Source organism: Flagellimonas onchidii (assembly GCF_004804315.1).
Classification (GTDB): Bacteria; Bacteroidota; Bacteroidia; order Flavobacteriales; family Flavobacteriaceae; genus Flagellimonas; species Flagellimonas onchidii.
The window spans coordinates 230,686-288,356 of record NZ_SRXX01000004.1 but is presented as its reverse complement, the minus strand read 5'-3'; the positions used below and the strand labels follow the sequence as shown (position 1 = coordinate 288,356).

Annotated in this window: 48 protein-coding genes (2 of these 48 only partly in view); 25 read left to right on the top strand and 23 right to left on the bottom strand. The window is 38.7% G+C overall.

Features of this window, described 5'->3' with window-relative positions:
• Positions 1 to 1,023, bottom strand: the 5' portion of a protein-coding gene (locus tag E4661_RS06535) for an NAD-dependent epimerase/dehydratase family protein (protein ID WP_240751423.1). It extends 45 nt beyond the left edge of the window; only the first 1,023 of its 1,068 coding nucleotides appear in the window; its start codon is at positions 1,021 to 1,023; the stop codon falls past the left edge of the window.
• A 34-nt stretch (positions 1,024 to 1,057) separates the two neighbouring features.
• Here E4661_RS06535 and tyrS point away from each other — a divergent pair, with 34 nt between their 5' ends.
• Entirely contained in the window at positions 1,058 to 2,350 is a 1,293-nt protein-coding gene (gene tyrS / locus E4661_RS06530; RefSeq protein WP_262709913.1) for a tyrosine--tRNA ligase, read from the top strand.
• Positions 2,351 to 2,405: 55 nt separating this feature from the next.
• Positions 2,406 to 2,795, top strand: a complete 390-nt coding sequence (locus E4661_RS06525) for a hypothetical protein (RefSeq protein WP_136466019.1) — start codon at positions 2,406 to 2,408, stop codon at positions 2,793 to 2,795.
• Here the strand turns inward: E4661_RS06525 and E4661_RS06520 are convergent.
• From E4661_RS06520 to E4661_RS06490, 7 genes are all read right to left on the bottom strand, one after another.
• Positions 2,792 to 3,718: a long-chain-fatty-acid--protein ligase gene (locus E4661_RS06520; RefSeq protein WP_240751422.1), complete on the bottom strand. Its 927-nt coding sequence runs from the start codon at positions 3,716 to 3,718 to the stop codon at positions 2,792 to 2,794. The genes E4661_RS06525 and E4661_RS06520 overlap by 4 nt on opposite strands.
• A gap of 123 nt (positions 3,719 to 3,841) precedes the next feature.
• On the bottom strand, positions 3,842 to 4,165 hold the full coding sequence (locus E4661_RS06515; protein ID WP_136466017.1) for a T9SS type A sorting domain-containing protein: 324 nt from the start codon (positions 4,163 to 4,165) through the stop codon (positions 3,842 to 3,844).
• A gap of 131 nt (positions 4,166 to 4,296) precedes the next feature.
• A complete protein-coding gene (locus tag E4661_RS06510) occupies positions 4,297 to 4,605 on the bottom strand; it encodes a T9SS type A sorting domain-containing protein (RefSeq protein ID WP_136466016.1) in 309 nt (102 codons plus the stop codon).
• Between the two features lie 148 nt (positions 4,606 to 4,753).
• Complete coding sequence (locus tag E4661_RS06505) at positions 4,754 to 5,275, bottom strand: hypothetical protein (RefSeq protein ID WP_136466015.1); 522 nt, start codon at positions 5,273 to 5,275, stop codon at positions 4,754 to 4,756.
• A 46-nt stretch (positions 5,276 to 5,321) separates the two neighbouring features.
• A complete protein-coding gene (locus E4661_RS06500; protein WP_136466014.1) occupies positions 5,322 to 6,167 on the bottom strand; it encodes a CARDB domain-containing protein in 846 nt (281 codons plus the stop codon).
• Positions 6,168 to 6,323: 156 nt separating this feature from the next.
• Positions 6,324 to 8,624: a hypothetical protein gene (locus E4661_RS06495; protein WP_136466013.1), complete on the bottom strand. Its 2,301-nt coding sequence runs from the start codon at positions 8,622 to 8,624 to the stop codon at positions 6,324 to 6,326.
• A gap of 129 nt (positions 8,625 to 8,753) precedes the next feature.
• Positions 8,754 to 11,516 carry a TonB-dependent receptor gene (locus E4661_RS06490; RefSeq protein WP_136466012.1) on the bottom strand — a complete coding sequence of 921 codons (2,763 nt, stop codon included), beginning with the start codon at positions 11,514 to 11,516 and terminating at the stop codon, positions 8,754 to 8,756.
• A 184-nt stretch (positions 11,517 to 11,700) separates the two neighbouring features.
• Between E4661_RS06490 and E4661_RS06485 the strand changes: the two genes are divergently transcribed.
• Positions 11,701 to 12,387, top strand: a complete 687-nt coding sequence (locus E4661_RS06485) for a response regulator transcription factor (RefSeq protein WP_136466011.1) — start codon at positions 11,701 to 11,703, stop codon at positions 12,385 to 12,387.
• Positions 12,388 to 12,409: 22 nt separating this feature from the next.
• On the opposite strand, the gene E4661_RS19380 is transcribed toward E4661_RS06485, so the two are convergent.
• Positions 12,410 to 12,550: a hypothetical protein gene (locus E4661_RS19380; RefSeq protein ID WP_240751421.1), complete on the bottom strand. Its 141-nt coding sequence runs from the start codon at positions 12,548 to 12,550 to the stop codon at positions 12,410 to 12,412.
• Here E4661_RS19380 and E4661_RS06480 point away from each other — a divergent pair.
• A complete protein-coding gene (locus E4661_RS06480; RefSeq protein WP_417936348.1) occupies positions 12,495 to 13,439 on the top strand; it encodes a sensor histidine kinase in 945 nt (314 codons plus the stop codon). The two genes, E4661_RS19380 and E4661_RS06480, sit on opposite strands and share 56 nt — an antisense overlap.
• Here the strand turns inward: E4661_RS06480 and E4661_RS06475 are convergent.
• A complete protein-coding gene (locus E4661_RS06475) occupies positions 13,364 to 14,476 on the bottom strand; it encodes a UDP-N-acetylglucosamine--N-acetylmuramyl-(pentapeptide) pyrophosphoryl-undecaprenol N-acetylglucosamine transferase (protein WP_136466009.1) in 1,113 nt (370 codons plus the stop codon). The two genes, E4661_RS06480 and E4661_RS06475, sit on opposite strands and share 76 nt — an antisense overlap.
• 86 nt (positions 14,477 to 14,562) lie before the next feature.
• On the opposite strand from E4661_RS06475, the gene trmB reads away from it, so the two are divergent.
• The 9 genes from trmB (at position 14,563) to E4661_RS06430 (ending at position 20,793) form a co-directional block, all read left to right on the top strand.
• On the top strand, positions 14,563 to 15,231 hold the full coding sequence (gene trmB / locus E4661_RS06470; protein WP_136466008.1) for a tRNA (guanosine(46)-N7)-methyltransferase TrmB: 669 nt from the start codon (positions 14,563 to 14,565) through the stop codon (positions 15,229 to 15,231).
• Positions 15,232 to 15,234: 3 nt separating this feature from the next.
• On the top strand, positions 15,235 to 15,864 hold the full coding sequence (locus E4661_RS06465) for a LysE family transporter (protein ID WP_136466007.1): 630 nt from the start codon (positions 15,235 to 15,237) through the stop codon (positions 15,862 to 15,864).
• Position 15,865: 1 nt separating this feature from the next.
• The gene (locus E4661_RS06460; protein WP_136466006.1) at positions 15,866 to 16,192 is read left to right on the top strand and encodes an MGMT family protein; all 327 of its coding nucleotides are present in this window, start codon (positions 15,866 to 15,868) and stop codon (positions 16,190 to 16,192) included.
• A gap of 216 nt (positions 16,193 to 16,408) precedes the next feature.
• Positions 16,409 to 17,548, top strand: coding sequence for an Mrp/NBP35 family ATP-binding protein (locus E4661_RS06455; RefSeq protein WP_136466005.1), 1,140 nt, complete (start codon positions 16,409 to 16,411; stop codon positions 17,546 to 17,548).
• 2 nt (positions 17,549 to 17,550) lie between these two features.
• Complete coding sequence (locus tag E4661_RS06450; protein WP_136466004.1) at positions 17,551 to 17,790, top strand: NifU family protein; 240 nt, start codon at positions 17,551 to 17,553, stop codon at positions 17,788 to 17,790.
• 69 nt (positions 17,791 to 17,859) lie between these two features.
• Positions 17,860 to 18,918 carry an NAD(P)/FAD-dependent oxidoreductase gene (locus E4661_RS06445; RefSeq protein ID WP_136466003.1) on the top strand — a complete coding sequence of 353 codons (1,059 nt, stop codon included), beginning with the start codon at positions 17,860 to 17,862 and terminating at the stop codon, positions 18,916 to 18,918.
• A gap of 41 nt (positions 18,919 to 18,959) precedes the next feature.
• Positions 18,960 to 19,307, top strand: coding sequence for a four helix bundle protein (locus tag E4661_RS06440; RefSeq protein WP_136466002.1), 348 nt, complete (start codon positions 18,960 to 18,962; stop codon positions 19,305 to 19,307).
• A 74-nt stretch (positions 19,308 to 19,381) separates the two neighbouring features.
• Entirely contained in the window at positions 19,382 to 19,714 is a 333-nt protein-coding gene (locus E4661_RS06435; protein WP_136466001.1) for a 2Fe-2S iron-sulfur cluster-binding protein, read from the top strand.
• Positions 19,715 to 19,995: 281 nt separating this feature from the next.
• The gene (locus tag E4661_RS06430; protein WP_136466000.1) at positions 19,996 to 20,793 is read left to right on the top strand and encodes a DUF4440 domain-containing protein; all 798 of its coding nucleotides are present in this window, start codon (positions 19,996 to 19,998) and stop codon (positions 20,791 to 20,793) included.
• A gap of 43 nt (positions 20,794 to 20,836) precedes the next feature.
• On the opposite strand, the gene E4661_RS06425 is transcribed toward E4661_RS06430, so the two are convergent.
• Positions 20,837 to 22,573, bottom strand: a complete 1,737-nt coding sequence (locus E4661_RS06425) for an ABC transporter ATP-binding protein (protein ID WP_136465999.1) — start codon at positions 22,571 to 22,573, stop codon at positions 20,837 to 20,839.
• Positions 22,574 to 22,705: 132 nt separating this feature from the next.
• Here E4661_RS06425 and E4661_RS06420 point away from each other — a divergent pair, with 132 nt between their 5' ends.
• The 3 genes from E4661_RS06420 (at position 22,706) to E4661_RS06410 (ending at position 26,212) form a co-directional block, all read left to right on the top strand.
• Complete coding sequence (locus tag E4661_RS06420; RefSeq protein ID WP_136465998.1) at positions 22,706 to 23,752, top strand: TPM domain-containing protein; 1,047 nt, start codon at positions 22,706 to 22,708, stop codon at positions 23,750 to 23,752.
• Positions 23,753 to 23,813: 61 nt separating this feature from the next.
• The gene (locus tag E4661_RS06415) at positions 23,814 to 24,023 is read left to right on the top strand and encodes an alkylphosphonate utilization protein (RefSeq protein WP_136465997.1); all 210 of its coding nucleotides are present in this window, start codon (positions 23,814 to 23,816) and stop codon (positions 24,021 to 24,023) included.
• A gap of 5 nt (positions 24,024 to 24,028) precedes the next feature.
• Positions 24,029 to 26,212 (top strand): acylase, encoded by a 2,184-nt coding sequence (locus E4661_RS06410; RefSeq protein WP_136465996.1) that lies wholly within the window; start codon positions 24,029 to 24,031, stop codon positions 26,210 to 26,212.
• On the opposite strand, the gene E4661_RS06405 is transcribed toward E4661_RS06410, so the two are convergent.
• Positions 26,213 to 26,851 (bottom strand): hypothetical protein, encoded by a 639-nt coding sequence (locus E4661_RS06405; RefSeq protein WP_136465995.1) that lies wholly within the window; start codon positions 26,849 to 26,851, stop codon positions 26,213 to 26,215.
• 197 nt (positions 26,852 to 27,048) lie between these two features.
• Here E4661_RS06405 and E4661_RS06400 point away from each other — a divergent pair, with 197 nt between their 5' ends.
• Positions 27,049 to 28,314, top strand: coding sequence for an aminotransferase class V-fold PLP-dependent enzyme (locus tag E4661_RS06400; protein WP_136465994.1), 1,266 nt, complete (start codon positions 27,049 to 27,051; stop codon positions 28,312 to 28,314).
• Between the two features lie 7 nt (positions 28,315 to 28,321).
• Here E4661_RS06400 and E4661_RS06395 read toward each other — a convergent pair whose 3' ends face one another.
• Positions 28,322 to 29,215 carry a metallophosphoesterase gene (locus E4661_RS06395; protein WP_136465993.1) on the bottom strand — a complete coding sequence of 298 codons (894 nt, stop codon included), beginning with the start codon at positions 29,213 to 29,215 and terminating at the stop codon, positions 28,322 to 28,324.
• A 114-nt stretch (positions 29,216 to 29,329) separates the two neighbouring features.
• On the opposite strand from E4661_RS06395, the gene E4661_RS06390 reads away from it, so the two are divergent.
• Positions 29,330 to 31,051, top strand: coding sequence for a GAF domain-containing protein (locus E4661_RS06390; protein ID WP_313779364.1), 1,722 nt, complete (start codon positions 29,330 to 29,332; stop codon positions 31,049 to 31,051).
• Positions 31,051 to 31,704 (top strand): hypothetical protein, encoded by a 654-nt coding sequence (locus E4661_RS19610; RefSeq protein ID WP_313779362.1) that lies wholly within the window; start codon positions 31,051 to 31,053, stop codon positions 31,702 to 31,704. The genes E4661_RS06390 and E4661_RS19610 overlap by 1 nt, the downstream gene beginning before the upstream one ends.
• A gap of 3 nt (positions 31,705 to 31,707) precedes the next feature.
• Here the strand turns inward: E4661_RS19610 and E4661_RS06385 are convergent, their stop codons facing one another.
• Positions 31,708 to 32,898 carry a Pycsar system effector family protein gene (locus E4661_RS06385; RefSeq protein WP_136465992.1) on the bottom strand — a complete coding sequence of 397 codons (1,191 nt, stop codon included), beginning with the start codon at positions 32,896 to 32,898 and terminating at the stop codon, positions 31,708 to 31,710.
• 53 nt (positions 32,899 to 32,951) lie between these two features.
• Here E4661_RS06385 and E4661_RS06380 point away from each other — a divergent pair, with 53 nt between their 5' ends.
• Positions 32,952 to 36,665, top strand: coding sequence for a metallophosphoesterase (locus tag E4661_RS06380; protein ID WP_136465991.1), 3,714 nt, complete (start codon positions 32,952 to 32,954; stop codon positions 36,663 to 36,665).
• Positions 36,666 to 37,054: 389 nt separating this feature from the next.
• Here the strand turns inward: E4661_RS06380 and E4661_RS06370 are convergent, their stop codons facing one another.
• Both E4661_RS06370 and E4661_RS06365 read right to left on the bottom strand, forming a co-directional pair.
• Entirely contained in the window at positions 37,055 to 37,645 is a 591-nt protein-coding gene (locus E4661_RS06370) for a cysteine hydrolase family protein (protein WP_136465989.1), read from the bottom strand.
• Positions 37,642 to 38,115: a nuclear transport factor 2 family protein gene (locus tag E4661_RS06365; protein WP_136465988.1), complete on the bottom strand. Its 474-nt coding sequence runs from the start codon at positions 38,113 to 38,115 to the stop codon at positions 37,642 to 37,644. Before E4661_RS06365 ends, E4661_RS06370 begins: the two co-directional genes overlap by 4 nt.
• Positions 38,116 to 38,193: 78 nt before the next feature.
• Here E4661_RS06365 and E4661_RS06360 point away from each other — a divergent pair, with 78 nt between their 5' ends.
• From E4661_RS06360 to E4661_RS06345, 4 genes are all read left to right on the top strand, one after another.
• Positions 38,194 to 38,532 (top strand): MerR family transcriptional regulator, encoded by a 339-nt coding sequence (locus tag E4661_RS06360; protein ID WP_136465987.1) that lies wholly within the window; start codon positions 38,194 to 38,196, stop codon positions 38,530 to 38,532.
• Between the two features lie 153 nt (positions 38,533 to 38,685).
• Positions 38,686 to 39,564: a HEPN domain-containing protein gene (locus E4661_RS06355; protein ID WP_136465986.1), complete on the top strand. Its 879-nt coding sequence runs from the start codon at positions 38,686 to 38,688 to the stop codon at positions 39,562 to 39,564.
• Positions 39,565 to 39,864: 300 nt separating this feature from the next.
• A complete protein-coding gene (locus tag E4661_RS06350; RefSeq protein ID WP_168796339.1) occupies positions 39,865 to 40,686 on the top strand; it encodes a LytTR family DNA-binding domain-containing protein in 822 nt (273 codons plus the stop codon).
• Positions 40,687 to 40,808: 122 nt separating this feature from the next.
• Positions 40,809 to 42,101: a M20 metallopeptidase family protein gene (locus E4661_RS06345; protein ID WP_136465984.1), complete on the top strand. Its 1,293-nt coding sequence runs from the start codon at positions 40,809 to 40,811 to the stop codon at positions 42,099 to 42,101.
• A gap of 227 nt (positions 42,102 to 42,328) precedes the next feature.
• Here E4661_RS06345 and E4661_RS06335 read toward each other — a convergent pair whose 3' ends face one another.
• The 6 genes from E4661_RS06335 to E4661_RS06310 are packed head-to-tail and all read right to left on the bottom strand — an operon-like array spanning position 42,329 to position 55,351.
• A complete protein-coding gene (locus tag E4661_RS06335; protein ID WP_136465983.1) occupies positions 42,329 to 43,189 on the bottom strand; it encodes an NHL repeat-containing protein in 861 nt (286 codons plus the stop codon).
• Positions 43,182 to 44,087, bottom strand: coding sequence for a GyrI-like domain-containing protein (locus E4661_RS06330; protein ID WP_136465982.1), 906 nt, complete (start codon positions 44,085 to 44,087; stop codon positions 43,182 to 43,184). Before E4661_RS06330 ends, E4661_RS06335 begins: the two co-directional genes overlap by 8 nt.
• A 36-nt stretch (positions 44,088 to 44,123) precedes the next feature.
• The gene (locus E4661_RS06325; protein ID WP_136465981.1) at positions 44,124 to 45,449 is read right to left on the bottom strand and encodes a vanadium-dependent haloperoxidase; all 1,326 of its coding nucleotides are present in this window, start codon (positions 45,447 to 45,449) and stop codon (positions 44,124 to 44,126) included.
• Between the two features lie 13 nt (positions 45,450 to 45,462).
• Positions 45,463 to 48,720, bottom strand: coding sequence for a VCBS repeat-containing protein (locus E4661_RS06320; protein ID WP_136465980.1), 3,258 nt, complete (start codon positions 48,718 to 48,720; stop codon positions 45,463 to 45,465).
• The gene (locus E4661_RS06315) at positions 48,713 to 52,057 is read right to left on the bottom strand and encodes a CRTAC1 family protein (RefSeq protein ID WP_136465979.1); all 3,345 of its coding nucleotides are present in this window, start codon (positions 52,055 to 52,057) and stop codon (positions 48,713 to 48,715) included. The genes E4661_RS06320 and E4661_RS06315 overlap by 8 nt, the downstream gene beginning before the upstream one ends.
• 3 nt (positions 52,058 to 52,060) lie before the next feature.
• Positions 52,061 to 55,351 (bottom strand): VCBS repeat-containing protein, encoded by a 3,291-nt coding sequence (locus E4661_RS06310; protein ID WP_136465978.1) that lies wholly within the window; start codon positions 55,349 to 55,351, stop codon positions 52,061 to 52,063.
• Positions 55,352 to 55,538: 187 nt separating this feature from the next.
• On the opposite strand from E4661_RS06310, the gene E4661_RS06305 reads away from it, so the two are divergent.
• On the top strand, positions 55,539 to 57,128 hold the full coding sequence (locus E4661_RS06305; RefSeq protein ID WP_136465977.1) for a solute:sodium symporter family transporter: 1,590 nt from the start codon (positions 55,539 to 55,541) through the stop codon (positions 57,126 to 57,128).
• Between the two features lie 295 nt (positions 57,129 to 57,423).
• On the opposite strand, the gene E4661_RS06300 is transcribed toward E4661_RS06305, so the two are convergent.
• Positions 57,424 to 57,671, bottom strand: the 3' end of a protein-coding gene (locus tag E4661_RS06300) for a RagB/SusD family nutrient uptake outer membrane protein (RefSeq protein WP_136465976.1). Its footprint extends 1,381 nt past the window's final position; only the last 248 of its 1,629 coding nucleotides appear in the window; its start codon lies off the right edge, out of view; the stop codon is at positions 57,424 to 57,426.

Sequence of the window (57,671 nt, the reverse complement as noted above, 5' to 3'; positions counted from 1 at the left end):
TATTGCCTTGTCCAAGTCTTCAAATTCGAAATCAATAGCATCTTTGATTTTCTTGTTACTGTAGGTTTCCTGATAATATAAACCTTTCACCATATTTTTGGTTAATTTCCTTCTTTTACCCAATAAATTACTCTTTAGCCAGTCAGTTCTCCAGGCTATTTCAAGAAGCCAAAATGGAATAGGTTTAGAAGGAGCACTTACCTGGAGCTCTGAGGCCATTTTTTGAAAGAGTTCTTTATAGGTAAGGTTTTCATTGACCAAAATAAATTGCTCACGGCTAATGTTGGATTTCATTAATTTCACCATGGCCCCGACCACATCATGGATTGAAACAAACCCTGTGCCGCCAGGAAAATAGCTTTTTTTCTCTTTAGAGGCATACTTGAAAAATGTACCGCTTCCAGTATGCCAAAAACCAGGACCTAAAATAACCCCTGGGTTTACAACAACTACTTGTAGACCTTCTTGAGACCCTCGCCAAACCTCTAATTCCGCTTCATGCTTGGTTAGCCCGTAAACGGAAACATTGGTATCTTTCCATTCGTTTTCCTCAGTAGTAACCTTGCCTTTTGAACTTGGGCCTATAGCCGCAATGGAACTCACATAACAGAGTTTCTTTACTTGATGTTCCAAACTAAGATTGACAATGTTCGCCGTACCTTCTACATTGGCTTGGACCAATGCCGTGTAATCTTTTGGACTAAAGGAAATCAAAGCGGCGCAGTGGTATACCAATTCTATCCCCTCAAAAAGGGGGATAAGGGAACTAATGTCAGAAATATCAGCCTTGACCCATGTAATTCTTTGAAGCAGGGTTGAAGGTGTATCAGTATAGTATCCAAAAACCTCTTCGACTTTGTTTATCGAATCTTTCTTTCGATAGCTCGCTCTAATATTTTCCCCGCTTTTTGCCAACTGATACAATAAATGGGAGCCAACAAGTCCAGTACCTCCTGTAACCAAAATCATTAGGTAAAAGTACCCAATTGGATTGGATTTATTCAGGTATATGGGAACTTTCATTTTATATTTGCAGCTATTCTAAAAGATTTTGACGGTGAAGAATTTTGTTCAAGAATTGCAATGGAGGGGGATGGTGCATGATGTTATGCCCGGTGCCGAGGAGCATCTTATGGAAGGTATGCAAGCAGCTTATGTGGGAATTGACCCAACAGCAGATTCACTCCATATAGGTCATTTGGTTAGTGTGATGATGCTAAGGCATTTTCAATTGGCTGGCCATAAACCTTTTGCTTTGGTAGGAGGAGCTACAGGAATGATTGGTGACCCTTCAGGGAAATCCGCCGAGAGAAATCTTTTGGACGAAAAAACGCTTCGACACAATCAAGAAGCCATAAAGGCACAGTTGAGTCGTTTTTTGGATTTTGAAAGTGACGAGCCCAATGCAGCTGTTCTTGTTAACAACTATGATTGGATGAAGAATTTTTCCTTCCTTGATTTTATCAGGGATGTCGGAAAGCATATTACGGTCAATTATATGATGGCCAAGGATTCGGTTAAAAAACGTCTTTCATCCGATGCCAAAGAAGGTATGTCGTTCACTGAATTTACATACCAGTTGGTGCAGGGGTATGACTTTTTGCACCTCTACCAAAACCACAATTGTACCCTTCAAATGGGAGGTAGTGATCAGTGGGGCAACATTACCACGGGAACTGAACTTATCAGAAGAATTGGCGGAGGGAAAGGTTTTGCCTTGACCTGTCCGTTGATTACCAAGGCCGATGGTACAAAATTTGGGAAAACCGAAGGTGGAAACGTTTGGCTGGATGCGGAACGTACCTCCCCATATAAATTTTACCAGTATTGGTTGAATACTTCTGATGAGGATGCTGAGAAGTATATCAAGATTTTCACTTTTCTGACGCAAGAAGAAATTGAAGGATTAGTTTCGGAGCACAAGGAAGCACCTCATTTAAGGGTGTTGCAGAAAAAGCTTGCAGAGGAAATTACAATTATGGTGCATTCCAAAGCGGATTTGGATAATGCCATTGCGGCAAGTAATATTTTGTTTGGAAAGTCTACTTCTGACGATTTGAAACAGTTGGATGAGAAGACTTTTCTTGATGTTTTTGAAGGCGTACCCCAAGCCCAAGTGTCCAAGGCCGATATCACCGATGGATTGGATATGATTGGGGCTTTGGCTGCAAAAACAGGATTTTTAGGTTCGAACGGAGAAGCCAGAAGAGAATTGAAACAGAATTCCATCTCGGTAAACAAGCAAAAGGTAAAAGAGGACTACCAGATCACCGAGGCTGATTTGATCAATGACAAGTTTGTGTTGCTTCAAAGAGGTAAGAAAAACTATTTTGTTCTGGTTGTCGACTAGTCAGCGCAACGTTTATTGCGATTCTTTATCTACAAAATGAATCAATACTTTAAAAATGAAAAAAGCAAGTATTCTTTTTGTACTGCTGTGTATACTCAATAGCTGTTTTTCTGGCGATGATTATGTGGTTGATGCAGCCTTAAATGGCACATGGGTTTTAGAAAGGGCAATTTGCTTCTGTGGTTTTGATGAGGACTTTGACTTTAGCGCCCATAAATTGACTTTTGACAGTTCTGAGCAACGGGTGATTGTAGAAAATTCGGACGACACTTCTTGGTTTGTAACCGAATCAGGTACATATACTTTTATAAACGATGGAGGTAAGATCAACATAAATGGAAAGCTCTATACCTACCAAAGAAGAGGAGATGATTTGGAACTTACCTATGTAGATAACCCTAACATTGCCGATGATGAGCTGACCTTGCTCTATAATAAAAACTAAAGTGCCATCAAATTACACCCCCTAACATCAGAATGGTCAAATCTGCCCAATACTTCAAAAGTTCCGTTGGTATAGGTTTTTCCTAAATCTTGGGTAGCGATAAACGAACATGAATACACATTGGCCAGATCAATTACATTAATACCTCCTGTTTTTCCATGGGGTTGTGTGGCAAGTGGATCTTCAGTATCTCGGGTTACTATTTTCATCCATGGAGGACATTCAAATAATCCATTGCCTTTTGAATAGGCTTGGGACAACAATTCGGTCATACCATATTCTGAATGAATGTCGGGAACTTGAAAAGCGTTCTTAAGAATATGGTGCAGCTCGGTACGAATCAGTTCTTTTCGGCGGCCTTTCATGCCACCGGTTTCCATGATAATAATGTCATTCAGGTTCATGGGAAATCGTTCCGCAAGATCCAGAAGGGCAAATGAAACACCTATCAACAAAACCTTTGCTCGCTCTGCTTTAAGTTGAAGGAGTTTATCATGCAGATTTTCCAAATTATTGAGATAGAAGCCACTACTTAGATGTTTTGTCTTGGATACTAAATCATGCACCATATGGACTAGCGAAGAACCTTCACGCTCCAAGTAGGAGGGTAGCAATGCCAAGATGCAGTAATCTTCAACTAGGCCATAAAAGGTGTTGAATCCGTTCAGAAAACTCTTTTGGTATAGGGCAATATCTGCTACATAGTGTTTACTGGTATTGTTTGAGGTGGTTCCACTACTTTCGAATATGGCCTCTGGTTTCTTTTTTGAAGAAACGATTTTATATTTCTTAAAAAATTCGATGGGCAGAAAGGGTATCTCTCCTACACTATTAACGTTTAAAGGAGATTTGCCAAGATGGGAGCAATAGGTTTTATAGACTGTGTTGTTTTGAAATTGAAACTCAAAAACCTTAAGAGCCATTGACTCAAATTCGGTTGAAGTGTGTATCGAGAAGATTTTTTGAATACTCTTACTGTCCATGAGGGGATAAAAGTACCCAAAAATAAAAAGGCCTTTCCGGAGAAAGGCCTTTTTGAAGCAGTTTTATTTGACGACCAGCTTTCTGGTCATGGTTTTTTCTTTTTCAGTGACCTGGAGTACATAAACACCAGGAACCAATCTGGATATGTTTAATGTATTGGTGGTAATTCTATCTGTAAGTACCACTTCTCCAAAAACATCATAGATTTTGATTTCTTTGGTTCCATTGGAAGCGGTGGTTACATATACTTCATCCCCATAAGCGGGATTGGGATACATTTTGAATCCCTTTAGCTCTTGTACCTGCTCAGTATTAACACTGACCAATTCTTGACCGAATGAGAAAATAGGTAAAGCCATAATGATTAGAAAGTAGATTTTCTTCATAAATGCTGATTTGGGTATAGCAATATAAAAGTAGAAAAACCGTTCAGGGTAGGCTACAAAATGTTGTGAAACAAGGAATTATGTAGGTAAAGGTGTAAAAGTGAAGGTTTTTAGCCTGAAAAATTGGTCAATTACTTGACAATAAGCTTTCTAGTGGCTACTTTATTGTTTTCGAATACCCGAAGGATATAGACACCTTTGTCCAAGCTGGAAAGATTGAGTTCTTTGCCCAAAATAGTAGTTTGCAGCACTGGGGTTCCCAACACATCGAATATCAAAATCTTCTTTGGGGCATTTAAGTTAGTCTGAATATAGACCTTTCCATAAGTAACCGGATTGGGATACAACTTAAACCCGTCTATATCTGCATTCTTTTGGGCATTTTGGGAAAACGCCAAAGAACAGATAAATAAGAAAAAGACGAAGTAAAGTTGCTTCATAAAGATTTGGTCGCAAAGGTTATGCCACAAATATAATTAAATAGATGGTTAATAGGCGTTTAGGGAGGGAAAAAACCCACACTTTTCGATGAACGGTAAAAGAAAGGCCCTGCATAGCAGGGCCTTGGATAACATTTCTAAACCAACGTTATTCTTTAAGATTATAGTGATTTATGAGTTCCATGTAATTTCTTATATCTAAATCATTTCTAGTTAAACCTTTTAATGAACTAGTTTTAACAGCTATTACGGTTAAATTTTTAAGCTCAATTGGATTTTCATATGGAAGATTTGAATTAGATTTTTCAGCAAATAGCGTAAGATTCGAATGATCTTGTCTTGAATATATAATTTTATAACCGCTTTCTATTTGAAGTGTTGGTATAGAAGACCATACTTTTGAATCAACAGTATTGGACTGATAAAAGGGAAAAAGTATAAGGAGTTCATTTTTGGAGAATCCATTTATGTTTTCTGGAATCAATATTTCTAACTCTAGGTTGTTTTCTAAGTTTTGATGACCGAATTTTACTTGAAAAGCATCAGTGCCTATTATAGTTTCAGGATAGAAGTTCGTTTCGTTTTGTGTTGTGTCATTTTCATCTGAACAAGAAATGAACAGTATGGTCAAGCTAAATGACAGGAAGAGGATTAATGATTTTGTTTTCATTGTATATGGTTTTATGATCTTGTTTTATTTTAAATGAATACAGTTATTAGTTAATTGCAAAACGGAGTGCGAATACATTATTGTTTTCGTTGGATTCTTGGTTTGCATTGCTGTCATCCACTTTAATCAACAACCAGAAATTTCCTCCTACGCTGTTAAAATCTGGGACAAATAAACTTGTTGATGCATATTTTCCACTATTTGGAGATAGAGAGCTAACATTAACTGTCTTTATGCGCGAATCGGAATTGCCCTGAAGAACATTGTCATTGGAAACATAAAAACCAACAGTGGAAGCTGAAGATGATACTGAACCTGTATTCTTTACAAAAACATCAATATTCGCGATTCCAGTGGGGTCAACTAAATAATGTCTATCAGAACCAATTGAATTGAAAATATTGTCACAGTTAGAACAGTCACTGGATATGGTAGATCCATTAAGGTCTATTGATAGTTCTGGGTTGCCTGGACATCCATTGTTAGAGGCTGGACCTGCTTGATTTGGACAATTGTCTTGGCTGTCAGAGATCCCATCGCCATCTGAGTCACAGTCATACTGTACTATTGAGGCAGACTGACTGTCAACCCTATAATCTTCGTCTGGATGCTCGTTAGTTCCCGAGTAAGTCAAATAGTAATAGTTTAAACCTCGTCCAAAGTCTAGCTGATAAAATTTGTTGGGCTGAAGTGGGGTTGCGATGGAAATGTTCACATAGAATCTACCTCTTAACTGTTGAAAGGTAAAGGTACGATCACAGTTTTGAGAAGCTAAATTCTCTGTAATTGTCCCTTGATTATGAATTATGGAATAAAAGACATGGCTTTTATGTGATTGGGCCATGGAAATAAAACCAGATAAGAAGATAATTGAAATTATAATTTTTTTCATGTGTAATGGATTTATGATTCATCAATAAAGCTATAGGTAAATGCTTACACAAAAATTATCTGACTCTTACCAAAATGTTAAGTTCGATAAAAAGAAAAGCCCTCTTTCAAGACATGCTCAAAAGAGAGCTATTTTTTTTAAGGTACTGTATGCGTCTTATTGTTTTGTTACCACAAAACTTGGACTTGCCCAATCAAAAGCAGAAAGGTCTGCGCCAATACCATCTTTTGTTTCCACGTTATTATCAGAAGGAACGGTTATCCCATCTGCAATTTCTGTTACAGAACCAGTTATGGCTCCACCTATTTTGTCCTCGCCTACACTACCTTGTGCATAGGCATCTTCAATGGTCAATGTACCGTCACCCTTATCATCATCAGTGTCTATTCTATTTCCAAAAGATGCTGTACCGTATGCCACAAAAAGAATATTATTGATGGTAGCTTGCGTTCCTCTTCTTATTTCTGCACCAGCTTTTAACTCTACATCTGGGTTTAAGTTAAGAATGGTAACGTTCTCCAAAGTTGGAGTTGATATTGGCTCTGCTGCTGCGTCACTTGAGTTACTGTCTCCTTCAATACCTCTTGGGTCTTCAGTGGCCATATTAAAACCGTCATTACGTACACCGAAGGCATTGGTTACTTTACCTTTGTAACCACCGGTCCAATCAAACATATCATCAGCAATGTTAGCGCAGAATACATTGGTAACATTGACTGTGCCGCCAAAGAATTCAATACCATCATCTGCACCATTGTTCACAACAATGTTCTCCACTTTGGTTCCACTACCAACACCAAAGAAAGAGATTCCGTTGAATTCTTGTTCGTTGTTGATTTTCGCACCAGTGTATTCGGCTATGATATATGAAAGCTCTCCTGAGCTATCGTCTGTTTCGGTACCACCGTAAAGTACACCTGCAACCTCGGATTCTACATCTGTGCCTTTATTGGAAGGTGCTTTGCCAGCTAATACAATACCGCCCCAATCACCAGCCTCAGGAGAGGCAGCATCAGAAGTGAATTTAATAGGCTTGTCAGCAGTTCCATTCGCTATCAATTTTGCTCCTCTTTCAACAGCCAAGAATACATCGGTTCTGCCACTAACAGCTTTTATGACAGTTCCAGCTTCAATAATCAGTTTAGAACCAGATTTTACGGTTAATGGTCCGGTAAGTGAGTACTCTACTGAGGCGATAAGTTTACTGTCTTCTGTAATAACACCACTTAATTCTGCTTCATTGATGACGTTACCGTCTGTTTGGGTAACTACAAAACTTGGGCTTGCCCAATCAAAAACAGAAAGGTCAGCGCCAACCCCATCTTTGGTTTCAACAACATTATTGTCCGATATAACCAAACCATCTCCAATTTCTTCCACGGTTCCAGTAATATCGCCACCTATTTTGTCTTCACCAACATTACCTTGGGCGTAAGCGTTTTCAATGGTCAATGTACCATCACCTTTATCGTCATTGGTATCTATTCTGTTCCCAAAAGAGGCATCTCTATAAGCTGCAAAAAGAATGTTCTTGATGGTGGCCTGGGTTCCCCTTCTTATTTCTGCTCCGGCTTTTAACGGAACAGTTTGGTTTAAGTTAAGAATGGTGACATTCTCTAAAGTTGGAGTTGATATTGGCTCTGCGGTTGCATCACTCGAGTTGCTGTCTCCTTCAATACCTCTTGGGTCTTCAGTGGCCATATCAAAACCATTGTTCCGTACACCAAATGCATTGGTTACTTTTCCTTTGTATCCTCCAGTCCAATCGAACATATCATCGGCAATGTTGGAACAGAATACGTTGGTTACATCTACTGTTCCGCCAAAGAATTCAATACCATCATCTGCACCATTGTTCACAACAATGTTGTCTACTTTGGTTCCGCTACCAACACCAAAGAAAGAGATGCCGTTGAACTCTTGTTCGTTGTTGATTTTGGCGCCGGTGTACTCGGCTATGATGTAGGAAAGCTCACCAGAGTTATCGGCAGCATCAGTACCGCCGTATAACAGTCCTGCAACTTCAGACTCCACATCTGTACCTTTGTTTGAAGGTGCTTTACCTGCCAAAACAATACCACCCCAATCACCAGCCTCGGGAGAAGCAGCATCAGAAGTGAATTTAATAGGCTTGTCAGAAGTTCCTTTGGCAATCAATTTTCCACCTCTTTCAACAGCTAAGAACACATCGGTTCTACCGCTAACGGCCTCTATTATGGTTCCTGGTTCAATTGTTAGGGTAACACCATCTTTTACGGTCACGGGACCTGCCAAAGAGTATTCTTTAGAAGCTTCAAGTTTTGTATCCTCCTTAATTTCACCTTTGAGTTCAATTTTATCATCAGATCCAGATCCAGATCCATCGGGATCTATATTCCTGTTGTCATCATCAGATGAGCATGATGCAATGAACATTGCAGATGCCACTAGTAATATGGATTTAATTGTTGTTTTCATTTTAGATAATTGATTTAATTGAATTTGGTGTAAATTAAATACTGTACTGTAAGGTTTTTTGACTTGTTACTTTAGTATTATATTAAGGATTCAGGGCATTATTAAATTATTGTAAACCAATCTTCTTTGTTATAAGTTGATGGATAATCCTGCGGACAATGTCATTCCTTTTTTATAAGAAGACATGGTAAGTTTTTCGGGAATATCCCTGTATCTGTCAAAACTTGGATCAAATAGGTTTTTTGCGTTAAACTTTACCGCAAGCGTTTTGCTGAACTTATGACTGAACACAAAATCTAGGATTGGAACTCCTTTTTCCATTATGTTTTCTTTAAAATTGGTTCCAATACTATACACTTTGTCACTTTGGTAGTTAAAAACCAAAGAAGCAATGGTTTCTTTATCTTCTTTTCCAAATTTGTACGAAATGTCTGCGTTAAGCGTGAACGGAGCTGCGCCTTCTAACTGGGTATTTTCACCAGTATAATTGAATAGGGTGTTAGCTGTGTTGAATTCCAGCTTTGTTTTCATTAAGGTGGCATTGGCACCAATACTTAAATTTTTGTTGATGGAATTGTCATCATCCGAACTCTCCAATACATTAAATTTGGCCTCAACCTCCATACCGAATATAGTGGCATCACCAGAGTTATCATAAGTGAAATCCCTTTCTACAGCAGAATTTCTTTCCAATCGGTTGATGGAATTTTCTATCAACTTTCCAAAAACTCCAATAGCAAATACTTCGCTGGCTTTAGGAAACAATTCAAACTTTAGTTCTGCATTGTAATTATCTGAAGGAGTCAAATTGGGGTTGCCCGATTCTTGAAAGTTGATACCTTCATAAACAAAAGGCGCGATTTCTTTGAATTGTGGATATGTATAAGATAGACTACCTGAAGCTCTTAAGTTTATCTTTTCCGTTAGCTCATACTTAAGGTTTAACGAAGGTAAAATGTACTGCTTGTCCAAATCAATGCCACTTTCGCTTGAAAGCCCAGGAAGTGTAATGTTAGTGTTCCAAGAAACATTCATTTTAATGTCTTCTGCCCTTGCACCAACATTGGCTGTGAATTTGTCGCTTAGTTTATACACAAAATCAACGTAGGCTGCATGTGATGTTTTTTTCGCATCATACAGCTGTGGTAAATAGGTTTCTGGGTCTTCACTGTTTCTGCCTCTAGAGGTTTCTACCCTAAAAATGCCGTTGTCTATATTGTTCTGGTTGAACAAAGCATCCACATTGTTTAGGTCTACAGAGGTCGCCCTCGGATTTGCAAAGTTGTGGTCAAAGTAAATACCATCAAATTTTCTATCGGTGTTACGACCATTGTACCCTAGGGAGATATTTCCTTTATTCTCAAAACGGTCTCCAAAATACTTGGTCACGTTTAGATTACCTCCCAAATCGTTTTCAAAAAGGTTTCCGTAGAACCTGCTGTTATCTCTTACCGCATTTTGCGCAACTCTTATATTGCCGGTTTCGTTGTTGTGTACAAAAGTGTTCTTTCTTCGATCGGGTTCATCGTTAAAAATTGTATTATATGCTAGAGAAGCATTAAGGTCTATTGATTCACCTAATTTGTTAACGGAGTGAAGTTGGTTGACAAAAAGTCTGTTCTGTATTTCGGTCTGTAATATTAGGTTGACATTCAAACCGTCTTCGGCGCTAATGTCCGCAGTATTACCAAAAAAGTCCTGTATGTTTTGATTATTGGAATGAACCGACAAATGGTTGAAGCTTAATTTGTGGTTCTTGTTTATTTGATATACCAAATTACCCATGGCCATTTTTGTAGCCTGATAGTTGAATGTTTTGGTATTAAATGTGGAGCCTACATTATCAACATCTATAATGTTGTCAGAAATACCGTCTCTGTAATTGTACTTGTTGTCGAATGAACCAACTAAAAATAAACCAATATAGCTTTCATCGGAAAGTGAAAACTTTTTCCCATAATTTATGGAAATACCCATATTAGGACTTGAAGTAGTATTTTCTGGGGAAAAGCTATTGTCAAAATTGTAATTGGCTAAATTGTTGATATCATGCTCGGTGTTGGTGTTGACACCGATCCAATTTGCACCACTAATTTGTTTAAAATCCTTAAAGGTAGTTTGCGTGTTGGCACCAGTAGACAATCCAATTTTGAGTAGTGAGCCAGAGCTTACTTCTTTACTAACAATGTTTACATTGGCACCAGCAACATCTGATGAGACATTAGAGGTGAAAGCCTTTGATATTCCAACATTCTCAATAATGTCAGTACTAAACAGGGATAGGTCAATGTTTTTGTCCCTTGGGTCATTTGAAGGGAGCGGAAGGGAGTTGAACGTGGTGCTGTTATACCTGTCTCCCAATCCTCTTACATAAATCTTACTTGATCCTTCTTTTTTGTTGACACCTGTAACTTTGGTAGTTGCGTCAGCAGCATTAGAAACCGCTTTTTTTGATAATTCTTGCGCTCCAATAGATGTTTTGATTTCAACTGCCTTTTTTTGGTCCAAAAGCAATGCGGCTTCAGAATCTTTTCTAGATACAGTTGTTACCACCACTTCATCTAGTTCAAAACCTGCTGAAGCACTCATGGGAACATCAATGTTTGTCACCTTATCTGCAATGACTTCTACATTCGGAATTTCAATGGTCTCATAACCCAAGTAGCTGAAAACAATAGTGTAGATGCCTGGTTCAATTCCAGAAATTTCATAAAGCCCATCAAAGTCAGAAGTCGTACCTTGTGTGGTACCTTTTATTAGGACATTGGCAAAGGCCAAAGGTTCATCGTTCAATTCTTTGTCGGTCAATTTACCCACAATACTTCCTGTGGTCTCCTGTGCACTTGCTTGCAATCCTACAAACAGCGTGAAAATCAATAAGATATATTTCATTTATGTATTAAATCTAGATGGCGCAAAGAAAACCCCGTGCTGTAAAAGCGATGTTACCTTCGGGTTAAGGATTTATTTGATTATTGTTACAATAATGTTACGACATTAAATGAATGTTAAGCATTAACACCGTTATAGTATTATCTTTACATTTGGGCACCTATTCATTGTAAAAAAACATCCTATGGAGACTAAGGACATTAAGATTTTACTTGTAGATGACGAGCCAGATATTCTTGAGATTGTGAGCTACAATCTTTCAGCAGAAGGTTATCAAGTCTACACGGCCAAAAACGGAGTTGAAGGTGTTGCAAAAGCAAAGAAAAAAAACCCCCATTTGATTATTTTGGATGTTATGATGCCTGAAATGGACGGTATCGAAGCCTGCGAGATAATTCGTAACACATCTGGTCTTGAGAACACTATCATTACCTTCTTGACGGCGCGTGGTGAGGATTACTCCCAAGTGGCCGGATTCGATGCAGGGGCGGATGATTACATTACCAAGCCTATAAAACCAAAGGTGCTGGTCAGTAAAGTGAAAGCCTTACTTCGACGGTTGAAGGAAGATAAGAGTGATACCGATGAAATTGTAAAAGTGGGCAACATCATCATCAACAGGGAAGAGTACAAGATTATCAATGATGGTAATGAAATAATTCTCCCCAGAAAAGAATTTGAGTTACTTTCTTTGCTGACCTCCAAACCCAATAAGGTTTTTAAGCGTGAAGTAATTATGGACAAAGTCTGGGGAAATGAGGTAGTTGTTGGTGGGCGCACAATAGATGTGCACATTAGAAAATTACGTGAAAAAATTGGCGACGACCACTTTAAAACCGTCAAAGGTGTAGGGTACAAGTTTGTCTTATAATGGCTGTTCAGTTAAGGAAATCCTATAAGTTTGCCTTAAGGTCGTCCCTTCTTATTGCTATTTTTCTAAGCGGATTCTGTGCAATTTTTCTCAATTCCCAAGGCCGATTGGATTGGTTTGTTGTAATCTTATGCGGGCTAATATGCTTTTCTGTTTCCTTCATTATTATACAGATTAGGGTTGAGCGGTTTATTTATAGAAGGGTGAAGAAAATCTATGATGATGTCTCCCTTTTGGAGTCTTCCTCTTTTTCATCCAAACCGGTCACCACCGATATGAAAACCTTAATACAGGAGATTGAAAAGTTTGCCGAAGGGAAGAAAATTGAAATTGATACGCTTAAAATAAGGGAAGAATACCGTAAAGATTTTTTGGGAAATGTATCCCATGAACTTAAAACACCTCTGTTTACTGTGCAGGGCTATATTCTTACCTTGTTGGATGGAGCCATGAACGATAAGAAAATCAGGGAAAAATACCTGAATCGCGCAAATAAGGGAGTTGAAAGACTGATATATATTGTAAAAGACCTCGATTTAATCACCAAGCTTGAAGTCGGGGAGTTAAAATTGGAGCGCGAGGATTTTGATATCATAGATCTCATCCAAAATGTTTTTGACCTTTTGGAAATGAAGGCGGCCCAGAAAGACATTATGTTGACTTTTGACATGGAGTACGAACCTATTTATGTAAATGCCGACAAGGAGAAAATACAGCAGCTGGTGAGCAATCTATTGGTGAACTCTATCAAATATGGGCACCCTAACGGTACTACAGAGGTAAGTGTGGAAAACCTGATTAAAAACAAAGTGATAGTAAGGGTGACTGATAATGGATATGGGATACCCGAACCGCATATTCCTAGATTATTCGAAAGATTTTATCGCGTTGACCAAAGTGGGAGTCGAAATGAAGGGGGTTCCGGACTGGGGTTATCTATTGTAAAGCACATTATCGAAGCCCACGATGAAAAAATTTACGTAGAGAGTGAAGAAGGAATTGGTTCTGAATTTTCCTTCACGATAGAAAAAACACCAAAAAGTTCTGTGTAATTCATAGAAGATTCAAACTGGGTCAAGCCTTCAAAATCTTCGATTCGACCTAAATCCTGTAGTTTAAATTCGTCTTGGGAACTAAATGGAACCAAAACTTGTTTTTGTAAACGTTTGGCTAAATATTCTTGTTCGTATTGCCCTGGAGTTGGAATAAAGAATGCCTTTTTTTCCAGTTTGGCCAAATCCATTACAGTGGTATATCCGGACCGACATAAAATTTTTGCGCTTCGGTTGATGGCATTTTGCAATTCTTCGGACTGCATAAAATTATAAATATCTACAGTAGAGTTGCCATTTTCAATTTGTTCTTTGATTTGGGTATCTTCTATTTTTCCCTTTACAAAAAGAATGTTTCCCTTAATCCCCTTCAATTCGAACAAAAGTTTCTCTTCCAAAAATGTACGTTGCGGTTCTGGCCCAGATAAAAGCACCATCAAATCATAATCAATATCTGTTTCTTCCTTTTCGAACCGGCTCAGGGGGCCAAGGTATTTGATGTTCATGTTGGGTTTTTTCAAATGCCCCAATTTACCAGTCAAATTTGGTTTGTGCTCTACATCGGGTACCCAACAAGCATCAAATTTTTTAATGATTTTTTGATGTGCTTTGGAGCTCATCCACGTGGTGTTTCCCGAGAGTACGTTGAGTTGGTGGGTAATAAAAACACAGGGTACCTTCTTGTAGTATACTCCCAGCCTATTGTCAGATATAATTCCGTCAATTTGATGTTCCTTGACCAATTTTTTAACAGCCTTTTTCTCCTTGGTCACAGCCTTTAGGACCTTCGGGGAGTCCCAAATCATTTTTATCTTAAAATTCCTTCCTTTTTCGGCATATGTAATTTTGTACGATGGCAACTCAAATGAAGGCAAATTTGGAAATTCTTTTTGCAGAAGTGAAAGCGCAACACCATCAGATGCCAAAAATGGTTGGTGACCATGATTTAAAAGTGCCTTGATGATAGGGATGCATCTAGTGGCATGTCCAAGCCCCCAATTTAATGGGGCAACTAGTATACGTTTAGAACTTTGCATAAGGTCAAAAAAACAAAAACAAAATTGCTTGGGGATTTCCTTAGTTTTGCCAAAACATTAAATTTTGTTCAATTCAAGCAATCTAGGTGGGAAGCAAGAACAAGTTAAAACGGTTTAAGGAGAACGAAACATTTACCAATGTAATCCAACCCTCAAGAGAGGAAGTTATAGGTGGATTTAAGTTTAAAGGAAAATGGAATTCCTTTTTTGACAATGATTACCCCATTGTATTGGAATTGGGTTGTGGAAAGGGTGAATATACAGTAGGGCTAGCGAAGCGAAACCCCGCTAAGAACTTTATTGGGATTGATATTAAAGGAGCAAGGTTTTGGCGGGGAGCAAAATCGGCCAAAGAAGAAAACTTGGGCAATGTAGCTTTTTTACGAACCCAAATAGAATTGATTGACCAGCTGTTTGCGGAAAATGAAATCGATGAAATTTGGATAACTTTCCCTGACCCTCAGATTAAATACAAACGAACCAAGCATCGTTTGACCAATCCGGATTTTTTGAAGAAATACAAACACCTACTTAAACCAAAAGGTATTGTCAACCTAAAAACAGATAGCGAATTTATGCATGGATATACCCTTGGACTTTTGCAAGGGCAAGGACATGAAATTCTGTATTCGAACCACGATGTGTATAAAAATGCAGGCAGTCCACCCGAAGTTTTGGAAATCCAGACATTTTATGAAAATCAGTATCTTGAACAAGGAAAACCAATTACCTATATCCAGTTTAGGATAAACTAACCAATGACGCACATACTTATTCTTTTTTTTGCCACTTTTTCGGCTGCGTTCATGGCCACGGTACCTCCGGGATTGTTGAACATGAATGCCGCAAAAACTAGCGTTGAAAAAGGAAAGTTAGATGGTATAATTTTCAGTTTGGGTGTTTCTTCCATGATTATGGTCCAAGCTTATATCGCTGTGCTCATTTCTAAATTTTTGTATAGAAACCCTGAGGTAATAGATATATTGCTGAAAATTGCCTTGATTGTCTTTGCCTTTTTTGCTGTATATTTTTTTGTTGTCGCTAAACGAAATAAAAAGCAGGAAATGCCAGAGGTAAAGGTCAGCAGAAGGAACAGTTTTTTTAAAGGAACACTTTTAGCAGCCCTTAATCTGCTTACCATTCCCTATTATAGTGGTTTAAATGCCATGTGGAATGAAGCGGGCTGGATTAAGTTTGAAGCTTGGGATATTACAACATTTGTGGTGGCCGCTGGAGCGGGTACGTTTTCAGTACTCTATCTTTATACTTTTTATTTTAATAAACTTGAGACAAAGACCAACAGATTTTCAAAAAATTCCAATTACATACTAAGTGCTTTAATGTTGGTGCTGTTGGTTATTACCTTGATTCGTATTTTCTATAAATAAAATGGAAGAGAAAAACTTTTTTGACAAGGTCTATGAAGTAGCTCAACAGATTCCATACGGAAGGGTGACATCATACGGGGCTATCGCGAAATATTTGGGAGCCGCCAGAAGTGCTAGAATGGTGGGATGGGCTATGAACAATTCTGCAGCAAAGGATGTTCCAGCCCATCGAGTGGTAAATAGAAAAGGAATACTTACCGGGAAGCACCATTTTGATGGAACAAACCTCATGCAACAACTTCTAGAAAACGAAGGTGTTGAAATACGGGATAACCAAATTGTCGATTTTCAGAAACACTTTTGGGACCCAGGCAAAGAACTGCTTTAAGGCTAACAGTAAACAATGTTTAATGAACAGTTTACAATGACAATCTTTCGCCCAAAACTTTTTGTCCTTAACCCAATCTCCCTTTCACCCTTCTACGATAGCCATACTCAATCCCATCATCTTCATTTTCAATTGCCAAACTTCTTAAAATAAGTGGCAAGCCGTATCTTTGTAATTTAGAATAGGTTTAAACGACTGCAAACAAAAAAAGGATCAATGAAGTTGAACAAGGCAGATATTCTTAAAGCATTGGAAAATATATCCGCTCCGGGAGAAGGTCAAAATTTGGTGGAAAGCGGTGCCGTGACCAATGTGCAAGTATTTGGTGATGAAGTTGAGGTAGATGTGACCATAAAAAACCCAAGCCTTCAAGCCAAAAAGAAAACCGAAGTTGAGATTTTAAAAATCATTCATAAAGAAGTTTATGAAAAGGCGAAGATAAAGGTCAACCTTAAGGTTGATGCACCTACAACACCAAAGGTGAATCAGATTAAAGGAAATCCGATTCCAGGAATTCAAAATATCATTGCCGTGGCATCAGGTAAGGGAGGGGTTGGAAAATCTACCGTTACTGCGAACATGGCGGTTACTTTGGCCAAAATGGGCTTTAAAGTTGGTTTACTGGATACGGATATTTATGGGCCTTCCATGCCGATTATGTTTGATGTTGCTTTGGAAAAACCCCTTTCGGTTAATGTAAACGGTAAGTCCAAGATGAAACCCGTGGAAAACTATGGTGTAAAGCTACTTTCCATTGGATTTTTCACGCAACCCAACCAAGCAGTGATCTGGAGAGGGCCTATGGCGTCCAAAGCATTGAACCAAATGATTTTCGATGCCCATTGGGGCGAATTGGATTTTCTTTTGCTGGATTTACCCCCGGGAACAGGAGATATCCACTTAAGTATCATGCAATCGTTGCCAGTTACGGGAGCTGTAGTGGTGAGTACCCCGCAAGAAATTGCTCTTGCTGATGCAAGAAAGGGAGTTGCTATGTTCCAACAAGAAGCTATTAGCGTACCTGTGTTAGGTATAGTGGAAAACATGGCTTACTTTACTCCAGCAGAATTGCCTAACAACAAATATCATATCTTTGGGAAAGATGGAGCTAAAAACTTGGCTGAGGACTTGGATACACCATTTTTGGGAGAGATTCCGTTGGTTCAGAGCATTCGCGAGGCTGGAGATGTAGGAAGGCCTGCTGCATTACAAACGGCTACACCAACCGAGGAAGCATTTGAGGAATTGACCAGGAATGTAGTTCAGGAGCTTGTAAAAAGAAATACAGATCTACCGCCGACCGAGGCAATAAAAATTACAACTATGGCAGGTTGTGCTGCCGTTAAAAAGAAATGAGCATGACATCAGAAGAGATTAGAAGCAATGTGGAAAAAGCTTTGGATGAGATACGACCATTTCTGCAAAGCGACGGAGGAGATATTTCGTTGATTTCAATAGATAATGATAGCTCCGTAAAAGTAAAACTTGAAGGCAACTGTATTGGGTGCAGTGTCAACCAAATGACCTTAAAAAGTGGGGTGGAAATGACCATTAAAAAATATGCTCCACAAATTGAGGAAGTGGTCAATATTGGTTAGACTGACAAATGTCATAGCTCTCTCTTGTAACAAAACTTAAGTTGCGCAGATATCCCAAAACGATTCTGAATGATTAAAACCGATATATTGATTATTGGAGCAGGCCCTACGGGTCTTTTTACTGTTTTTGAAGCAGGTCTGCTACAATTAAAATGTCATCTAATTGATGCCTTGCCCCAGCCCGGAGGGCAGTGTTCAGAGATATATCCGAAAAAGCCTATTTATGATATTCCTGGATTTCCAGAAGTACTGGCCGGAAAATTGGTAGACAACCTAATGGAACAAATAGCACCCTTTCAACCAGGATTCACTTTGGGGGAGCGAGCAGAAAAAATTGAAAAACAGGAAGATGGTTCTTTCGTGGTTACCACCAACAAAGGAACTCAACATCATGCTCCGATTGTGGCCATTGCTGGGGGATTGGGCAGTTTTGAACCCAGAAAACCATTGTTGGACAACCTTTCGAATTTCGAGGACAAAGGTGTCGCTTATATGATTAAGGACCCTGAGGTTTATCGTGATAAAAAAGTATTGATAGCAGGTGGAGGGGATTCGGCGTTGGATTGGTCAATATTTTTGGCCGATGTGGCCGCCGAAGTGACTTTGGTGCACCGTCGTAACGAATTTAGGGGAGCTTTGGATTCTGTGGAAAAAGTGCAACAACTCAAAAACCAGAGAAAAATCAATCTGATAACTCCGGCAGAGGTTGTTGGCCTTCAAGGTGAAAACAAGCTTGAAAGGGTAATTGTTAGAAAAACCGATAATTCAGAAGAAATTGATCTAGAGGTGGATGATTTTATTCCACTTTTTGGACTTTCCCCTAAATTGGGCCCGATTGCTGAATGGGGGCTTGATATTGAAAAGAACGCCATAAAAGTGGACAACACTTTGGACTATCAAACTAATATTCCTGGCATTTATGCCATTGGTGATGTAAATACCTATCCTGGCAAGTTGAAATTGATTTTATGTGGTTTCCATGAAGCCACCTTGATGTGCCAAAGTGCCTATCAACGCATCTATCCTGATAAAAAGTATGTGATGAAATACACTACTGTTGGTGGGGTTTCAGGATTCGATGGCAGTAAAAAAGAAGCACCTAAGGCTGTGGTTAAATCTATCGATTAGTTGGATAGTGCTCTAGTGGAATAGTTTGAAGAAGTTAAAACATGACTGTTCAACGTTTTGAAGATTTAAAAATGTGGCAAAAATCTCAGGATTTGGCTGTAGAAATCTACAACCTGTTTTCTACTCTTAAAGATTTTGGTTTCAAAGATCAAATTACAAGGGCATCCGTTTCTATTTCCAATAATATAGCTGAAGGTTTCGAAAGACAATCCAATGCCGATTTCAAAAGATTTCTTTACTTCGCACTTGCTTCGAATAGTGAAGTAAGATCAATGCTATATTTGTCAGAAAGATTAAATTATACCGACAGAAACAAATCACAAATCTTAATTGAAAAAACCAATGAAGTTTCCAAGATGTTATATGCTTTTATTAAATCGATGAAATAGAATTTGATTTGAAAGATTTGGCCGCGGATTAACTAACCCACTATTTCACTAAAACCACTAGCATACTAAATAATATGTCAGACATAAAGATTAAGATTATTGACCGTGATGGGGTGCAACATGAAATAGATGCGCCTACGGATATGAACATGAACCTAATGGAAGTAGTTCGTTCCTATGAACTTGCTCCTGAGGGAACGATTGGAATTTGCGGTGGAATGGCCATGTGTGCCTCATGCCAGTGCTATGTAAAATCAGACCATAAACTACCCGAAAAATCTGATGATGAAGAAGCTATGCTTGCCGAAGCTTTTTTTGTGGAAGACAATAGTAGGTTGGGCTGCCAAATCCATATGACGGATGACTTAGATGGCTTAGAGGTAGAATTAGCTCCCGAAGAAGCCTAAGATGTCTCTATAAATAGTTTATGTTGTTTTGGTATAGTATGAAAATTAGAATGCCTGCTATTTTTTTGAGTTGGTTGATGTGCCAGTCTTACTTATAACTACATTTTCTTTTCAAAAATTTCTTCCATAATCCATAAAATCAGTGGACACTTATTCTACAAGGATGATAGGAAAAGACAGTCATGCGCGGGGATATAGAGTTTTTTAGCAAAACTTTTAAAAGATTGTAACAAAAAGAAAAAAGCCTCTTCTTTAACACAATCAATCATAAAACATCAATCATGAAAACAAGTTATGTTTCTCAAGCTATTTTTCTATTCACAATTTTTCTTTTACCATTTCAAAAAACAACTGCACAAGCAGAAACTTCAGATGAACTTTTTGAAACAATTAAAAAAATGGATGCGGTTCTTTTTGAAAATGGTTTCAATCAATGTATGATTTCGGATATAGAACCTCTTATTAGTGATGACCTCGAATTTTATCATGACCAAGGAGGTATTACTAACTCCAAAGAAAAGTTTTTGTCGACCATAAAACAGAATATTTGTTCAAATCAGAAGCAGAAACCTATTCGTAAATTGATGGAAAATAGCCTCGAAATATTTCCTCTTTATGATAAGGGGAGATTATATGGGGCAATTCAAAATGGGACTCATGAGTTTTTTATCAAAGAAAATGATAAAGAACCTTATTTGACTAGCACAGCTAAATTTTCTCATCTCTGGATAAAAGAAAATGATTCATGGAAGTTAAAAAGAGTTTTGAGCTATGACCATAAAAACCCTAATACTACAGCCAACAAAAAGGAAGAAATTACTATTTCCAATGCAATTTTAGAGAGTTATGTGGGAAAATATAAGGGTCAAAATGTACGGGCTATCATAACTAAGAAGGAGAATGCACTTCAAATGAATTCTGGAGATATGCAACTTATTATAAGCCCAGAATCAGAAAATATGTTTTTTACAAACAAAGCTCCACTTACTTTTGAGTTTGTCGTTGATAATGGCTTTGTTACCAAAATGATTGTAAGGGAAAATGGAAACATAGTGGAAGAGGCTAAAAAAATTGAATGATTTCGTATTAATTTTTATTAATGAAGCATTGCCTTATACCTTTTTATATTCTTGCTTGATAGGTAAACAGATTGTAATACCTTCCTTCCGAAGCAATCAGTTCTTCGTGGGTGCCTTGCTCGGCTATTCTCCCGTTTTCAATAACTAAGATTTGGTCGGCTTTTCTTATGGTGCTCAAGCGGTGGGCAATCACAAAAGTTGTTCTGCCTTTGGTGAGTTCTGCCAAACTTTTCTGTATCAAAGCTTCGGACTCGGTATCAAGACTTGAGGTGGCCTCGTCCAAAATCAATATTCTAGGATCCGCCAAAACCGCTCTGGCAATGGCAATTCGCTGGCGTTGTCCTCCCGATAATTTCACCCCTCGTTCACCGATTAAAGTACCCAATCCTTCATCAAATCGATTAGTGAACTCATCAACGTAAGCTGCTTTTATTGCTTTTTGAAGCTGATCTTCGGTCGCATTTGGTCTTGGGAATAGAATATTCTCCCTGATAGTCCCTTCAAATAAAAAGTCATCTTGAAGAACCACGCCCAAATGTTGTCTAAAACTGTTGAGGTTGACTTTGGAAACATCTTTTCCATCAATAGTGATAACACCGGAGTCTGGAGTCAAAAAACTAGCAGCTAGACCCGCAATTGTCGATTTTCCTGAGCCGGAACTACCTACTAAAGCAATCACCTGTCCCGATTTTACCTTAAAACTGATGTTATGCAAAACTTCTTTATCCTCTTCATATGAAAACGACACGTTATTAAAAACAATATCCCCGTTTACCGATTTGAGCACATTGGTTCGTTCTTCTTCGTTTGCTTCAGGGGACATGTTCATAAGCTCCTCTGTACGGTCCAAACCAGCTAAGGCTTCGGTCAATTGACTTCCAATATTGCTCATTTGCACAATAGGTGCGATCATCATACCCAGTAGCACAGTAAATTCCACAAATTTCCCTACAGATAGGTCGCCTTGAATAATCATGTATCCACCAAAACCCATTACACTTGTTGTTGCCACACCCAATAAGAAGGTTGAGGAACTGGTCATAAAAGCGCTAGTTGTGAGACTCTTTTTTACATTTTGGTACAAACGGTCCACGCCAGCCTCAAAGACCGTGTGTTCTTGTTTTTCAGCATTAAACCCTTTAATAACACGGATTCCGCCTAAGGTTTCTGTCAGTCTACCCTTTACTTCAGCATTGATTTTGCCACGATCTCTAAAAATGGGTCGGATGATTTTAAAGGCTTTGAGTGCAATTCCTGCAAAAATGATTAGGGGAATAAAGGTGAACAGGGTCATAAAAACACTGATTTTCAACAAAAAAACCAAAGCTACCACTGCCGTAATCACTCCTCCTACCAACTGAACCAATCCCGTACCCACCAAATTCCGAACGCCCTCAACATCGGACATGATCCGCGAAACCAACGCGCCTGACTTTGTGTTGTCGAAAAAACGAGTGGGTAATGAAAGCACCTTTTTTTGTACTTGCGCTCTCAGCTCAGAAATTAGATATTGGGCCTGTACGCTCAGAATTCGGGTCAATAAAAAAGAAGTGACAGCCTGAACAAAAATGGCCAGCATGACTCCCGCAACCAGATATTTCAACATTTCAATATCTTTTTTGACCACAACATCATCAATAAGATGGCTTGTGGCTGCCGGGACAACAAAACTTGCCGCTCTACTGATGGCAATGAGTACTAAACCAATAAAAACCAACTTTCTTTTGGGCCAAATAATGGTTCTGAACGCACTTAGGATACTTACTTTTTTATCAGACATGAAAATTTGTAAAATAAAGCACAAGTTAGTTGAAATTATACGGACGTAAAACAGTTTGAGTGGTCTGTAAATTTGTAGATCAGAGTCAACCCAACATATTGTATATTTAGGAGGTCAGGTACAATTTTTAAAATGAACAAAGGTCTTCTTCTCTTTTTTCTCTTCGGATCTTCTTTAACAGGCTTCGGGCAACAACCATATCCGCAATTAAATGAAATCGTTACAGATAATGCTCATATTTTTTCAGACCAAGAACTTCAAGGACTTAGAACAAAGCTTACCCATTTTGAAACAGAAACTGCTAACCAGGTGGTTGTTTTGACTATAAGTACTTTGGGAAATGAAACCATTGAGGAATACGCAAATTCCATTTTCAATCAAAACGGGTTGGGTCAAAAAGGGAAGGACAATGGCATTCTAATTCTTTTTGCAAAAGCTGATAGAGAGGTTCGAATTGAAGTTGGCTATGGGTTGGAACCCTATATCACCGACGCTGTTGCTTCGGGAATTATCAGAAACACCATGATTCCGAAGTTCAAAGAAGGGAATTACTTTGAAGGATTGGATTTAGCGACCAATCAACTTATCGAATTTCTTAATAATCCAGAAGCTTTAGAAGAGTTTAAGAAAGATTTGGAAGCTGAAAACGATATGGGTTGGGGAGTCCGAATTTTTATGGCAATTTTCTTTTCAATATTTATTGGGGCTGGGGGTTTTATTTTCTATAGAACCTATTCGGGCATTGTTGAGGCTTTTAGAGGTATGTTGATTGGAAAACTTGGTGTAATCCGAGGTCTTTTCATGGTAACTTTTTCAATGATTCCAGTGGTTTTTTCCATGGTGTTTATACTCATGCCAATGCTTTTTGCGATGGAGATATTTAATTTCGGCTTTCGCTTTGAAGATTTGAACACTATAATTGATGACACATCGTGGGTGTCTCTGGTCTTGATAGATTTTTTTCTTTTGACCCTTTTATTGGCAGTTGCAAAAATTCTTATCAAGGGTAAAGAGGGATTTCAGCTTTCGTTGTTTAAAAGTGACAGCAAGTACATAAGAAAGACTTTCTCATCATCAGGAAGCCATTCTTTTGGTTCTAGTTCTTCGGGGAGCACTTCCAGTAGCTTTTCCGGAGGTGGAGGTAGCTCTGGCGGCGGTGGAGCCAGTGGTAGTTGGTAGGGTTCGGTCCGATTAGTAATTCAGATGCATTTACTGTACATTGAAGACCTAAAACATACTTATGGATACCAAAGACAGTAATGGAAATATTCTAACAGATGGGGATAACGTTCATGTGACCAAAGATTTGAAAATCAAAGGGATGTCCAAAACCCTTAAAAGAGGGAATATGATTAAAAATATTCGACTCACTGGCAATCCACAAGAAGTTGAATGTAGAATTGGGAAATCCCAAATCGTATTAAAGACCCAGTTTTTGAAAAAAGCATAAACCTTATGAGAATTTTACTGTTGATTGCATTGTTCACTTTATTGGGTTGCAACTCAAAACCTAAGACGGAAGTTGAAGAATGGCAAGCTCAAGCTGAAAACATTACCATTATTAGAGACGATTTCGGGGTGCCCCACATTTATGGGAAGACTGATGCTGATGCAGTTTTCGGATTGTTATATGCTCAATGCGAAGATGACTTTAACCGCGTGGAGCAGAATTACATTTGGGCTATCGGAAGATTGGCCGAGGTAGAAGGTGAGAAAGCACTTTATAGCGATTTATGCGCTAGATTGTTCATGACAAAAGATGAGGCCATAGCCAATTACGAAAAAAGCCCCGAATGGCTCAAAAAACTATGCAATGCTTTTGCTGATGGAATTAATTACTATTTACACACCCACCCAGAAGTCAAACCCAAACTACTGACCCGATTCGAACCTTGGATGCCAATGTATTTTAGCGAAGGAAGTATTGGAGGGGACATTGAGCGGATTTCTATTGCGAAGATTAAAGCATTCTATGAAACCGGTATGCCAGAGAAAACGAACGGGTTTTTAGAAGAGCAAGAAATTGAAAATAAAGAAGCCGAACTGGCCGAACCGCAGGGATCAAACGGTATTGCCATTTCTGGGGAGCTTACGAAATCGGGCAATACGATGTTGCTGATTAATCCGCATACCTCATTCTATTTCAGGGAAGAGGTACATGTAGTGAGTGAAGAAGGGTTAAATGCGTATGGAGCCGTTACTTGGGGGCAATTTTTCGTATATCAAGGCTTCAACGAAAAAACAGGTTGGATGCATACATCAACTTATACTGATGTAATGGATGAATTCATTGAAAAAACCATGGTGATTGAGGGCAAAAACAAGGCCTTCTATCAATACGGCGAAGAATTAAGACCTATTGAAGAATCGGAAGTAACCTTGAAATATAAAACTTTAAATGGATTGCAAGAAAGGATCTTCCCTATGTACCGCACCCATCATGGACCAATTACCCATGCAGTGAATGGGCAATGGACAGCTTCGGCCATGATGTGGGAACCAGTTAAAGCACTGGAGCAATCCTTCATTCGGACTAAACAAGAAGGTTATAATGGTTTCAGAAAAATGATGGATATCCGAACCAATTCCTCAAACAATACGGTATATGCCGATGCCGAGGGAAATATTGCTTATTTCCATGGAAATTTTATCCCTAAAAGGGATACCATTTTTGACTATACAAAACCGGTGGATGGTAGCAATCCCAAAACCGACTGGCAAGAGTTACACACCGTGGACGAGAATATTTTGGTGCTGAACCCTGAAAACGGCTGGATTCAAAACTGTAATTCCACACCCTATACGGCTGCGTTGGAATACAGCCCAAAACGTGGGGATTATCCCAAGTATATGTCCCGAGATCAAGAGAATTTTAGAGGAGTTCATGCTATTGAATTGTTGACCGATAGGAGTGGTTACACTTTGGATGATTTGATTCAGCTTGCACACGACCCATATTTACCAGCTTTTAAAGCTTTAATACCGGGGTTGGTTGAAGCTTATGATGAAATAGATAGGACTAAAGCTTTGGGAGCACCGATAGAGGAGCTGCGAAACTGGGACTTTAAAACTTCTAAAGAATCTGTGGCCATGACCTTGGCGCATTACTACGGGACATTGTGTTATGAAAAAGCGGACAGACCAGAAAGATTATACGCCATGCAATTAGTGGGGTATTGGGGGGGTGAATTTTCAGATAAAGAAAAAATAGAAATCTTTAAGGAAGCTGTCACCAAACTAGAAAATGACTTTGGGCATTGGAGTATACCTTGGGGTGAAGTAAATAGATATCAACGGTTGAATGGTGATATCCGTCAAGCCTTTGACGATAACAAACCCAGTATTCCTATTGGTTTTGCCAGTGGCAGATGGGGTGCATTGGCGGCCTACGGTGCCCGGTACAACAATGGAACCAAAAAAATATACGGTACTCGCGGCAATAGTTTTGTTGCAGCAGTGGAGTTCGGAGAAAAAGTCAAGGCAAAGACTATTTTGGCTGGCGGTCAAAGTGGAAACCCCGATTCGCCACATTTTGATGACCAAATTCAAAGGTATGCCGATGTGCAATGGAAAGATGCAGCTTTTTACAAGGATGATGTACTTAAAAGGGCTGTTAAAACCTATAGGCCAGGAGAATGATCATTCTCCTTCTTTAACAACAATGAGGCTGGCTTTTGAGCCAGTAGAAAGGTTCCATCGGTTGTTATGTATAATCTGACCTTTGTCATCCGCTATTATCACTTGAGCCGTATTTGGACCTGATGATCCTTGGTTTAAAGCTTCAAAGTCAAGTCGATTAAAACCTTCGGTTAAATCAATGTTGATTCCTCTGAAGGAACCTGAGAGTAAAATATTCGCCTCAACAACAACCCCGTTCAAATAGATTTTTACCCGATCGCCATCCACATATTCGTGATCTCGACAGACAATACCTATAAATTTGGCATTGGTTTTCACATCGCCCAAATACTGGTCGCCAAGATGCTTGTTTGAACCTTTTTTTTCTTTTTCTCCCACTTTGGGATCTATGACCAAATCATGGCCTGCCTGCAACAGTTCCTTATCTGGAAGCATTTTTATACCAGGCTTGTTGTTTTTTGTTAACGGGTTTTCGTCAATCACCGAAGGCATTCGTAGTGATGTGCCCTGATTACTGGGTTTTATATCCAGATTGTTTCTATCTCCAATTTTTAATGGGCGAGTAGTCGGAATATCTCCTTGCGCCGTGACAGACACAGAAACAATAAATATGGCAAGGATAAAAACCAGCTTTTTCATAGCAAATAGGTCGCTAACTTTTCTTAAAGTTAACAAATACCTTGCCATATGAGTGATAAATAGCTGTTAAATGTGCTGGATTTTCGATGTAAAGAATCCATTCCATATAGTTTTTGAATAAAACTTCGGCATCTGAAACTTATTATTGTAACTTGATGGTTAGCAACCTTTAATGCTATTTTCTAATTGACCCATAGATGAAAAAAAGGGAATTTTTAAAGTATCTGGGGCGGACGAGCTTGGCCGCATCTATAGTACCGTTGACAGTTAATGGTCAAAATGGATATAGTGATGCATCGCCCTACCCCTATGTGGACAGTGATGAATTTTGGGAACGTATACGAAAGGACTACAGACTGAAACCCGACTATGTTAATCTGGAGAATGGCTATTATTGTATAACGCCCACCCCGATTTTGAACAAATTATGGGAGCACACGCAAAAAGTAAATTATGAAGGTTCCTACTACATGCGCACGGTGCAATGGGAAAATAAGGAAAGGGTCACTGAAAAGTTGGCAACCTTTGTGGGGTGCGATTCTGAAACCTTAGTAATTACAAGAAATGCCACCGAATCATTAGATCTTATTATTGGAGGCTTTCCATGGCAAGAAGGCGACGAGGCGATTTTCGCATATCAGGATTATGGCGCAATGCGAGACCACTTCTATTTAATTCGAGATCGTTACGGTGTAGTCTGTAAAGAGGTGTCCGTGCCCAATCACCCTAAATCTGATGAAGAAATTGTCGCCCTCTACGAATCGCAAATCACACCAAGGACAAAATTGCTAATGGTCTGTCATATGATCAATATTACCGGACACATACTCCCTGTCCGAAAAATTTGTGATATGGCTCATAAATATGGTGTAGAAGTTATGGTAGATGGAGCTCATACAATTGGTCATATTGATGTGAATATTTCTGATTTGAATTGTGACTATTATGGATCTAGCCTTCACAAATGGTTGAGCGCTCCTTTAGGGGTTGGATTATTGCATGTCGCCAAAAGGAACATTTCCAAAGTATGGCCGTTATTGGCAGAACATGGAAAGGAGTCTCATGACATTCTTCGCCTCAATCACACTGGCACAAACCCCGTGCAGATTTATTTGGCAATCAACGAAGCCATTGATTATTTGCAGTTGATAGGAATCCAGCGTAAGGAAGAACGATTGCGCTATTTGCAGCGATACTGGAGCAATCAACTGCGAAATGTTCCCAATGTAGTGGTTAATACCCCGGTCGAAGAACATCGAAGCTGTGGAATAGCCAATGTTGGAATTGTACATATGAAGCCGAAGGATTTAGCAGAAACCCTGCTTGAAGAATTCAAAGTTTGGACGGTAGCCATTGATGAATCCGATGTGATTGGTTGCCGAATTACCCCTAACATTTATACCACCATAAAAGAACTAGATGTCTTTGTAAATGCCATGAAAACTTTGGCAAAACGAACATAGCAAAAGTTTATTCGACGTAATCCCTTAGTTTTTCAGGCCCTTCCAATAAAACCCTAACTATTTGTAGTGTACCATCAGGTTTGGTGTCTATATGCCATTTGATAAGCGAGATTTCTCCATTTTCCAACTCTATCCCTGTGATGCTTCGGGGATGTACACAGCTCCCATCATTAAAAAAGGGGATTTGCCCTGGTTCTGGAAACCGTGGTCTGTGGGTGTGTCCTGCAATAGTTATCCTCAGATTGTTCTTTAGAATCCATTTTTTGATTCGTTTTTCGATACGGATAAGCTCTTTGTAGTTTTTGGCGGGGCTTGTAGGGTCAGCAATGCCGACTACTTGCAAAGGTTTCCAAAGAATCCGTACTAAAAAACGGCCTATTCGCCAACAAACATAGTTCCACCAATCTGCTTGATGCCCATGTGTGCAGAACAGTTCTTGTTGGGTTTCTTTATGCTTTAGAATCAATGCCTCATGATAGGTTATTCCTTGAAAAAGTTCTTTATCCATATCGTCTATGGGTTCAAAATAGCTCGATAGATGCTTGTCCACATACGATTTTTGGCGATAGACCATGTCGTGGTTGCCCCATACCATATGAAGCCGATGCTCCAAATGGAATCTTCTCAACAATTGGTACACATTTTTATGGGCCTCAAAAATGGATTCAAAATGTAGGTTTTCCCAAAGCTCATCACCATCACCAAGCTCACAATATTGAAAGCCTTTGCGGTAGTAATGACTTAGGGCATGAAAGTAGATATTTCGGTTATTGGCAAAATCATCGGCAAAGCTATTGTCGCCTCTGTGACAATCACTGAAGAAGATAAATTTTGAATCATCATCAAAGGAGATGGTTTTAGCCTTCTTGTATGCTCGATCTAACCTAAAACTGGAGGACATGGAACAATTTTTACTAAATATCCAAAAAAAGCCAACAAATCCATAAAGATTCTCTTAACAGAGGCGCATTTTTTCTTTTTGTAACTTTGCAGGGTAAACCTCGACTTATATTGTATGAAGCAAAATTACCAGGCAGAGAGTCCCATGTTGCATCTGGTGAGTTTCAACAAGTTGTTGCAACACTACGATGAACAACTAAAAAGCAAGGACAAGCATTTGGCGGAAAGAGCCAAATATGTGCTTGATGCGCAAGCCCCGTATCCGGAGTTAAGGGAGGGTTTTAGCGACCTTGAGTTATTGGATAAGCATAAAGATGTAATCAGTATCATCTTGGCCGATACATTTTCTACTGTATTGACGAAGAACGAGATCAAAACTGCATCAACACCTTTTGAAACGATAGTTTTCAACTCATCGGAGCGTTTTCAGAATATCCTAAAAAATGCTGGCGAGGGATTTGAACTCCAAATTCGGAACCTGCCCCAGAACGTTGATTATATAATGCGTTGTACCGTGGTATTGAGCTTTTACTACGGATATTATATGGATTTTAGAAGGCCGTTGTTTTATGATATTCCAGACGCCAATGGCGTAATGCGTCATTATAGGATATTGTACAACGCCGATTTTATGGAGATAGTTCCCACTGAAAATGCGAAGGAACTTTCACAGGCCGATGTGGATGAGTTATTGGAGAATTTTGACAATGTTGATCTTTGGAAGGAGAAAATCCCACCAAATAGTTTCATTTCGAAGGGGTTTGTGATTTCCAATATGTTCGATGTCACCGCCGAGCATTCCATTTCTGAAATTAAATCTACGTTGATTGGAAGCAGCAAAAGGGCAAATGAAAACTTTATGGACAGTTTTCAAGAAACCTTTAGATCACTTTTTAACCTTAGAAAAATAAATGTTGGTTTTGCAGGGTATGATACCAATACCAACAGATTCCTTAAAATTTATGGTAAGGGTATAGAAAGCTATATCCTTAAAGGAAAGGAGATGGAGTCTTGTGACGAGATGTTATGCAGTTACTCCCATAAAAAACTGTTTAAAGAGAATACCTATTTCGCCATTTCCAATGTGGAGAAATACTATAAAAGGTCGAATGGGGAACAACCTTATAAAAACCTTCATGAGCAAGGAATTAAAAGTGCCATATTGGCCCCAATTGCAAGCGATGGCAACCTGTTGGGTGTTTTGGAGTTGGTGTCAACCACTGTAAACGAGTTGAATAGTGTCAACGCCAATAAATTGGAGGATGTTATGCCATTCATTGTTTCTGCAGTACTTCGATCTATAGAAGAAGAAGAAAACTTGATTGATGCCATTATCCAGCATGAATGCACAACGGTACATTCTTCCGTCTACTGGAAATTCCAAGAAGAAGCGAAACGATTCATGGGGGATGAACTGGTAGGGAATCAACCGGTTTTCAAGGAAATTGTTTTTAAGGACGTATATCCGCTATATGGTCAAATTGATATCAAAGAATCTTCGAAACAAAGAAACCTTTCGATTCAGCGTGATTTAATGATTCAACTCTCTGAAATAAATGGAGTTTTGGAAGTAGCGTTCAAAAAATTCAAGCTGCCCATTTATGAGGAGCTTATGTTTAGGGTGAACACTTACCTTGAGGAAGTAAAAGAAGCTTTATATACCCATACCGAGCAGGCCATATTTGATTTTGTGAAAGAAGAAATAGCTCCTGTTTTCAAACATTTGAAAAGTGAAAACAAGGTCATGCAAGGTTTGGTGGAAAATTATGAGGCACAGATAGATGAAAGCACCGAATCTTACTATGATCATCGAAAAAACTATGATAATATAGTGTAATGGAGGCCAACATGGAGTTGGCGGCTTTGTTGGACAGAAAGCAGGTTGAAGCCCAAGAGATGTTCCCGCATTATTTTGAGCGCTACAAGACCGATGGGGTAGAGCATAACATGTATATTGGAAGTTCTATCGCCAATGACAGAAACTTCAATGAGCTGTATTTAAGTAACCTTAGGTTGTGGCAGCTTCAGGTGATGTGCGATATGGAGAATAAGTACTACGCACTAAAACCAAAATTGCCTGTAAAGTTGGATGTTGCATCACTGATTTTGGTATATAGCACCTCATTGGCCATTCGTTTTAGAATGGATGAAAAACGTTTTGATGTAGATGGCACCTACAATGCCAGATATGAGATTATCAAAAAACGCATCGATAAGTCATACATAAAGGGGACCAATGAACGTTTGACGCAAAAAGGAAAACTAGCCATTGTTTACAGCCAGCGTAAAGACGAAAAGGAATATATGCGCTACATCAAATTCCTAAAATCCAAAGGCTATTTTACCAATAATATTGAAATCGTAGAGCTTGAAGGACTGCAGGGTGTTACGGGATTAAAAGCAATCAGAGCCGAAATTCTCTATACCAAGGACACCAAGTCTGAACGCACCTATACTTACGAAGATTTAATGGAGGAACTTAAATCTTAAGTTTTATAAACGGCCGGTTCCACCAAAAAAATGGAATGAGATGGCAAAGGCCAATACTGAAATCACTATACCAATGATAAAAATGGTATAGGTCAACCGTAGTATTTTATATTTTCTATCTAACACCAACCCTAAAAAATAAAGGTCTTTGGTCAATGAAGAATAAATGTATTGGTTGTCCTTGACCAACTCTTTAATGGCCCATTCATAATCCCCTAGGCTCATTTTATGAAAATTACCGAAGAACAATAGGTTTACCTTCTTGTTTTCCACATCTTCTTTGGTAAACTTTCCGCTGGTGACATTGGGTCGGGTCGCCAACACGGCCAACACCATAGAAACTACACTAAATGTGATAAAAATGACCGTGGGCCAAATCAAATAAGCATTGGATGGATTATCTAGCTTGGGTATAAGGTTTGATAAAGCCACCGAAATAATGATGGCATTGACTGAAAGCAAAATGTTGGCCTTGGTGTCAGCAATATCACTAAGGGTTAAATGATTCTTTAAGGTGACCCGGAACAAGGTTTGAATGCCTCGATCTGGACTTTCACTCTTGTATTTGGCCTTTAGTGCCTCCTTTTTGGCGATATCTTTCTCGGTCTTTTTTTCTTTGACCAATTGCTTAAGGTTCTTGTCTTTGCCTTCTTGCCAGTTTTCTTTGGCATAGTCCGTATAAAACTGATGCTCATTTCGGAACATTTTAATGTTGATATCTCTCCATTCCTTACCTGAAAACTTGGCAATGCCCAAAAGCTCCAATTCTTCCTTTAAAAAATCAGTGGTTTCCCAGTAACTTTTTTGCGCAAAATGGGAAGCATCCGCATCTCGCATGATTTCCTGTTGGAGGTTTTCAGGATCATGGAACCGCTTTGTGGCCATAATATTGGCACTGATTTCTTTAATACCATTTGCATCGTAGTTGTTTTCCTTTAGAAAATTCGTAGCAATCTGGCAACTGGTTTCCTCATGGTTCTTTGTACCTATGGTATAACCTGTATCATGAAACCATGCGGCCAATAGGAGCTTTTCCTCTTCCTCCTCCCCTAAATTGTAAAAATTGATTAATTCTTTAGTACTTTTAACTACACGCTGGGTATGTCGCAAATTGTGATATAAAAACTTTGGATCCAATTTATTTTCCAAAAGTTCAGAGACAAAATGTTCAGCTTTTTCTAAAATTTCCGACATAACAATACTTTGAATTCTCCAAAATACAAAATTTTGGAATCAACCTCAGATATATGAAAAAACATTACTTAGCTGCACTTTTATTGGTTCTTGCAACAAGTTGTGCAACCTATGAAGCAAAATACGAGACACCATTTGTTCAAGGGAATGTTTCCAGTGGAAAAGAAATAGAACATACCTTTTATTTGATTGGAGATGCAGGGAAATCACCCATGGGTGATATGAATTCAACGCTGAAAAAGTTCAAGCAGCTCTTGGCAAAAGCAAATAAGAATAGCACGGTGCTATTTTTAGGAGATAATATTTATCCGGCCGGATTTCCAAGCAAGAAGGATGACCCAAAAGGTCATGAGTTGGCCAAAAACCATTTGGATGCCCAATTGGGCACAGTTGAGGAATTTAAGGGAAAAACTGTTTTTATTCCAGGGAACCATGATTGGTATAGCAAAGGCCTTAAAGGATTGGAACGTCAGGAAAAGTATATTCAAAAAGTATTGGATAGTAAGGAAGTGTTCTTGCCCGACAATGGCTGCCCGATTGAAAAGATTGAAATAAGTGACAACACCCTTGTCATTGCCATCGATACAGAATGGTATTTGACCAATTGGGACAAGCATCCCACAATGAATGATGATTGTGAGATTAAGTCACGTGGTAGGTTTTTTGAAGAATTGGAAGGCCTGATCAAAAAAAATGTGGATAAAACCACCATTATTGCCATGCACCATCCCATGTTCACGTATGGTTCCCATGGCGGATATTTCTCCTTTAAGCAACATATGAATCCTAGCGGTGGCAGCTTTCCGCTTCCAGTGATCGGTTCACTGGCAAATTTGCTGCGAGAAACATCTGGAGCTTCCATTACAGATTTGTCCAACAAAATGTACAACAGATTAAAAAACCGGATTGTAACGCTATCCCAATACTCGGATAAGGTGGTTTTTGTTTCCGGACATGAGCACACTTTGCAATATATTGTTGAAAATGGAATACCACAGATTGTAAGTGGTTCTGGAGCCAAAAAAGGCGCGACTCGATTGCTGAATGGCAGTAAATTTTCCACAGGAAAAACTGGTTATGCGGTTTTAAAGATTTTTACTGACGGGTCATCAGCCGTTGATTTTTATGGAGCAAATGAGAATCCACAAGAGTTGTTATATCAAACTCAGGTACTTCCACCGAATACTTCTACTAAAATTGCATCATATGGCAATGACTTTCCCAAGTATAAGAGCGCATCCATTTATACTGACGAAGAAATTGATAAAAGCGGATTTCATAAATGGCTTTGGGGCGAGCGGTACAGAAAGTATTACGGAACCAAGGTAAAGGCGCCAATGGTTTTGCTTGACACCCTTTATGGAGGGCTTTCCGTAGTAAGAAAGGGAGGGGGAAACCAATCCAATTCGTTACGGTTAAAAGACAAGGAAGGTAAACAATATGTGATGCGAGACTTGCGCAAAAGCGCCGAACGTTATCTTCAGGCCATTGCCTTTCAAGAGCAATTTGTGATTGGCAAATTCGATGATACCTATACCGAAAAACTGTTATTGGATTTGTACACCGGAGCCCACCCTTATGCTCCATTTACAGTTGGTGCGCTTTCCGATGCCGTTGAAATCTACCATACCAACCCTAAATTATTTTATGTGCCTAAACAAGCTGTTTTGGCTGGATTTAACACTGATTTTGGTGATGGACTGTACATGATAGAGGAACACGTTTCTGATGGACATTCAGATTTGGAAAGTTTTGGGAAAACAAAGAAAATTGAAAGTACCTACGACTTGATTAAAAAGCTCAGAAAGGACGAAAAGTATCGTTTGGATGGAAAAACATATGCCAGAGCTCGATTGTTCGATATGTTGATAGGTGATTGGGATCGTCACGTAGATCAGTGGCGTTGGGCAGAATTCAAAGGGGAAGATGGCACAAAAATATATGAACCCATTCCTAGGGATAGGGATCAGGCCTATTCCCGATGGGGAGATGGTTTTGTGCTTGGGTTCGGTTCACGCGCAGTTCCAGCGCTTCGAATTTTTGAGGGCTTTGATGAGGAAATCAGAAGCGTAAAAGGATTTACCTCTTCGCCCCGCACATTTGCATTGGATATGGCACTTCTTTCTGAAATTGATATGAACACATGGATGGAGCAGGCAAAATACATTCAACAGCATATCACCGAAGCGACCATTGACAAGGCCCTTTTGAATTTTCCCGAGGAAGTAAGGGATGAAACCGTTCAAAAAATAAAGAAACACCTGTTATCAAGAAAAAGAAGCTTAGTGGATACGGCTCGGGAGTATTTTAGGGTAATCAATAAATACAGTGTGGTTACTGGAACGGATAAAGATGATTATTTTACTATTGTATCTGCTCCAAATGGGGATTTGGAAGTTAGGGGGTATCGCATTAAAAATGGCGAGAAGAAAGACCTGTTCTTTCAAAAAACATATCGCCCAGAACATACAAAGGAAGTCTGGGTGTATGGTTTGGATGACGACGATGTTTTTGATGTAAGCACCAAAACCTCAAAAATCAAGGTTCGCATTGTAGGTGGACAGAACAACGATGTCTATAAAATCACTGAGAAGTCAAAAAAGGTGCATACCTATGATTTTAAGAGCAAAAAGAACACATACGACGAAGCGTTTGGTGGAAAATTGCACAGAATCAATGATTACGACACCAATACCTATGAGTTCTTGAAGATAAAGGCCAGCAACAACCAATTTTTGCCCACCTTTGGGGCCAATCCGGATGATGGATTTCGAATTGGATTTACCAACACTTACCTTTTTAATGGTTTTAGGCAAAACCCATTTACACAACGACACATTTTAAACGGGTCTTATTACTTTGCCACCAATGGCTTCGACTTTGGGTATAATGGAGAATTCGCCAACATTTTTGAAGGGGTCAACCTAGAACTGGATGCCAGATTTACCAGCCCTAATTTTACCATCAATTTCTTTGGTTTTGGTAATGAAACAGAAAATAATGATGATGACGAACCGCTGGAGCTGGACTTTAACCGGGTGAGAATGAGCACCATAAAATTTGCTCCCTCCTTGGTGTGGAGAGGTTATTTGGGCTCTAAAGTGCGTTTGGGAGTGTCTTATGAGGATATCGAAGTGGAAGAGACCGAAGACCGGTTCATTAATCAATTTTATGTGCAAAATGGGGAAGAAAGTGAACAGAGCTTTTTTGGTGTTGATGCCGAGTATTCCTATTCCAATACTGATAACGAAGCATTCCCGACCATGGGAATGAGCTTTTCACTGCACGGAGGTTATAAAATGAACCTTAACGATTCTGATAGGGCATTCGGGTACTTTATTCCAAGTTTGTCAATTGATCATAAACTATGTTCGAATGGAAAGTTGGTTTTGGCGACCAAAATCAAGGGACATATTAATATTGGGGATGATTTTGAATTTTACCAAGGTGCGAATATCGGTGCCAATAACGGACTTCGTGGATTCCGATTCCAAAGGTTTACGGGGAAATCAGCCTTTTACCAAAACACAGACCTACGTTTAAGTTTTAGGAGCCGACAAACCGGATTGCTTCCCGTTACCCCGGGTATTTATGGCGGATTTGATTATGGAAGGGTGTGGTTCCCAGGAGATGATTCCAATAAATGGCACAATTCTTACGGAGGAGGTTTCTTTTTAAACGGAGCCGATGTGCTTTCTGCCAATTTTGGATTGTTCAACAGCGTGGACGGAATGCGCTTTGCCTTTGGGGTGGGGTTTGGGTTTTAATACTATAAGACTGTCATTCCCATGAAAATGGGAATCCAAACGAAAAGGAATAAAGTAAAAATCATCCATCAATTTCGGTTGTGTTTTTAGACAGAATTTCCCGAACTTCACTTATCGGTTGCTAAAGAATCATTGAAACGATTTTTAGCTTAAACGTTAGCTGCAACCAAAATAGAACCGTCAAAAATTAACTTTTCCGTCTATTATCAAACCATTTTATAAACGAAACATAAAGAACGGCTTGTGGAAAAGTCAAAATCAAACTGAAGAAAAAACGAATTGACCAATCCGAAAGGAGATTTGACGGAACACAACTCAAAACCAAGCTATTGACAAAACAAAGCGGAACGGCAATCTTCGATACAAACCGCAATGTTCGTTTCAATTCTTTATTCATTCGTAAATTCTTCGGTTGTTAAGTGTTCGCCAAAATGATGGACAATTTCGTTTAGAACATAATCTTGTTGCTTTCTACTGAAAGCTGAGGTCGCGTCTGAAATCAGAAACGTATTGTAGCCTTTGTCGTGGGCATCACGCAAAGTACTTTCCACACAAACGTGAGTAGCATAACCGACCAAATACAGATTCTCGATTTTGTTGTTTCGCAAATATGCATCTAAATTAGACCCTGTAAAACCACTAGCACCAATTCTACCCGTAACAATAAACTCGTTTTCAGTCGGCTTTACAGTTTCATAAAATTGAGAACCAAAACCATCAATTAAAAATGTTCTGGCATTTGGAATGGCTTTTCGCAAACCACTTTTTCCGTTCGCCAATTCGGGATAACCTTTTTGAAAACGCAATCCAACGTGAATAGCTTCAATATTATTTTTACGAGCAAAATCTAACACTTTTGTAATATTAGAAATCGACTCATACATCATTTCCCTATCTTCCACCAATAGTTTAAAAAGTTTTCCATTGCCGTGCATCCATTCGTTTTGGGTTTCAATTAAGATTAAAGCCGATTTTTTCATAATTTCCAAGGGTTTTCGATATGAGAATGGTATATTTTAGTCACTATTTTCCATCCATTTTCAAACTTTAACAACGTGAGTAAATCTGTAAAAACTAATACTCCGTTTCTCATAAGTTTAAGTTTTACAAATGCTGCGGTTTCATTGATATCAATTTGGACAAATTCATATTCAAACTTCCTTAGACCACTATCGTCAAAGCTTCTTTTATAATCGTAAACCATTTTTACCCAAACATTCAAAGGCAGCTTTCCCAATTCTTTTCCCTGTGCATAAAAAATAGCAAAATCAGGATGATACCCCTCATACATTGCATCAGTGTTCATCTCGTTCAATGCACCATTTAAATAGCAATTTTCAATTAAATTTTTAATTCTTGTTTCTTCCATTTCAAAATTATTTTGAGCATTTAGAGTGTTGAACAGCATTAAAAGTAATACTACTAAAACTGGCTTGATGTTTATTTTCATTATTTGTAGATTATTTACAATTTCAAAACAACTGAATATTGTTTACTTTTACAACAATTATTGTAATTTATTTACAAAATGAGCAAAAAAGATAACATGACAGATTTGTCATTTGACTTTGATTTTCTGGATAAAGTAATCATTGGAATTGGAGAAGTTTCACAAATTACGGGCATTCCGACAAGGCGAATACGATATTGGGAAGACAAAGGAATCATAACGAGCTTGACTGAAGAAGAAGGAAAAAACAGGCGTTACGATTATAAAAACATCAAAAAAATGTTGCTAATCAAAGAACTTTTGGAGGAAGGTTATACTTTGGACGCTTCGGCTGAAAAAGTGAAAAAGAGAATGGAAATGATTGAACAAACTCTCAAAAAATTAAAAAAGGCAGCAGCTGACAATGGCTATAAGTAATTGCTTGTTTTCGCCTACTTCTGAAAATCCACGCGGATTTTCAGTTAGGTGTGTACTTGCAAAGTTAAGTGCTAAACCACGCAACTACTCATAGCCGAGACCGATAAGTGTCATCCCAAATCTCCAAATCCCAATAATCCTTACCTTGCATTTGTGAAAGCATTGAACCACCTGCCCAAATCCAAACAAGAAGAACTTGAGTTGCTCGCCGAGCAGTTATCCGCCCATAAATTGGTGGAAATGGTCATCCTCTTCGGTAGCTATGCGCGTGGTAATTGGGTAGAGGACCAGTATGTGGAAAAAGGCATCACCTACGAATATCGCAGCGATTTTGACATCCTAGTGGTGATTACTCACGAAGACCTCAAACAAAAATTCCGGATAGAGGATAAGATCAAGGCCGAATTGGTCACTACGGGAAAAGTCACCACGCCTGTCAGCCTGATCTTTCATGGCATAAAGCAACTGAACGCTTCTTTGGCCATGGGCAACTACTTTTTTAAGGATATTAAAGAAGAGGGCGTAGTGCTGTACAATTCGGCAAAATTTAAACTCGCCCACTCCAAAAAATTGACCCCTGAGCAGTACCAGCAAAAAGCACAGGAATATTTTGACCAATGGTTCAAAAGTGCGAATATGTTTTATCTGGATTTTGAAACTAATTTTAAAAGAGGTGAGGCTGATTCAGATTTTTTCAAGAACGCAGCTTTTATGCTCCATCAAGCCACTGAGCGCTATTACACGACTATTTTGTTGGTCTTTACCGATTACCGTCCTAAAGACCATAATTTGGAGAGTCTGGGCATCAAAGTGGAAATGTGCGATAGGCGCTTTGCGGTTTTCCCCAAGACCACCGATACCGAAAAACACCTTTTTGAACTGCTTAAGCGCGCCTATATCGATGCCCGCTATAAAATGGATGAGTACCAGATTACCAAAACCGAACTTGAGTATCTGGCAGAAAAAGTAAAAGAGCTAAAACAGCTTACCGAGACCATCTGTACCGAAAAGATAGTTTCGATTGGAAAATAAGCTAATAATATGCTCCTTTCCTTGTCATCCTGAGCTCCTTCCGAAGTCTTGTACGGAGGACAGGTAGTCGAAGGAAGGGAAAGGTACTCACTTTAGTGGACGGAAAGGGTGAATAGATTATTATGCTCATTAGTCAATCAAAATCTCCCACCCATCAATTTCTATTGGATTTTTATACAGAAATTTCCGAACTTCACATGCTTGTACCGAATTTATTTCAGTGTTTCGGTATCGGATGCTAAACAATCTTTAAATGAGGCCATATCTTAAATGTTGTGCATAATACCAAGACAAATTGGGATGTTGGAATTTATATTCAAACAAATACCTTACAATTATAAGTTTAAAAAGCAATTATTGATTGGTGCTTTTTTAGGAGGAATAGTAACATTTATTATGATTTTCCTTCAACCTTTTGGTACATATGGTTTTGAATCTAATCATAAGTATTTGATATTTTTTGGTTTTGGTTTATTGCTCTTTGTAATGTATTTTCTTTGGGCTAGAATAGAAAATTTATGGTATGATTATAAAAGCAAAAAATGGAAGATTAAATATGAAATTATTTCTTTCATCCTTTTCATGCTTATTTCCAGCCTACCAATTCATTTTTACAACCAAATCTTCCTAAATGATTTTTTCAATTCAAAATATGGTGAATACGAATATTTAAAACATGGTATATGGTTTTTTCAACACTCAATAGTTCCTATTATGTTGATTCTTTTTCCTTTTTATATCTACCTAAGAAATAAATTCGGAGAATTAACTACTCCTAAATCTTTAAATGAAATTGATTTCTACGGAATCAACAAAGGAGAAAAAATAACAATTAAGAAAGAAGAACTGTTATTTATTAAAGCATCTGAAAATTATGTGAACATATACTATGCGAAAAACAACAAGATACAGTATAAAATATTTAGAAATACATTAACCGCAATTAATGAACAAGCTCCATTTTTGCACAAATCTCATCGCTCCTATTTGGTAAATGTTTCAACCATCAAAAACATAAAAGGAAATTCACAAAATGCCAAAATAGTGTTTCATCATGATGGTTTAGATATACCATTATCAAAATCGTACTACAAAACCATAAAATTAGCATTGGGTGTTTAGCCCAGAAATTATTATTTCGTCATAAAAATTAATGGTTAATCAATATAAATATCCTGCTGTCACTATTTTTATTACACGTATGATTTTCTGATTCTATTTGATGAATTATTAAATAATTAACGATGAAAATAATTCAAACCAAAAGTTTCATTTTATTATCCGTACTACTATCTGCCACGCTAATAGGCTGCAGATTAATTAATAAAAACGTACACCAAAAAATTGAAAATGACACCGACAAGATATTCGATAAATTAGTCAAAATCAGAAGGGATTTTCACCAATATCCTGAACCGGCTGGAAATGAAAAAAGGACTTCTAAAGTTATTGCCAATTACTTAACTAATTTAGGCTTAGAGGTTAAAACAGGAATAGCAGGAAATGGAGTTGTTGGAATCTTAAGAGGAGGAAAAGAGGGAAAAAACATAGCCTGGAGAGCCGATATGGATGCTTTGCCAAATGATTTACCTGACGTAGTACCATTTAAATCTAAAAATAAAGGGGTACAACACGGTTGTGGTCACGATGTTCATATGGCAATTGGAATTGGAATAGCTGAAGTATTGTCCAAAAACAAAGAATCAGTCAATGGTACAATATATTTCATATTTCAACCAGAAGAAGAGACTTTTATTGGTGCAAACAATATGGTTAATAGCAATCTATTTTCAGAAATGAATATGGATGAGATATATGCATTACATGTAACTGCATTACCAGTAGGTCAGATAATGGTTAAACCAAACGAGCTATTTGCATATCAAAAAAGAATACAGATTATATTTAATAGTGAATTGTCAAAGGAAGATGCAGAAATGCTATTCAATCAGGTAAGAAATGAAACTCTACGAAGAAAAGACGGAGCAAAGCCCTGGCAAATCCCAAAAGCATTTGATTCTATAGTTGGATTAAGTAATCCAAATACTGTTTTCAAAGATTATCTATTTATAGAGGAAAATTTTGCCATCGAAAAAGACAACAATCAACTTGTCATAAAAGCTTATGCTTATGAAACCAGTAAGTCAAATGTACCTAATATGTTACCTGAGATTGAGCAGATAATTAGTAAATCAGAATACAAAGATAAGTTCATCTCGATATCATTTATTCAAGAAAATCCGACTGTATTGAATGATATCCATTTAACAAAAAATGCAAATAATATACTAACCAATATTTATGGTAATAAATCTATTAAGATGAGTTATGGACAAATTCCATATTTTAACGATGACTTCTATTATTTTCAACAAAAAGCTCCAGGAGTGTATTTTTTATTGGGTGGTTCAAATCCAGAAAAAAAGATTAATGCAATGAATCATGCACCAAATTTTGGTGTTGACGAAGAATGCATAAGAGTTGGAGTCAAGTCTTTTTCTTCATTGATTTTAGAAAGAACAAACAGTGGTAAGTAAAACACTATGTATACGATTTATGGTTTGTTGTTGCCGTACATGGTTTTTTTGATACCATTGCTTTAATCTGTATTTACTTTGGTTTGGTGTAACGACACTAAATCTGTGCAAAACCGAAAGGTTAGTGAGTAGAAATGCACTATTATCCATAGCCGAGACCGATAAACGCATTTCAAAATTCGCCCCCTTTTTCGTTTAGTTTGCCAAAGAGGAACTCAATACTTTACCTAATCAAGCTTATAAGAATACAAATTCCTTCCCTTGGTTTGGGATTGCTCATCGGCAATCAATAAGGTTGAATCATCTATAAAACAAACAGATTCAATTTGGGTTTCGTGCTTTAGGTATAAAGCACCTATTTTGGCATCAGAAAAATGGTCAAAATCAAAGTCCTTGAGAAGGTAGACATTGCCGTAGCCCAAAAGGGCTATGGTCTTTCCGTCTTCTGAAATGGCCGCACTGGTCACAGAGCAATGGTCTTTATCATTGCAAAGATTCAAGGTTCCTATGAGTTTGGCCTCATAGGTTCCTTTTTTATCTGGAACGCGGTAAACCAAGGTTTTTCCCAAATAGGGGTGGGTGCGGTCTTTGGTAAAGATGTACAAGTGGCCTTTCCAGTGAAAAAAAGCTTCGGAATCGAACAAAAGGTCTTTTTTTGACGGGGGAAAATCCTTTTGTTCTGGGTAATTGAATGCTATTTTTTCGACATCAATACTTTTCCCTTTTTCTTTATCTGGGTTTGGAAGTTTATATATGACCAGGTTTTTTCTTTCGTTGTCATTATTACCAAAATCACCAATGTACAAGTTCCCTTTTTTGTCCTTGGTCAAATCTTCCCAATCGTTGTTTTTGGCATTTTTGACCTTGAGTTGCTTGATGAGCTTTCCTTTAAGGTTAATGGCATAGATAATGTCTTTGTTGCCATTGTCTTCGATGACCCAAGCTTTGGATTGGTCAAAGGTTGCAATTCCCGAAACTTCATTCAGTTTGGACGGGAGCTTCCCTAAATATGTTAAGTCCCCGTAATACGGTTGCTGGGCGCAGGCCTGAATAAAAATCAATAACAAAATGGGAATGTACCTATTCATTGTTCTCCTTTATGGGCATGTAAATTTCTGCCTTCCAAAGCATTTCATTACCCCCAAAATTGGGATTGTTGTAAAATATTTCCACCGGTTTTGGCTCAACTTCAATGTTGTGTGCCTTTGCATAGTCCAATAGAGCGTACCAAGCTCTGTCCGATGTAATATAATTGCCGTTGTATTCTGCTTTCAACGCTTTTTTTGCGAAGATGCGACGATATTTAATATCTGTGTCCATTGGCAATTTTTCAGAACGGATCACAGGTTGCCCAAAATTATATTCGAGGCTATCTGTCGCCATATCCCAATGGGTAACTTGAATCATCGGGGGGCCTGCCAACTCTACCTCATTTTTAGTAAGGACCTGGGTGAGATAGCTAAGATTTTCCATCATTCCCCCGGCTTTTTGAAACTGTGTTAACTTTAATGGGATGTAAGCAAAAAATTTGGTTGGAATTTCTTCCTCACCAATAATGGTCACCTTGAATTTATTTACATGTCCATTGAGTTTTTCTATAAAATCCAAGACGGTTTTTCTTGACCTTTTTTCAAAATCCGTGTCTGAAAAAGGAACTCGTATTTTATTGGATAAGCTATGGTTTTCATCGCGGATATCTACCCCAACCTCCGTTGTTGAATCGGTAATGGCCTCAAATTCCCAATCATAAATATGAATGGAATCACCAAACTGTACTTTTTGCTTCAGATGGTAAATATCATTTCCTTGTTGGGTCACACCAACAACTGTATCCAAGGAACGGTCCCAAAGTTTTAATGCTTGATTGATGGTCCCTGGAAAGGTATTGGCCTTAAAACGAATTGTGTAGTCAGAGGGTTTGATAAAAAGATACCACACTAGCGCAATCAATAAAACCGTCAAAATACTCCATAGGATTTTCCTCATACCTTAGCACTCAAGTTTAAAAGGTTTTGAAAACGTTTAGTTCATGTCTAGATGGTCTACGACAAATTTCCCCAATGATCTTCCTTGGTTTACCCCGATTTCTACCGCGGCTCTATAATGGATTCCGCCATACATTCTGCTTATTGCAGCCTCGTCAGCTGCCGCCGCAAATGATTTAAAGGACCTTACAGGTAAGCCATAGGGTATCTCGGTATCATCGTCGAAAGCAAAATTGTCTCCAAAAATACTGGTCAAAGCTGTAGCTGCAGCTCCAGAAACAACACTGTGTCCACTTGTATATTCGGGAAATGGTGGTGTTTGAAGAACTGGCTCCCAACTATCATCGATATGTTCGTTGATCAAGGTTTCTGGCCGAATAAGGTTGCTTCGGTATTTTTCATCCCAACAGCTAATAAAAGCATCGGCAATGGCTATAGAGGTTTTTGTATAGGCGTAAATGGTTTTAGCAAGGTCAGAATCAGTCTTTCTACTGGCAATTTTGGTAATACCGATCCAGTGCGCACCCGGAGTGATTTTTTTGGTAGCAAACATCAAGTGTCCCCTAGTTACTGAAACGTATGGGTTGCAGTCCCAAAATTGGGCTATTTCAATCTCTTCGGATTCATCACCTTTTGAAGTGATTTCGTTACTGATGTCATATACTTCCTTGACTTCTTTATAAAAATCCGAGTCCTCTTCCATGGAAAATGGAGGAGGAGGGGCAGGTTTAAATTGAGCTGCTGAATCAATGACAAAAGGTCTTATTTTACTCCAATGGGGCTCAATGCCATCCATATAAGCGGGTGGGGTTGGCTGCCATCTTGAAGGTTCATCCGAATCAACTGTAAATTTGGGCATGGTTCGGGTTTGTTTATAGTTGTCCTTGTCCATCCAGGCAGCTATGTGACCGGCTACTTTTAGCCCAAATGCTTTTGATGCTTCAAATTCGGGGGCATTCATTTCTTCCCAAATACCATATAGGCTGTCTCGATAGGCTTCAATCCGATCCTCCGAGAAAATCAACCTCTTGTTCATATCAATATGAGCAATGAGTGCTGCTAAATCAAAATTGACATTTTCACGGTTTTCGGGTTCCGGAATTTGGGGTAGATCTGTTACTTGGCCTTGTAAAGAGTTGTAACCATCACCCTTTAAAGCCAATATTTCGTAGGCCGCAACATTTGGATAGGCGTAGATACGACTTGCCACTGGAGGAGAAAAGATATCATGGATCATAACTTCGGTCACTTTGTCGACAGAACCGTGATAATCCTCAGGGGAAATAACAATAGGTTCCTGCTTTTTGGCACAAGAGAACAGTGCAAGCGCGGTGAGCAGCAGTATTCCTAATTTTTTTTTCATGATTAAGTTTGTTTTAGTTGTTGATTTGATATAATTGGGCTCTTTCATTGTTGAAAATGGCAAGCAGATATTTTTTGTCCTTAATTGGGAGTATACCCAAGTGACGCAAGGATTTTTGATTAAAATCAAGTCCGAGCTCATGGCCCAAAATTACATTATTTTCATTTTTTATCAATGCGCCGGAAAAGCTGTCAAATCGGCCATGATATGGTTTTACCCCAAAATAGTTGCCACCGGCTAAAACTTCTGGACTACCGTCATTGTCAAAATCGTACGAGAGGAAATCCATTATAGGCGAAACTTGAAGCTCAATGGGAAAAGGCACGAATGTAAAAGTTCCCTCCTCATTTTTTAAGTAACCCGAACGAAGCTCTGTAATGGAAAGTACTTCAGCATTTTCAATCGATTCAGCACTTAAGATATCTTTGAGCTCTTTTCCCGCAAAAGATTTATGGGTATTGAATTTTTTCTTGAGTGACACCATTTGGGAAGCAAGAGCATCCAAATTATGAATTGGATATTCCTTTCCACTTTTGGCAAGTGTGGTTAGGGTTTCGGTATTCCCATTGCCGTCAAAGTCTGCGAAGTACATTTTAAGTGGGTTCTCTTGGGATGCCTTGAACTTGGAGTTTGTGCCCCAATTTCCCAATAAATAATCATCATCTCCGTCTTGATCAATATCAAAAGGTTCAATGGTTTGCCAAAGACCATTTAGGTTTATCTGTTTTGTTTCAGTCAAGGTACCTTTGTTGTTTTCAAAGAATCGTGGAGACATCCATTCCCCCACAATTATAAGGTCCTTGGTGCCATCAGCGTTAAAATCGTGCCATATGGCATCCGTGACCATGCCAATATTTTTAGCTTCAAAATTGTCAACAACGGAAAACATACCACCTTCATTTTTTAATAAATAGGAGGTGGGGGATCGACCAAACTTTGAAGTAACGATGTGATTGCCTACAAACACATCCATATCACCATCTTGATCATAATCATATGGTTTTATGACACTTGCGTTTTGGAAGTATTCTGGGAGCTCTTTTTCGACATAAGTAGAGCCTTTTTGCACATAGTAACGATCTTTCAGTTGTATGGATTCTCCAAAGAAATCTGCCCCTCCGCTACCAACAAACAGATCATTTTTTTTGTCGCCATTTAAATCGACCATTGCAGCACTCACATCTTCTTTGATGGAATCTTTTGCAATTTCAGGGATTGTATATTTTACAAAACTTGTGTCCTGTTGTATGAAAACCGCAGCAGGAACATATTTTGAACCACCAACAAATATATCTTCCTTTCCATCGGCATTGATATCTCCGATGGCTAAGGCAGGCCCCCTATCAGAGGCTTTGTATGGAATGAGTTTTTCCCGATTAAAATCGACATAATTATCTTCCTTGTGAACAAAATCAATACCCATTCCATCGTCTACTATTTTAAATAGAGATTTATTTTTGGGTTTTAGGGTGCTGTAATCGAATGGTTTTGGATTATCTGGTGATATGGTAAGGGTCTGATTGGTTGCTATGTTCTTTAAAACCTGAAATGTTTTGTTGGGCCAGACCACTTTCAAAGAATCTATTGCTGTATGTGGACCAAATCCAAAATGGATTATAGGTTCAGAAGAAGCTTGAAATCCCCTGGTAGCATACAATTCTTTGAATTGCAATTGCCCATTTTGGTAGGTGTAGACTTTGGTGCCTATTCCGAATTTATTTGGATTTATGTAATTCAACTTGATTTTGAGGTAGTTGGCGTTATCATCGGTTTGGTTAATATACAAAGAAGCTGCCCTATTGAGGTTTGAGGTTACAATGTCCATATCACCATCATTGTCAAAATCCCCAATCGCTGTGGCTCCAGAGATAATGGTGTCATTCGAAATCCACTTATCTGACATGTCCTCAAATGCTATGTGTGAATTGCCTTTGAAGATATAATTATGGATTGCTCCCGAGGGCATTAAACCGAAAGCTTCTTGATCTACGAGCTTAGTGTTGTTTATTTTATTTTGAATTTGATCACTGGATAGAAAGTTGATGAAATCAAGGTCATTAGGTCTCTTAGGAATACCATTGGAAACGAAAAGATCCTGCTCACCATCTTGGTCATAATCGGCAAAAAGAGCGCTCCAGCTCCAATCGGTAGCGGCAACCCCGCTCATAAGAGCGGTTTCTGTATAATTGCCATCTGGCTGATTTATAAAGAGCATATTCCTTGTAAACTGATAGTGGTAACCGTATTGTTCAATCCGCATTTTTTGGGTTTGAACATTGTCGTCTCCCTCTGAAGATTTTAGGGGGATTTCTTCTTCGGGAAGCATATCCAATGAAATTAAATCAGGAAGGCCATCATGGTTAATATCCGCGACATCATTCCCCATCGAAAATCGACTGATGTGCCCAAAATGATCTTTTAAGCTTTCTTTGAAAGTGCCGTCACCATTATTTAAATAGTAGTAATCATCCTCATGAAAATCGTTTCCAACATAAATATCGGGATAACCATCAAGGTTAAAATCTGAAACGGCAACGCCAAGTCCATAGGCATTAATACCTCCAAAAATTCCAGCTGCCTCACTTACATCCGTGAATTTTCCGTTATCGTTTCGAAGTAGTTTATCACCTGTTTCATAATTTCTCTTATATCTGAGGTCGGCTTTTCCGTAGGATTCTTGTGTGTGAACCGCATGATTGAGTAGGTATAGATCTAAATCCCCGTCTAAATCATAATCTAAAAAAGCAGCGGAGGAGCTGTATGAATCAAAATCGAGCCCATAACGTATTGAACTTTCCGTAAAGGTGACCATTTTGGAGCCGTCAGAAGGGCCATTGTTAATATAGAGTTCATTGTGCCCATCAAAACCCTTGATGCCCACTACGGCGCAAACATAGATATCCAACAGGCCATCACCGTTTACATCGCCCATAACAGCTCCTGTGTTCCAAGTACTGTTTCCTTGGATTCCAGCTTCTTTGGAGACATCTTTGAATTTTAGGTTTCCCAGATTCAGATATAACTTGTTTTTCACCTGATTTCCCGAGAAGAAAATATCGGGGAGCCCGTCACCATTTACATCACCAACTGCGACCCCGCCTCCGTTGTAAAAGTAGAGGTAGTCCAATATGTTGAGGTCGTCAGATTCCGTAATCCTATTTTCGAAGGTGATACCGGTTTTATCTGCCGTAGGATTTTCAAAAAGCTTGTTGCCCTTGTTGCATCCGATTAGCAGTATTGTAGACGTAATTAAAGCTATCAATTTATTCATCGAGTGCGAAAATCTTTGGTTTTTTGTCATTGATGGCAGCCAACACATATCTTTTGCCCGTTTTGTCCTTGAATAATCCAAGATGCTTCACTTCATCCCGTATGAAGAAACCACTATCATCATAATTTTGCCAGTCAAAGTTCATTTTACCATCTCCTAACAGCACATTTCCATAACCTGCATCCAAACGAGAGAATTGGGGCTTGAACTCAAAATTGTTGCCCGCCATGATCAAGTCCAAATTTCCATCTTTATCAATGTCCGTGCAGGTAATTCCGCAAATGCAGGATAGTTGTACGCGACTTGGAAGTGTTTTGATGGTGAATTTGCCGTTACCTTCATTAATGGCAATGACTGATTCTGAATAATTTACTTCTTTGACAATAGAACGGTCTATTACTTCCTTTGGAAAAAGTTCGTTTATGGTTCTTTTGGCATAATCTGAAGCTTTAAGGTTTTGTTTTTTGAGAGATACCAATTGCGCAGTCAATTCCTTTTTTTGGTGCAGGGGATAATCGCCTCCATCATAATTTTGGGTAACTATTTGCTCGATGGTACCGTTGTCATCAAAGTCATTGATCCACATTTTCATAGGTTGTCCTTTTTTGGGTGAATAATGAAGGTTTCCACCTTGGTTGCCCAATATAAGGTCCATGTCGCCATCGTTGTCCAAATCCGCCGCTTCAATAGTGTTCCACCAGCCGGTCAAACTGTCCAGTGATGAATCCAATTTGGAAATTCTTCGGCCAGAGTTCCTATATATTTTTGGGGTGTCCCACTCCGAAACAGTTATCAAATCATCTTTTTCGTCGCCATCTATGTCAACCCAAACGGAAGCAGTGACCATGCCAGCACTTTTAAGGTTGTAACCCAACCTTTCTGTGGCATCAGTAAATTCTCCGTTGCCTTGATTTTCCAAGAATAAATGGTCTGGATTTAACCCATACACCCCAACGATACTTCTTGAACCGATAAACACATCAATATCCCCGTCTCCATCAAAATCAGAAGGAGAGATTGTGGAAACATTTTTAAAAGATGATGGAATGGATTGTTCGGATTTTTGGAAATTACCCGAGCCATCGTTCAAATATAATCTAGGTCTATAGGATTGTTCTTTGCCCACTTCGTTGCCGCCAGAGCCGACCATAAGATCTAAGTCACCGTCGCCATCTGCATCAAAGAATGCCGCGGCGGTATCTTCATAAGCTCTATCTTTTTCAAGGTCGCTTTGGTTTTTTGGAGACAATAGACCTTGATTTTTATGAAGGTAAATAACCCCAGCTTGGCCTTTAGCACCGCCTACAAAAACATCTTCATTACCATCTCCGTTCACATCGCCGATGGCCAAAGAAGGTCCTTCCTGCGAAGTTTTTTTGTAGATAAGCCCTTCATAGTCAAAATCATTATAGGTGTTTTCTTGATGAGATACCAATCCTGTATTTTTCAATTCCCGCATCAACGGTTCTTTCAATTGAGGATTTGGAGCAATGTAATCTTCGATGGCATCTACTTGCTTAAAGGTTAAAACCCGGTTGGCTTCAACATTCGAAAGTTTTTGAGTCTTGTCATTAGGCCAAAGAATCCTGATAGAATCAATTTTTTTTGTGTCACCCAAACCAATGGTCATGGTGTAATCCATAGAAGATTGAAACCCTCTGGACGGTACCAACTCTTGGTTTATGATATTGCCATCATAATACAAAAACGCTGTAGTGCCTACCGCAAAGGGGTTGGCCCCTTGCCCCTCGAACTTTAATTGGATGTAATTGTGTTGTTTTTGTGAGTTGGTATTGTTGCGGTAAATAAAGGTTTGTGTGTTTACATTATTGATGACTAAATCCAGGTCTCCGTCATTGTCCAAGTCCCCGTAAGCAGCGCCATTTGACCTTGATGGCAACTCAAACCCCCAGTCTTTGTTGGCATTATCAAATGTGATATCTCCCTTGTTCCTGTAAGCATAATTCGGTTGTGGTTTTATGGGCATTTTAACAATGATGGAATCGATGGATTCCTTTTTTCCCGTCAGTGCCATTTTTTGAATGATTTCGTTGGCAAAGAAATCCACAAAATCAAGGTCTGTCAGATCATGGTTGATTCCGTTGGTGATAAAAATATCTCGAAGCCCATCATTATCCATATCAAAAAGAAGTCCAGCCCAGCTCCAGTCGGTAGCATCTACACCACTAAAGTATGCCACTTCCGAGAAGGTGCCGTTTCCATTGTTCAATTGCAAAGTGTTCTGGATGTACTGCTGATAAAAGTCTTTACTTCGTTTGAGGTCAAAAATATTATAACCTTCAAACTCCATAACTGATTTTACTCTTTGGTCTGGCTCGGGAAGCATATCCGTGATAAAAATGTCATTATGGCCATCGTTATTGATGTCGGCAATATCTATACCCATGGCGGAAAGGCTTAAATGCTGAGTCCAATCCTTGATTTCTTCTCGAAACGTACCATCTTGATTGTTAATATATAGGTAGTCTCTTTCATAAAAATCATTGGAAACATAAATATCAGGATACAAATCCTTATTAATGTCCGTTACCAAAACACCCAAACCGAACCCGATAAGACTGCCATAAATACCGGCATCTTCACTGACATCGACAAATTTTCCGTCATCATTTCGTAAAAGCATGTCTCCAACACCTCTAAAAATGTGTGGTACGCCTTCCCAGTCTTGAGCTCTTACTTCTCTTTGTTCAGCGTAGCCCAAACTGCTAACAGGGATATTGCTATTGTTCAAAATATAGGCATCTAAATCCCCATCTTTATCATAATCGAAAAAAGAAGCATGGGTAGAGAATCCTGTTTCGGCTAAGTTATACTCATGGGCTTTTTCGGTGAAGGTCAAATCCCCGTTATTGATGTATAGGTCGTTGTCATGATTGTTGCCCTCCAAATTTCCTGCATTGCTTACATAGATATCCAGTAAGCCATCTGCATTGATGTCTACCATGACCACCCCTGTTGACCACGGTTTGTTTCCGGTCACTCCCGCTTTTTCAGAAATATCTTCAAACTCAAGATTCCCTTTGTTCAAATACAATTTGTTGGGTTCCATGTTACCGGTCAAATAGATATCCGGTAAACCATCATTGTTGATGTCACCGATGGCTACGCCCCCTCCGTTATAAAAATTCCGGTATTTGAAAATATTGAAGTTCTTTTGGTTTTCAACTTTGTTTATAAAGTCGACACCAGTCTGCTCCGAAGGTAGCAAGGTGAAAAGTGTCTCGGAATTTTTCTTTGAAGTAGCCTCTTCTTCCTTTGTACCGCACGATACCAAAAGAATGGACAAACAAAATAGCTTCAAAATAGGTGTTCTCATTTTCTATTGATTTTTAATCAAAAAAATAGGTGAATCGTTATTGCGACCGACAATGTAGGCAGGCTTGCCGGCAATCATAATTTTCTTCAATGTTCTTATGGCTCCAGAAATCTCGAATCCACTAGCTTTTGCAACATTGAACCCTCCATGTGTATTGTTATCTAAAGTTAATCCGTGAAAAGCATCCAATCTGCCTAATTGAGTGCTTATTTCATAGTTATTGCCCACAATCAACAAGTCAGGATAACCATCATTGTTTAGGTCTTCTGCTGCAATGTCATATATTGGTGATGCTTGTGCCATTTTTGGAAGTTCATGTTTAGTAAAATTTCCCTTACCATCGTTCTTAAAATAAACACTTGCCAGCTCTACAATGGATTTTTTTTCTGATTGCTCCAGTTGTTTTTGACCAAATAATTCTTGTAGTGAAGCCTTTGCAAAATCTTTGTATGACAGATGAGTTTTATTTAGATAGGGCATTTGTTTGACCAGCTCATCCTTTGAAGCAAAAGGGGTCTCGGAATTTTTATGGTAATATGTAATCAAGGGTTCTTTTGAGCCATTGTCATCAAAATCAGCGGAATAGAGTGTGATGGGTTTTTCTTTGGAAGCTTTGAATTTTGTGTTTTGACCCCAATTGCCACAGATAAGGTCTAGATCACCATCGTCATCTATATCACAAGCTACAACTGTATTCCACCAGCCCTGCGTATCTTTCAAGCCATTGTTCTTTTGTAATTTCAGTTGGCCTCCATCATTTAGAAAAATGGAGACTGACATCCAATGTCCTACAACCACCAAGTCCATGTACCCATTTGAATCCAGGTCGGTGGAAATGACATCTTTTACATTACCGATGAATTCAATTTCTGGGATAACGCTTTGCGTGTTGTCCATGAAATTTCCAGAACCATCATTTTCCAAAAAATACTGTCTTGATGTTTTTCCGTATTGCCCGGGCTCCTGATCCGAAGCAATAAGAATATCTTGATCTCCGTCATTGTCAAAATCGGTCGCCAAAACCTTGGATGCATTGACTTCAATATTTTTAAATTGCTGGGAATCAGGGTGTAAAATTCCTTTCTTGTTCAGATAAAGCCTTGGCTGTAATGGATTACCTCCTTTAAACTCATTGCCGCCACTTACCACCAAAAGATCAATATATTCATCTCCGTTGGCATCAAAAAAAACATGGGAGGTGTCTTCATTGGTGGCATGTTTATCAAAAAGACCGGTTTGGTGTGATATGAAACTACCATCCTCTTGTTGGATATAAAGCGCAGAATTTTGGGCCTTGGCGCCACTAATGAAGAAATCATCTAACCCATCATTATTGATGTCGGCAACAGAAATATCGGGACCTTCATTTGAGTTTGCAAAGGGAACCAAGGGTTCACGGTCAAAATCAAGTGTTGGCTTTTCGGAGTGCACAAAATCCACAAGAGAATCCAAGATTTTAAAATGTGGATTTATGGACAAATGTTCAGGTTGTTGATGGATTGAGGCAGTACTTTCATCAAATACGATCCTTTTTCCAGCGGGTAAATTGTATTGAGTCTGGATTTTGCCACTGGGCCAAATGACTTTTAAAGAATCTATGATTGAATCTTTTCCCAAACCTAAATGCATTATGGGCGGCACGGCTGACAGATACCCTTTGGTAACAAAGTTTTCTTGGGAGATTTTAAGTGAATCGGTATAAGCGACAATCTTCGCCCCTATGCCAAATGTATTATTTTGGGCTCCTTTGAATTTTACGGAAATAGAGTTGTTGCTATTGCCCATGTTTTCCATGACAAAAGCCTCATGGTCAACGTTATTGACCACTAAATCTAAATCTCCATCATTGTCCAGATCAGCATAAACACAGCCATTACTGAACGAGGTTTCCTTATCTGCCCATAGTTCGGTAACATCAGAGAAAGTGAGTTGTCCATTGTTTTTGAAGAAATAGTTGTGAATCTTTTTTTTAGGGATTTCTTCAATAAGGGGCATATCAGCATGAGACATTCCCTGTTCAATTCGCCTTTGAAGGTTGTCGTTGGAAATGAAGTTGATAAAATCCATGTCGTTTGTTGCTCCTTTAATTCCATTTGACACAAAAACATCTTTTTTGCCATCATTATCGAAATCTGCCAAAAGAGCCCCCCATGACCATTCGGTCGCTGCCACGCCACTTAGATGCGCAATTTCAGCAAATCGTTCATTTCCGAGATTTACATGAAGGGTATTTTGCATATACTGTGGAGAATACCCATTTCTCAGGTATTGTTGGTAGATAGGGAATCCATATTCTAACCCTGAAGTTTTGTAAGTTTCCAGGTCTTCAGGAAGCATGTCAAGCGAAATGATATCCATGAGGCCATCATTATTGATGTCAGCGATATCATTGCCCATAGAAAAATGCGTGGTATGTCCCAATTTGTTGTTATCCAATGAAATAACTTCTTTAAAAGTGCCGTCTTTTTGATTTATATAGAGGTAATCATTCTCAAAAAAGTCATTTCCTACATAAATATCTGGAAAACCATCGTTATTGATGTCGCTCACGGATAGCCCTAAGCCATACCCGCTTTTGCCTTGAAAAATACCCGCTTGGGAACTTATATCAACAAATTTTCCGTTTTGATTTTCGAATAGTACGTCCCCTGACAGTTTGTCGACTTTTTCTCGTTGTTTTCCTTTGCCATATGTTCTGTTAGGATATACAGAATGATTCATGAGATACAAGTCTAAATCCCCATCCAGGTCATAATCAAAAAAGGCTGCTTGGGTTGAAAATCCTGAAAAATCGAGTCCGTACGACGCAGCATCTTCTTTGAAAATGGGAACCCCGTTTTTATCAACTCCTTGGTTGATATATAATAAATTCGCATCATCTAAATGTTTGTAATTCCCTACTTTGCAGACATAAATATCAAGAAGCCCGTCATGATTGATGTCCACATGGGTAGCACCTGTGGTCCAACCATTTATGTTTTCTATTTGCGCTTGCAGAGTCACCTTTTTAAAGGTTAGTCCTCCTTTATTTAAGAATAATTCGTCGGCAACTTGATTTCCAATAAAGTAAAGATCAATTAGTGAGTCATTGTTGAAGTCTGCTGCAACTACTCCAGCTCCATTATAATAATACAGATAGTTTAAAATGTTTAAATCAGGGGTTTCGGAAAGAAGGTTGACGAAATCGATTTCGGTGTCTTTGGATGATAATTTTTTGAACTGTTTTTCTGATTTTTTTTGGCATGAGATTGCGCAAAAAAAGAGTACAAAAACCACAATCATCTTCCTTTTCATACATCTTTCGAAATAGTTGTACAATATAAGTAAACTTGAGGGAAGAATAAAGGCTAAATGTGATGTTTGTCCAATAAAAATGGGGGATTGTGATAAATTTTAACAGTTATTGATTTTTATGGGATTCTACGAGTTTTACGAAAAAATCGAGCTATATTTAGAAGTTGCAACCTAACACAAATTAATTATGATTGGAGTACTTTCTTTTTTGGGCTTTACGGCATTGGTCGGGGTGATTTCTTATTTGGCTACAAGGAGCACAAATGAAAAATCATCGGACGGTTATTTCTTAGGCGGACGAAGTTTGACCGCTGGTGTTATCGCTGGATCATTGTTGTTAACGAACCTTTCAACCGAACAAATTGTTGGATTGAATGGAAGCGCTTATAAAGATGGACTTTCGGTAATGGCATGGGAAACTTTGGCGGCTATCGCCATGATTATAGCTGCAGTTTTTTTATTGCCAAGATACTTAAAAGGAGGACTTACCACTGTGCCTCAGTTTTTAGCAAGCCGGTTTGATGTAACCACTAAAACAATTACTTCGGGATTATTTTTGACAGGCTACGTTGTTGTGTTGCTTCCAGTAATTCTTTACTCTGGTTCTGTGGCTATAAGTGGTATGTTCAATGTGCCCGAAATGCTCAATGTTTCGGATTCAACGGCTCTTGTAATCTGTATATGGGGTATCGGAATTATAGGGTCTATTTACGCGGTTTTTGGAGGGTTAAAGGCGGTCGCTGTTTCTGATAGTATCAATGCTATAGGATTGATTATTGGAGGAGTAATGATTCCTGTTTTTGGTTTGATGGCGATAGGCGATGGAAGTGTGTTCTCAGGATTGGATACCTTAATGACAGCAAATCCAGAGCGATTCGATTCCACAGGTAACCCGGGACAGGAGGTTCCTTTTTCTACTATTTTTACAGGCATGATGTTGGTGCAGTTGTTTTATTGGGGCACTAACCAGCAAATTATACAAAGGGCCTTGGGAGCTAAAAACTTGGCAGAAGGTCAAAAGGGGTTATTGCTGGCCTCATTTTTGAAAATACTCGGGCCTATTATCTTGGTACTGCCAGGAATGATTGCTTATCATTATTTTGATGGAAATTTGGAGTCAAGTGATATTGCTTATCCGGCGTTGGTCGGCGCTGTGCTCCCTAAATATTTGGTTGGCTTTTTTGCGGCAGTTTTGTTTGGGGCTATACTAAGTTCTTTCAATAGTGTTTTGAATAGTTCCGTGACCCTTTTTGGAATAGATATTTACAAACAGCACATCAATAAGGAAGCCTCTGAGGGAGCTGTTGTAAAAAATGGTAAAATATTTGGTGTTTGTTTGGCTTTGGCGGCGATGTTTATTGCCCCGTTAATTGCTAATGCGGGTAGCTTGTTTAATTATCTTCAAGAGATTAATGGAATTTATAATATTCCTATTCTCACCATAATTGTAGTGGGGTATTTGACCAAGCAGGTACCTGCAATTGCTGCGAAGATTGCTATTTTTTTGGGGTCCGGATTATATATTATTAGTCAATTCATATTAAAGCCATTTGTTTTTGGGGATGATAACTACCCTCATTACTTACATGTGATGGCAATATTATTTTTATTGAATGCAGGAATCATGCTATTGATCGGGAAACTTTACCCTAGAAAAGAAGCTTACGTACAAGAATATACCAAACAAGTGGAGATTACACCGTATAAATATGTGAAACAGGCTGGAGCGATTATCTGTTTGATAGTTATTGGAATCTACATCTATTTTGCAAAATAATTGACCCCTTTTTGCTTTAAGGGTTTTTGAGCAACAAGCTTACTTGTTGTGAAACGCACTGTTGACATTTTGAGTACGTATTGACTCTATGGAAAATGACTTTTGCTTTTTGATTAAGAGTTGGGCGGAATAGTAAAGAGGTTAAGTTTTGGAACCCATTGATTTTAATCTTGTGAGATGTAATGCGCTATCATTTTCTGAACCGTGACTTCGATTTACAACTGATACAAATAAAAGAAGGCTGCCATTTGGCAGCCTTCTTTTAATAACCTTAAACCTTAGGTTATATTTTGAGTTAGTATCCTGGATTTTGAACCAAATTTGGGTTGGCCAAAAGTTGAGGTAAAGGTATGGGGAACAATAATCTGGTATCATTGTTAATTTCAGAAGAACCTTTGAACTCCCAATCTCTTAGGTATTGCCCAAAGCGGATCATATCGTTTCGTCTCCATCCTTCTACAAATAATTCTCTAGCTCTTTCTTCTAACAATTCACTTTCGCCTACAGACCCTAGTGGACTAGCTCCGCGAAGCGTTCTTAAGT

Coding starts and splice junctions, on each gene's coding strand:
- E4661_RS06430 (WP_136466000.1), top strand. CDS start 19,996: ATGAAAACAAGTTATGTTTCTCAAGCTATTTTTCTATTCACAATTTTT.
- E4661_RS06310 (WP_136465978.1), bottom strand. CDS start 55,351: ATGAAAAGGAAGATGATTGTGGTTTTTGTACTCTTTTTTTGCGCAATC.
- E4661_RS06445 (WP_136466003.1), top strand. CDS start 17,860: ATGATTAAAACCGATATATTGATTATTGGAGCAGGCCCTACGGGTCTT.
- E4661_RS06345 (WP_136465984.1), top strand. CDS start 40,809: ATGAAAATAATTCAAACCAAAAGTTTCATTTTATTATCCGTACTACTA.
- E4661_RS06510 (WP_136466016.1), bottom strand. CDS start 4,605: ATGAAGCAACTTTACTTCGTCTTTTTCTTATTTATCTGTTCTTTGGCG.
- E4661_RS06460 (WP_136466006.1), top strand. CDS start 15,866: ATGGAAGAGAAAAACTTTTTTGACAAGGTCTATGAAGTAGCTCAACAG.
- E4661_RS06495 (WP_136466013.1), bottom strand. CDS start 8,624: ATGAAAACAACAATTAAATCCATATTACTAGTGGCATCTGCAATGTTC.
- E4661_RS06520 (WP_240751422.1), bottom strand. CDS start 3,718: ATGGCTCTTAAGGTTTTTGAGTTTCAATTTCAAAACAACACAGTCTAT.
- E4661_RS06455 (WP_136466005.1), top strand. CDS start 16,409: ATGAAGTTGAACAAGGCAGATATTCTTAAAGCATTGGAAAATATATCC.
- E4661_RS06380 (WP_136465991.1), top strand. CDS start 32,952: ATGAAAAAACATTACTTAGCTGCACTTTTATTGGTTCTTGCAACAAGT.
- E4661_RS06360 (WP_136465987.1), top strand. CDS start 38,194: ATGAGCAAAAAAGATAACATGACAGATTTGTCATTTGACTTTGATTTT.
- E4661_RS06525 (WP_136466019.1), top strand. CDS start 2,406: ATGAAAAAAGCAAGTATTCTTTTTGTACTGCTGTGTATACTCAATAGC.
- E4661_RS06475 (WP_136466009.1), bottom strand. CDS start 14,476: ATGCAAAGTTCTAAACGTATACTAGTTGCCCCATTAAATTGGGGGCTT.
- E4661_RS06425 (WP_136465999.1), bottom strand. CDS start 22,573: ATGTCTGATAAAAAAGTAAGTATCCTAAGTGCGTTCAGAACCATTATT.
- E4661_RS06450 (WP_136466004.1), top strand. CDS start 17,551: ATGACATCAGAAGAGATTAGAAGCAATGTGGAAAAAGCTTTGGATGAG.
- E4661_RS06350 (WP_168796339.1), top strand. CDS start 39,865: ATGTTGGAATTTATATTCAAACAAATACCTTACAATTATAAGTTTAAA.
- E4661_RS06390 (WP_313779364.1), top strand. CDS start 29,330: ATGAAGCAAAATTACCAGGCAGAGAGTCCCATGTTGCATCTGGTGAGT.
- E4661_RS06440 (WP_136466002.1), top strand. CDS start 18,960: ATGACTGTTCAACGTTTTGAAGATTTAAAAATGTGGCAAAAATCTCAG.
- E4661_RS06505 (WP_136466015.1), bottom strand. CDS start 5,275: ATGAAAACAAAATCATTAATCCTCTTCCTGTCATTTAGCTTGACCATA.
- E4661_RS06335 (WP_136465983.1), bottom strand. CDS start 43,189: ATGAATAGGTACATTCCCATTTTGTTATTGATTTTTATTCAGGCCTGC.
- E4661_RS06315 (WP_136465979.1), bottom strand. CDS start 52,057: ATGAGAACACCTATTTTGAAGCTATTTTGTTTGTCCATTCTTTTGGTA.
- E4661_RS06515 (WP_136466017.1), bottom strand. CDS start 4,165: ATGAAGAAAATCTACTTTCTAATCATTATGGCTTTACCTATTTTCTCA.
- E4661_RS06465 (WP_136466007.1), top strand. CDS start 15,235: ATGACGCACATACTTATTCTTTTTTTTGCCACTTTTTCGGCTGCGTTC.
- E4661_RS06415 (WP_136465997.1), top strand. CDS start 23,814: ATGGATACCAAAGACAGTAATGGAAATATTCTAACAGATGGGGATAAC.
- E4661_RS06400 (WP_136465994.1), top strand. CDS start 27,049: ATGAAAAAAAGGGAATTTTTAAAGTATCTGGGGCGGACGAGCTTGGCC.
- E4661_RS06410 (WP_136465996.1), top strand. CDS start 24,029: ATGAGAATTTTACTGTTGATTGCATTGTTCACTTTATTGGGTTGCAAC.
- E4661_RS06435 (WP_136466001.1), top strand. CDS start 19,382: ATGTCAGACATAAAGATTAAGATTATTGACCGTGATGGGGTGCAACAT.
- E4661_RS19610 (WP_313779362.1), top strand. CDS start 31,051: ATGGAGGCCAACATGGAGTTGGCGGCTTTGTTGGACAGAAAGCAGGTT.
- E4661_RS06500 (WP_136466014.1), bottom strand. CDS start 6,167: ATGAAAAAAATTATAATTTCAATTATCTTCTTATCTGGTTTTATTTCC.
- E4661_RS06395 (WP_136465993.1), bottom strand. CDS start 29,215: ATGTCCTCCAGTTTTAGGTTAGATCGAGCATACAAGAAGGCTAAAACC.
- E4661_RS06325 (WP_136465981.1), bottom strand. CDS start 45,449: ATGAAAAAAAAATTAGGAATACTGCTGCTCACCGCGCTTGCACTGTTC.
- E4661_RS06485 (WP_136466011.1), top strand. CDS start 11,701: ATGGAGACTAAGGACATTAAGATTTTACTTGTAGATGACGAGCCAGAT.
- E4661_RS06490 (WP_136466012.1), bottom strand. CDS start 11,516: ATGAAATATATCTTATTGATTTTCACGCTGTTTGTAGGATTGCAAGCA.
- E4661_RS06305 (WP_136465977.1), top strand. CDS start 55,539: ATGATTGGAGTACTTTCTTTTTTGGGCTTTACGGCATTGGTCGGGGTG.
- E4661_RS19380 (WP_240751421.1), bottom strand. CDS start 12,550: ATGAAGGAAACAGAAAAGCATATTAGCCCGCATAAGATTACAACAAAC.
- E4661_RS06365 (WP_136465988.1), bottom strand. CDS start 38,115: ATGAAAATAAACATCAAGCCAGTTTTAGTAGTATTACTTTTAATGCTG.
- E4661_RS06385 (WP_136465992.1), bottom strand. CDS start 32,898: ATGTCGGAAATTTTAGAAAAAGCTGAACATTTTGTCTCTGAACTTTTG.
- E4661_RS06330 (WP_136465982.1), bottom strand. CDS start 44,087: ATGAGGAAAATCCTATGGAGTATTTTGACGGTTTTATTGATTGCGCTA.
- E4661_RS06320 (WP_136465980.1), bottom strand. CDS start 48,720: ATGAATAAATTGATAGCTTTAATTACGTCTACAATACTGCTAATCGGA.
- E4661_RS06370 (WP_136465989.1), bottom strand. CDS start 37,645: ATGAAAAAATCGGCTTTAATCTTAATTGAAACCCAAAACGAATGGATG.
- E4661_RS06420 (WP_136465998.1), top strand. CDS start 22,706: ATGAACAAAGGTCTTCTTCTCTTTTTTCTCTTCGGATCTTCTTTAACA.
- E4661_RS06405 (WP_136465995.1), bottom strand. CDS start 26,851: ATGAAAAAGCTGGTTTTTATCCTTGCCATATTTATTGTTTCTGTGTCT.